Origin of the sequence: Pseudarthrobacter sp. NamB4, from assembly GCF_005796185.1 — a bacterium.
Lineage (GTDB): Bacteria > Actinomycetota > Actinomycetes > Actinomycetales > Micrococcaceae > Arthrobacter.
In genome coordinates, this window is record NZ_VAHM01000003.1 from 1 (window position 1) to 57,671 (window position 57,671).

Below are 57,671 nucleotides of genomic sequence, written 5' to 3' on the forward strand. Positions count from 1 at the left end.
CCAAACTTACCCGCTGACTCTCAGCTTGTCAAACCGGCGTCCGCGACTCTCATCACCGTGAGGCTTGAGTGGTCGGTTTTTCCGTCTGACTCCGTGGAGCAGCGCGGAAATAAACTCTACCACCACTCTTCCGGGATCGCCACCCGGCCACCGAGGCCCCTTCCCCACGGGCCGCCAAGGCAGCGAAAAAGCCCGGAATCACGGGGATTCCGGGCCCTCACGCCTAAAGCTTCAACCTACTCGGCAGCAGGCGCCCCCGGTTTGAAGTAGGCGGCACCCAGCGGAGGAAGGGTGACACTCAGGGTTGCCGGCTGGCCGTCCTGGCCCTTGTCTGTTGCCTTCAGCTCGCCCGAGTTCAGGACACCGGATCCGCCGTATGTGGTGGCGTCGGTATTCAGGACCTCGGTCCAAACGCCGGCTTCAGGCACGCCCAGGGTGTAGCCAACGTGAGGCGCGCCGGAGAAGTTGATGGCGCAGACCAGGGGGTTGTTCTCGGTATCCCACCGGATAAAGGAGAGCACGTTCCGGTCTGCGTCTCCGCCGTTGATCCACTGGAAGCCGCCCGGCTCGTTGTCCCGGCTGTAGAGCGCAGGGGTAGATGCGTAAAGCTCGTTGAGGTCCTTTGTCAGCAGCTGCACCCCCTGGTGCGCCGGGATGTCAGCAAGCCACCAGTCCAGTCCGTGCTGTTCTGACCATTCCGCTTCCTGCCCGAACTCCGTACCCATGAAGATCAGCTGCTTGCCTGGGTGCGCCCACTGATAGGCCAGGAAGGCGCGGAGGTTCGCGAGCTGCTGCCAACGGTCGCCCGGCATCTTGCGGAGCATGGAGCCCTTGCCGTGGACAACCTCATCATGGCTGATGGGCAGGAGGAAGTTTTCCGTGAAGGCGTAAACCAGGGAGAACGTGACCGTGCCGTGGTGCCACTTGCGGTTGATCGGTTCCTCGGACACGTACTTGAGCGAGTCGTGCATCCAGCCCATGTTCCATTTCAGGCCGAATCCCAGTCCCCCATGGCTGGTGGGGGCAGTCACGCCGGGGAACGCCGTCGACTCTTCTGCGATCATGACGGCACCGGGGTGTGTTTTGTACACCGTGGCGTTGACCTCTTGCAGGAAGGAGATTGCTTCCAGGTTTTCCCGGCCGCCGAAGCGGTTGGGCTGCCATTGTCCGTCCTGCCTGGAGTAATCCAGGTAAAGCATGGAGGCCACGGCGTCCACGCGCAGCCCGTCAATGTGGAACTCGTCCAGCCAGTACAGGGCGTTTGAAACCAGGAAGTTCCGGACTTCCGTGCGCCCAAAGTCGAAGATCAGGGTGCCCCAGTCCGGGTGTTCGCCCAAGTTGGGATCGGCGTGCTCATACAGGGGTTCGCCGTCAAACTGGGCCAGCGCCCAGGCGTCCTTGGGGAAGTGGGCGGGTACCCAGTCCAGCAGAACGCCGATGCCGGCCTGGTGAAGGGCATCCACCAGGTAACGGAATTCGTCCGGATGGCCAAATCGGGAGGTGGGCGCAAAGTAGGAGGTGACCTGGTAGCCCCAGGAACCGCCGAACGGGTGTTCCGCCACGGGCATGAACTCCACGTGCGTGAACCCGAGCCACTTGACGTACTCCACCAGTTCCTTGGCCAGTTCACGGTAGCCCAGGCCCAGGCGCCAGGAACCGAGGTGGACCTCGTAGACGCTCATGGCCGAGTTATGCGGGTCCCGCTGCGCACGGGCCTGCATCCATTCATCGTCCTTGAAGGCGTACGAGGGCTCCACCACCTTGGAAGCGGTGAGTGGAGGTACTTCCGTGCCGAAGGCCAGCGGGTCTGCCTTCTCCACCCAGTGGCCGGCCTTAGTCCTCAGCTCGAACTTGTAGCAGGCGCCGGCGGCAACACCGGGAACGAAGATTTCCCATACCCCGGACGAGCCGAGTGAGCGGAGGGAGTTTTCGCGCCCGTCCCAGGCATTGAAGTCGCCTTTGACCCGGACAGCCTGTGCATTGGGGGCCCAGACGGCGAAGGAAACGCCGTCCACGTCACCCAGCGAGGACTTGTAGTGCTGGACGTGGGCGCCGAGCACTTCCCAGAGCTTTTCGTGCCGTCCTTCACCGATAAGATGCAGGTCCACCTCGCCCAGGGTGGGCAGGTATCGGTAGGGATCATCGACCGTGACCGGCTCGGCGCCCGGATAGGTGACGGACAGGCGGTAGTCCGGAACGTGGCCCTGCTGCGGGGGCTCAACAACAGCCACCCAGATGCCGTGTGCCTCGTGCTCCATGAGAATTTCACCATCGGCGGTGATGACGGAGACGGATTCGGCGAGATGCTTGACCGTACGGATGGTGACATGGCCGTAGTCGTCGAGGTGCGCGCCCAGGACAGAGTGGGGCGCGTGGTGTTCGCCGTTCGCTATTCTGCCCAGGGTGCCGTCGTCCACATGCAGGGGAACCCCCGGGCGGTCAGTTCGTGCTGAGCCTGTCATTTCATTACCTTCCGATGCTGCCCCGGCGGGATCGCCGGTGCCGTTACCGCTAAGGAGCCGCCTGGAGGCGTTCACGGGGATCGCCAGCCAGTCGGGCCTGTTACGCATTTCATAAACAACTTCGTACAGTGCCTTATCCAGCCACAATGCCACAAAGAGGGGCGACTCCCTGTCCACAGCGCCGGGAGTGACACCGGCGTATCCCGCGAGGAAAGCCTCCGCGCAGTCATCGACCCAGGTGGCCGTGACCTGCGCACCTTCCTGTTCGCGCTGGGCTGCCCCGGCGGCGTAGTCAAAGGACCTCAGCATGCCGACGACGTCACGCAGGGGAACGTCCGGGACGTTCCGTTCCGCGATAGGACGCATTGGTTCGCCTTCGAAGTCGAGGATGGCCCACCGGGCCGGGTTTCCGCCCTGGTCCGGCACCTGGAGTATCTGGCCCAGGTGGAGGTCACCGTGGATGCGCTGCAGGGGGCCTGCGGGAGCGTGGTCAAGCCGGTCCAGGAGGGCGTTGAGGCCATCGTCATAGGGCCCGACGGCGGTGCCCGCTTCGGACCACGCCTGCCGGACGCGCTGGGCTACTGCAGGAGCAATCACGTGGCCTGGTTGGGGCTCGGCCGACTGCCCCAGTGCTTCTGCCAGCCGCCGGTGCACAGTGGCCGTTGCCGCACCCAGGGCACGGGCTTCTGCCGTGAAGTCGGTGCCCGACCGGGCGGCATCTACCGCCAGCCGCCACGCATCCCGGCCTCCCGCCAGGAATTCGTGCGCCACTGCGAGCTCACCCTGGACATAGCGGGAGCCGTTTCCGGTTGGCGCAGCACCAGCGCCGGAGCCGCCCTGTGCCAACCACTCCCCCCGGACCCAGCCAAGGGTGGCTGGTACTTCCGAGGTGCCTGCAGCCGTCAGGGCGGCACCCACTTCAACTTCCGGATTCGTCCCTTCGGAGAGCACCCGGAAGAATTTCACGATGGCCGCGGACTCGCCGTCGTCCACGATCACTGAACTGTTGGACTGCTCTCCGGACAGCACCTTCACAACCCCGCGGTTCGTCGGAATCCGCTGGTTTCCCCGGACACGGAATCCGGTGGCAGTGCCGTTGGGCGCTTTTTCTTCCTGCCGGATCAGCTCCAGCCAGCTGCCCACGAAGTCGGGGTCGTGGACGGCGTCGTATACCCAGGGCCTGGACGGGTCCACGCCGGCGGCCTGGCCTACCAAAGCCCGCTCCATGTCTGCCGCCGGGGCCTGGCGGAAGCTCAAGGGGACCTGGACCACGGCAGTCCGCTGGCCGCCGTCGGACGTTTGGGTGGTGACACTGAGCAGGAACACCGCCAGTCCGGCGTGGCCGGAGGAGTCCTCCAGCCCCAGGCTGCCGACCTGGGTCATGTCGAAATCGGGCGTCTTGACCGGGAACCAGCGCTGCTGTGGGAGCCATTGCTGGAGGAGGTCAGTAAGGGCGGGGGTGAGGATTGGCTGGTTCATGTCAGTTCTCAATCGACAGGATCGGCATCGCCTGGGTGTAGGGCGACGAGGGGTTGGAGGCCGCGGAGCGGATCCGCAGCCAGAAAAAGTCGTGGCTGCCAAGGGTCAGCGTAAGGGTGCCGTCCTCGCTGATGCCGGGAAACGGCTGTCCGCCGAAGACGTCCCGCAGCCCGCGGCCGGCAAACTGCGGAACCTGCAACTGGGCCGCGACGGGATGCTGCGAGAGGTTGAAGGCGCAGAGGATGCTCTCGCCGTCCACCCCGGCCGTATTGCCGTCCGGCAGCTCGCGGAGGTAGGCAAGGACGGCCTCGTGGTCCGCGTGCACGTGCTGGAACCCGCCCAGGCCGAAGGCCGGGTGGTTTTTGCGGACGCTCAGGATTTGCCGGGTCCATCTGAGCAACGAACCTGAGTGGGCGGACTCTGCCTCCACGTTGGCCATGCCGTAGTTGTAGACCAGGGACTGGATGGGAGGCAGGTAAAGCTTGCCCGGATCGGCGTTGGAGAACCCGGCGTTCCGGTCCGGATTCCACTGCATGGGAGTGCGGACGGCGTCGCGGTCTTCAAGCCAGATGTTGTCTCCCATGCCGATTTCGTCCCCGTAGTACAGGAACGGGCTGCCGGGCAGCGAGAGCAGCAGCGCGTTGATCAGTTCGATCTCGGCGCGCGAGTTGTCCAGCAGGGGCGCGAGCCGCCGCCTGATGCCGATGTTGGCGCGCATGCGGGGGTCCGGCGCGTACCAGCCGAGCATCGCGGCCCGTTCGTCCGCGGTAACCATTTCAAGGGTCAGTTCATCATGGTTCCGCAGGAACGTCCCCCACTGTGCACCCTCAGGAATCTCCGGAGTGTCGTGCATGGTCTCGATGATCGGGGCGGCCTTCTGGTCCCGGAGGGCGTAGTACAGGCGCGGCATGATGGGGAAGTGAAACGCCATGTGGCACTCGGGCTCCTCTTCCGTGCCGAAGTATTCCACCACTTCGTTCGGCGGCTGGTTGGCCTCAGCGATGATGACCCGCCCCGGGTAGCTTTCGTCCACCATGGTGCGGAGCTTCCGGAGGAACCCGTGGGTGGCAGGAAGATTTTCGCAGTTGGTCCCTTCCTCCTCGTAGAGGTATGGGATGGCATCCGCGCGGAAGCCGTCGATTCCCTGGTCCAGCCAGAAGCGCACCACGTCGAAAACGGCCTCGATGACCTTGGGGTTCTCGAAGTTAAGGTCCGGCTGGTGGCTGAAGAACCGGTGCCAGAAAAACTGGCGGCGGATGGGGTCGAAGGTCCAGTTGGATTCCTCGGTGTCCACGAAAATGATCCGGGCGTCCTGGTATTTCTCGTCGGTGTCGCTCCAGACGTAGAAGTCCCCGAACGGGCCATCCGGATCCTTGCGGGATTCCTGGAACCAGGGATGCTGGTCCGAGGTGTGGTTCAGCGGCAGGTCGATGATCACCCGGACACCCCGGGCGTGGGCTTCGGCAACCAGGCGCTTGAAGTCGCTGATGGTTCCAAACTCATCAAGTACAGAGTTGTAGTCCGAGATGTCGTACCCGCCGTCGCGCAGCGGCGACTGGAAGAACGGCGGCAGCCAGAGACAGTCCACGCCCAGCCACTGCAGGTAGTCAAGCCTGCCAATGAGGCCGGAGAAGTCTCCGGAGCCGTCACCGTTCGCGTCCGCGAAAGCTCTTACAAGTACTTCATAGAACACGGCCTTCCGGTACCAGAGCGGATCATGCTGCAGGCCCGGGGCGTTCAGTTCGAACGTGCTCTTTGGGGTGAAATGCTGGCCGGAACTTTGCGGATTGAAATTCACTGATGCGTTCTCCTCACCCTCAGGACGTGGGCGGGCTCCACATGCGGGTCGAGGCGAACGTAGTTGTACTCGCCCCACTCCCAGCTTTCTCCTGAGATGAGGTCATCCACGTGGAAGCCTCCGTTGTGGGTCAGGTCCTCCGGGTCAAGTTCCAGTGCCGCCATATCAAGCGAAACCGTGCATTCCCTGGTTCCGTGCGGATCAACGTTGACCACCACAATGATGGTGTCCTTGGACCCGTCGGCAAGGTTCTTGTGCTTGGAATACACCACCGTGGCGTCGTCCGTGCTGTGGTGGACCGTCAGGTTCTGCAGGTCCTGCAGGGCCGGGTGGGCGCGCCGGATCTCGTTGAGCCTGGTGATGTAGGGAGCCAGGGTCCGTCCCGACTGGGCAGCGGCATCCCAGTCACGCTGCTTGTACTCGAACTTTTCGTTGTCGATGTATTCCTCGGCGCCGGGGCGGGCCACGTGCTCATACAGTTCGTAGCCGGCGTAGACGCCCCACAAAGGACTGGCCGAGGCCGCCAGTACCGCCCTGATCTTGAAGGCCGCCGGACCGCCGAACTGCAGGTATTCGGTGAGGATGTCCGGGGTGTTGACGAAGAAGTTCGGGCGGAAGAACGCTGACGACTCGTGGCTGACTTCCGTGAAGTAGTCCTCGATCTCCTTCTTGGTGTTGCGCCAGGTGAAGTAGGTGTAGGACTGCTGGAAGCCCGCCCGCCCGAGTGCATGCATCATGGCCGGCCGGGTGAATGCCTCAGCCAGGAACACCACGCCGGGAACCTCTTTATTCACCTGCGCAATAAGCCATTCCCAGAACCACACCGGCTTGGTATGCGGGTTGTCCACGCGGAAAATCTTTACTCCGTGGCTGACCCAGAGCAGCACAATGCGCAGAATTTCATTTGACAGCCCTTCGGGATCATTATCGAAATTCAGCGGATAAATGTCCTGGTACTTCTTCGGCGGGTTCTCCGCGTAAGCGATGCTGCCGTCCACTCGGGTGGTGAACCATTCAGGGTGGGAGGTCACCCAGGGATGGTCCGGTGCTGCCTGGAGCGCCAGGTCAAGTGCGACCTCCAGGCCCAGTTCGCTCGCCCGCGCAACGAAGGCGTCAAAGTCCTCGAAGGTGCCGAGATCCGGATGAATGGCGTCATGGCCGCCTTCAGCAGCGCCGATGGCCCATGGCGATCCGGGGTCGTTGGGGCCCGCGATCAGCGTGTTGTTCGGACCCTTGCGGTGCTGCACGCCAATCGGGTGGATGGGCGGCATGTAGAGAACGTCGAAACCCATGGCGGCTACGGCATCGAGCCGTTTCGCTGCCGTGCGGAAGTTTCCGGACGTCCAGGCGCCCGTGGCGTGGTCCTTCACGGCCCCTTCCGAACGGGGAAAAAACTCGTACCAGGAGCCCCGCCCGGCGCGGTCCCGCTCAACCAGCAGGGGATACCGCTCTGAAACAGTGACCAGTTCACGGATAGGCTGGCGGGCCACGACGTCCGCCACCGCATGGCTGAAACCGGCGCCCAGCCGCTCCTCGGTGCCCAGTGACAAGTCCCCCAGCCGGCCTGCCGCACTGCGCAGGATCTCCCGGTCCGCTTCGCTGCGGGAGGGGTCATCCGAGGCTTCGCCGAGCAGGGCGGCACCTTCCGCCAGCATGAGTTCCACGTCGATTTCGGCAGCAACCTTCACCTCGGCGTTGTGGTGCCAGGTTCCGTACCGGTCGTGCCAGGCTTCGATTGCAAAGGACCAGTTGCCGATGTCCGACGGCGTGAGCACGCCTTCCCAGCGGTCCGTTCCCATGCCGCGTTCCCCGCGGGGCGGCGCGAGCCGGATCCGCTGGCGCTCGTTCCCTTCCGGATCGAAAAGCACGGCGCTGACGCCGAGCTGGTCATGCCCCTCGCGGAAAGCGGTGGCTCCCACCACGATTCCCTCACCGGGCAGGGCCTTGGCCGGGAACTTCCCGCCCTCCACCACGGGCTGCACGGCGGTGATCGGAAAACGTCCGAACCGCAGGCCTTCGGTGATGGGGACCTTCGTCATTTGCATTGATGCGGCACTGGTTCCTGAGTTAGTCGTCACAAGCTCGACGTTAGCGAGAAATGACCGGGAATGCTAAGCGTGCGCACTAATTTCACCGCGTCTGCCGTCATTTCCTTGTGCCAACTGTCATTTATCCAAAAGAAACCGAAAGCTGGTTCCCGCTGCGCAGGTTGTCGGTTAGTGTGACGCAGGTGAAGGCAATCCGCAGATTTACCGTCCGTACTGTCCTCCCCGAACCGATCCGGCCGCTCGCCCGATTGGCCAGCAACCTGCGCTGGTCCTGGCACCGCCCCACGCGGGAGCTTTTTGCCGGACTGAACCCCCGCCTGTGGGAGGAAAGCGGCCAGGATCCCGTGGGTTTCCTGGGAATGGTGAGCCGCGAAGAGCTCCAGCAGCTCGCTGCGAACCAGTCCGTGGTGGAGCGGGTGAGGGCCGCTGAGGAGGACCTCGACCGCTACCTCGAGGAGCCGCGCTGGTACCAGGGCCTGGGCCCTGACGCGCCGGCCTCCATTGCCTACTTCTCCCCCGAGTTCGGAATCACGGAGGTGCTGCCCCAGTACTCGGGCGGCCTGGGGATCCTGGCCGGGGACCACCTCAAAGCCGCCTCGGACCTGGGCGTGCCGCTGATCGGGGTCGGCCTGCTTTACCAGGCGGGCTACTTCAAGCAGTCGTTGTCCCGGGACGCCTGGCAGCAGGAGACATACCCGGTCCTGGACCCGGACGGCCTGCCGCTCACCCTGCTTCGCGAGCCCTCCGCGGACGGCATCGGCCATCCCCTGCAGATCGCCCTTCCCCTGCCCAATGGCAGGCGCCTCCTGGCACACATCTGGCGTGCCGACGTCGGACGCGTTCCCCTGCTGCTCCTGGACTCCAACGTTCCGGGCAACGACGACGCCGCCCGCAGCATTACCGACCGCCTGTACGGCGGCGGCGGGGACCACCGGCTGCAGCAGGAGCTGCTGCTGGGCATGGGCGGAGTCAAAGCCCTGCGCGCCTTCCAGCAGCTCACCGGCACCACGGCTCCCGAGGTGTTCCACACCAACGAAGGCCACGCCGGTTTCCTTGGCATTGAACGCATCCAGGAATTGATGTCCGGGGAACAGGCGCTGACGTTTGATGAAGCCCTCGCTGCAGGCCGGGCCTCCACCGTCTTCACCACGCACACTCCGGTTCCTGCCGGCATTGACAGGTTCGAAATCTCGCAGATCCACCACTTCTTCCAGGCCGGGCTGGCCCCGGACGTCCCCACGGACCGGATCCTGGAGCTTGGCCGCGAAAATTACGCCGACGGAAACCCGTCCGTGTTCAACATGGCCATCATGGGACTGCGCCTGGCCCAGCGCGCCAATGGGGTTGCGAAGCTCCACGGGGAGGTGTCCCGCGGCATGTTCTCCGCGCTGTGGCCCGGCTTTGACCACTCCGAGGTGCCCATCACCTCGGTGACCAACGGCGTGCACGTACCCACCTGGGTGGACAGCCGCATTTCCAAGCTGGCCCGGGACCAGTTTGGCAGCGAGGCCGAGGCAAACGGCCGCTGGGATTTGGCTTATAACGTCAGCGACGCCGACGTCTGGTCTCTGCGCCGTGAGATGCGCGCGGCGCTGGTGGAGGATGTCCGCCGCAGGCTCCGCGCCGCGTGGAAGAAGCGTGGCGCCGCGGACGCCGAGCTGGCCTGGACAGAAAAGGTGTTGGACCCGGATGTGCTGACCATCGGTTTCGCCCGCCGCGTTCCCACCTACAAGCGCCTCACCCTGATGCTTCGGGAGCCGGAGCGGCTGAAGGCACTCCTCCTGCACAAGGAGCACCCCATCCAGCTGGTCATCGCGGGCAAGTCACACCCCGCGGACGACGCCGGCAAAAAGATGATCCAGGACCTGGTCCGCTTCACCGACGATCCCGAGGTACGGCACCGCATTGCGTTCCTGCCGAACTATGACATCGCCATGGCCCGGACACTGTTCCCCGGCTGCGACGTGTGGCTGAACAACCCGCTCCGGCCACTTGAGGCGTGCGGCACCTCCGGCATGAAGGCCGCGCTGAACGGCTCGCTGAACCTTTCAGTCCTGGACGGCTGGTGGGATGAGATGTACGACGGCGAAAACGGCTGGGCGATCCCCACCGCCAACAACGGCGCCTCGCCCGAGGAACGGGACGATATCGAGGCCGCCGCGCTGTACGAACTGCTCGAAACGCAGGTGGCTCCGCGCTTCTACGGCAGCACTGTATCGGCAGGCGCGGGTGCTGCAGGTCCTTCGACGGCGTCGGGGGCCGAGAAAGTGCCCACGCACTGGGTCTCCATGATCAAGCACACCCTCGCGCACCTCGGCCCAGCCGTTTCGGCGGAACGCATGCTGCGCGACTACGTCAACATTCTCTACCGCCCCGCGGCGGAAGCCGGCCGCAGCGCCTCCGCGAATTCCTACTCCCAGGCCCGCAGCCTTGCCGCATGGACGGCAAGGGTCCGTTCGGCCTGGCCGCAGATCCACGTGGAGCACGTTGACTCGGTGGGTGTCTCCGAGGATCCGCAGATCGGCGATACGCTCCAGGTCAACGCCTACGTGGCGCTGCACAGCCTCACCCCGCAGGATGTATCCGTTGAAGTTGCCTACGGCAGGGCGGAGGAGAGCGACACCCTGACGGACATCACCGTAATGGAACTCAAAGTGCAGGAGGACCTGGGCAGCGGCCGCCACCTGTTCAGCGGTTCCCTTGTCATTGACCGATCGGGACCCTTTGGCTACACGGTCCGGGTGCTGCCGCGCCACGACGCCCTGGCCTCCAAGGCTGAACTGGGACTCATCGTCAACGCCTGACGCGGCGGCTTGAAACAGGCCCCACCCCACGCAGGAGGAAACCCAATGACTGATCGCACCGTGGCCGATGTAATCGTGGATCGCCTCACTACGTGGGGTGTCAACCGGGTCTTCGGGTACAGCGGGGACGGGATCAACGGCTTCATGGGCGCACTGCGCCGGGCTGAAGGGCGGGTTGAATTTGTCCAGGCCAGGCATGAGGAAACTGCTGCTTTCATGGCAGTGGGACATGCCAAGTTCACCGGCGGGGTGGGAGTGGTCACCTCCACCCAGGGGCCCGGCGCCGTCCACCTCCTGAACGGGCTCTACGACGCCAAGCTGGACGGGGTGCCGGTAGTGGCGATCGTCGGGCAGCAAAGCCGGACGGTACTGGGTTCGGCCTACATGCAGGAGATCGACCTCAACTCGCTGTTCAAGGACGTCGCCGCGCAGTTCGTCCAGCAGATCAGCGCACCCGAGCAGGTCCCGATGGTCCTTGACCGGGCTTTCCGGACTGCCAAGGCCACTTCCTCGCCCTGCGTTGTCATTGTTCCGCACGATATCCAGTCGGCGCCCGCCCCTGAACTACCGCAGGAGCACGGCATTGTGGTCACCGCGCCGTCGTGGAGCACAGCAGCCGCAACGCCCAGGGAAGAGGACCTGGACGCTGCCGCTGCCCTGCTGAACTCTGCGGAACGCGTGGCGCTGTTGGTGGGGCAAGGAGCGCGGCATGCAGCCAAAGAGGTGGTGGCGGTAGCGGAAAAGCTGGGCGCGGGAATTGCCACCAGCCTGCTGGGCAAGCCGTATGTGGACGAGACGCTGCCCTTCGCCGTCGGCACCATGGGGCATCTGGGCACTACTGCCAGTGCGCACCTGCTGGGCCACTGCGATGCCCTGCTGATTGTCGGTTCCAATGATCCGTGGACCGAGTTCTATCCGCCCCCCGGCGCTGCCCGCGCCGTCCAGATCGACATCGATGAACGCAAGATCGGCAACCGTTACCCGGTGGAGGTGGGACTGGCCGGAGACGCCGCATCTGCGCTTGAGGCCTTGGGCAACAGGCTGGAGCCGCGCCTGCGTGGCCCCTGGCAAACAGATGTGGAGCAGGAGGTCAGCCGCTGGCGCATCCTCGCCGCGGACCGTGCAGCGGTGCCGGCCCAACCCGTCAACCCGGAGCGCGTGGTCCGGGAGCTGAACGGCCGGCTGCCGGAGGACGCGCTTTTGAGCATCGACGTCGGGAGCTGCGTCTACTGGTACGCACGGCAACTCGTGCTTCCGCCCGGTGTCCCCGCCCACCTCTCCGGAACGTTGGCGAGCATGGGGTGCTCCCTCCCCTACGGCATTGCCGCAAAACTCGCCCACCCGGACCGTCCCCTCGTGGCACTTGCCGGCGACGGCGCCATGCAGATGGCCGGCACTGCCGAACTGGTGACCGTTGCCCACCGCTGGCGACAATGGGCAGACCCCCGGTTCGTAGTGTGCGTGTTCAACAACCGGGAACTGACCGAGGTGACGTGGGAGCAGCGGGAGTCCGAGGGCGAACCACGGTTTGCGGCCAGCCAGGAGCTCCCCGATTTTCCCTTCGCGGGTTACGCAGACCTGCTGGGCCTTACTGGCATCCGGGTGGAGGACCCGGAGCTCATCGGGGACGCCTGGGAGCAGGCCTTGGCGGCCGACCGGCCGGTGGTGATTGAAGTGCTAACCGACCCCGGGATTCCCCTTCTGCCGCCGTTCCCGGCAGGCCGGGAAAAGGCGGAGAGCATGCGCAAGGGCCTGGCAGCGGAGAGCGACGGCGGCCGGGCGTCGGCGTTGCTGGACACTTACCTCGGGCACGAGGAACGTCCCCGGGGGTAGGTACTGCTACAGCAGGACGGCGGTGACGGCCAGGTCCTTGCCGGCATAGCGTTCCGCGTCCTGGAGGATTTCGCAGATGACCCCGAAGGACCGGTCGCTGCGGAAAGGGGCAGCGACCTGCCACAGAACGGTGACCGGCTTGGTGCCGTTGTCGGTGATGGTGTCCGCGAAGTCATGCAGCGAATCGTTCAGGGCATCGAAGTCCAGGCCGTAGTCTTCCGGAAAACTGAGGACTTCCCCAAAGGTTTCCAGGACGGCGCGCTTGCTGTCGGCCGGGGGAACCAGCAGGGTGCGGCGGCCGGCGTCAGCCACCTGTTCCTGCAGTTCCTCCAGGGTCCAGGTATCGCCGGAGTAAATCTTCATGCCTTGCTTGGCTGCCTTCCGCTTAGAAATATTCAATGCTCAGATGAGGTATCTAGGTGCGGTAAATACTGATCGAATAGGCCTCGACAAGGTCCTTCTCTCCCGACGCCACCTGTCCGCCCTGCCTCTGCTCATGCAGCGGTGAGGTGGTCAGCCGGAGTTCGAACAGCCGGTGGGCGGTGCCCTCGGAGGTTACCCGGGGCAGCGTGATCTGCACATCCGAGGCGCTGCCGTTCACCACCACCAGGCCGGCCAACGCGCCGTTGTCCGATCCCAACAGGAGCTGTACCACCCGCTGTTGCGGATCGTTCCAGCGTTCCATGGTCATGGGGTAGCCGTCCTGGTCGAACCAATAAAGGTAGGACTGCTCGTCCCGGACCGGAAAGTCATGGGGCTGCGCGGCGAGGAACTCCTTGCGCAGGCGGATGTAGCGTTTGGTGCTTCGCAGCATCTCGTGGGACTCGGGAGTCCGGACCCAGTCAATCCAGGCGATTGCATTGTCCTGGCAGTAGGCGTTGTTGTTGCCGTGCTGCGTCCGTGCCAGTTCATCCCCGGCCGTAATCATGGGAACGCCCAGGGATATGAGCAGCGAGGCCATCATGTTGCGGCGCGACTGGGCGCGTTTGGCCAGGATGTGCCCGTTCTCCGTGGGACCCTCGACTCCGTGGTTGTAGCTGCGGTTGTCCCCGTGCCCGTCCCTGTTCTGCTCGCCGTTGTCCTCGTTGTGTTTGCGGTCAAAGGAGACGAGGTCGTTGAGCGTGAAGCCGTCATGCGCCGCTATGTAGTTCACGGATGCCAGCCGCGACCGGCCGGACGCCTGGAAAAGGGCGGCGGACCCGGACAGGGCGTCCGCGAGTTTGGCCGTGGATCCGCCGTGGCCGCCGGCGTCAATGGCCGCACGGTCAGCAAGCCAGAAAGAGCGGAGGGCATCGCGGAAGTGGTCGTTCCAGTCCACCCAACCCGCCGGGAAGCGTCCGGTCTGCCAGCCCCCGTAACCCACGTCCCACGGCTCCGCAATCAGCTTCACGTTGGAAAGCACAGGGTCGGCAGCGATGGCCACCAGGAACGGGTGCCGCGGGTCGAACTCGTTCGCCGCATTGCGGCAGAGCGTCACCGCGAGGTCAAAGCGGAAGCCGTCAATGTGGAACTCGTCCACCCAGTACCGGAGGGAGTCCAGGACCATCTGGACCACGCGGGGTTCACTGAAGTTGAGGCTGTTGCCGCAGCCCGTGGTGTCCACATACTTTCCGTGCCCGTCCATGCGGTAGTAGGTCTGTTCGCCCAGTCCGCGGAAGCTGAGGGTCCGTCCGTCAGGACCGCCTTCGGCCGTGTGGTTGTAGACGACGTCAAGGATGACTTCCAGCCCTGCAGCGTGGAACAGCCTGACCATCCGCTTGAACTCGTCCTGGACCGCCTGGGTGCCCGCCTCCTGGGCTGCCCTGGTGGCATAGCCAGGGTGCGGGGCAAAGAATGCCGCCGTGTTGTATCCCCAGTAGTTGGTCAGCCCGAGGTCCAGCAGGTGGGGTTCATCCACGTGGAAGTGCACCGGCAGCAGCTGGACCGACGTGACTCCCAGGCTGGTGAGGTGTTCAATGATGGCGGGGTGCGCCATCCCGGCGTAGGTACCCCGGAGTTCCTCCGGAACATCCGGATGGAGCATGCTCTGGCCCCGGACGTGTGCTTCATAGATGATGGTGTTGCGCCACGGAACCTGAAGCCGCTCATCCGTTCCCCAGTCAAACTCGCTGGCGGTCCGGACACTGGTCAGGAACCCGTCGCGCTCCTCTACACCCCGGCCGTAGGGGTCAAGGAGAAGAGGCTGCCTGCCGTCGTCCTCCACATTGCTGGTGGGCGCGGCAAACGGCAGGGACTGCTCGGTGGAGGCGGCCCGGAAACCGTACCTGGACCCATAGGGAAGATCCTCGATGATGCCGTGATGGACGCCCTGGGTGACATTCGGCAGCTTTTGGATCCGCCAGTCCCTGCCCGGGGCTTTGTACACGATCTCCAGGCTGGGCACACCGGGGGCGAAACAGGCCACGTTGGCGCGGCCGCCTGGCCGGTGGCGACTGCCCCCTGAATATGCGCGCGGAACACTGACACCGAGTGGAACGGCCGTTGAGGCGTCCATGGTGGAAGCGGTGTCGAAGAGCGGCGTGACCATCACCTAAATAGTAGCCGCAGCGCTCCCCTGGCCCGGATGGGCACGGAACATGACGGCGGGAATCCACAGCCCCAATTACGGGGAGGGAGCGCGCTTATTTTGCTGCGCGCTGCCTGGAGATCTCGTACAGCGAGATGCCCACTGCCATGGAGGCGTTAAGGGACTCCATGGCAGAGTCGATGGGGATGGACACGATCTGGTCGCAGTTCTCGCGGACCAGCCGGCTAAGGCCCTTTCCTTCCGAACCCACCACAATGCACACGGGTTCGGTCGCGAGCGACAGGTCCGGCAGGGATACGTCGCCGTCGCCGTCCAGGCCCAGGACGAAAATCCCCATGTTCTTGAACTGCTTCAGGGCATTGTTGAGGTTTGAGGCCCGTGCCACCGGGACGCGGACGGCAGCACCGGCGCTCGTCTTCCAGGCGGACGCGGTGACCCCCACCGAGCGGCGTTCCGGAACAATGACGCCGTGGCCGCTGAATGCGGAAACGGAGCGGATGATGGCACCGAGGTTGCGGGGGTCCGTGATGCCGTCAAGGGCCACAAACAGCGGCGCGTTGCCGATGTGGCCCTTCTTCCACTTCTCCACTGTTTCTTCTGCCAGTTCGTAGGCGTCCTGGTAGTCGTACGGCGGGATCTGGAGCACCAAGCCCTGGTGAACCGCATCCTCGGTCATCCTGTCCAGCTCGGGCTTGCCGGTTTCCAGGAGCGGGATGCCGCGTTCGGCCGCGATCTTCAGGGATTCCTTGACCCGGTCGTCCATCTCGATCCGGATGGCCACGTGCAGAGCCTTGGCGGGGATGCCGGCGCGGAGGGCCTCCACCACTGAGTTGCGGCCCGTGACCACTTCCTCGGTGGCGCGTCCCTTTGGGCCGGACTTGGCCGCCCCGGCGCTGCGGGCACCCGGGTTGCGCTTGGCCGCAGAGCGTTCGGCAAGCTGCTTGGCCTTGTGCGCCTTGTGGTAGGGGCGGTCCTCGGCCTTGGGCGTTGGCCCTTTGCCTTCCAGGGCCTTGCGGCCGTGGCCACCGGTTCCGATGGTTGGGCCCTTCTTCGCTTTAACCGATCGGCGACCATTATTGGCCATTGTGTTCCACCCTTGATTGTTATGACTGAGTCTGCATACCAGTCTACTGAACCAGGAAAAATCGCCCGACCCGGAATGGATGGTCTGCGCGGAACGGTGCGGCTCAGTCCCGTTTCAGGCTCCAGGAGGCTCCGTCCGGACCGTCCTCGACCAGCACGCCGGCAGCTGTGAGGGTGTCGCGGATCGCGTCGGACGCCGCCCAGTTCTTCTCAAGGCGGGCGGCCGCGCGGGCGGCGAGCTGGGCTTCAACCAGGGCCGTAAGGGCGGCGTGCTCCTTCCCAGCTGCCTCGGCCGGCTGCTGGACAGAATTGAGCCCGAGGACTTCGCTCATGACCGCCACCTCAACCATCGCCTGTCGGGCTGCAGCGTCGTCCCCTTCGGCAAGCGCGGTATTGCCCGCCCGCACGGTTTCATGCAGTGCCGCAAGGGCACGCGGGACGTTAAGGTCCTCATCCATCGCGTCGGCGAATGCCTGCGGGGCCTCTTTCGAGGGCCCGGGTGCACCAGCCACAGGGCCCTGCTCCCTGCCGAAGCGTGCCGCGGCTTTGGCCAGGAACCCGTCAATGCGTTCGACGGCGGCGGCGGCCTCCTGGAGGGAGGTTGGACGGTAGTCCAGCACGGAGCGGTAATGGGCCTGGCCGAGGTAGTAGCGGACCACGCGGGGTGACGCGAGCTCCAGCATCTCGGCAGGGCTGATGGTGTTGCCGATGGACTTGGACATCTTCTCGCCCTCGTACGTCACCATGCCGTTGTGCATCCAGAAGTTGGCGAACGGGTGGCCGGCAGCCTGCGACTGGGCCATCTCATTTTCGTGATGGGGGAACCGCAGGTCCAGGCCTCCGCCATGGATATCAAACTCCGTGCCCAGGTATTTCGTGACCATCGCGGAGCATTCCAGGTGCCAGCCCGGGCGGCCGGCGCCCCACGGCGAAGCCCAGCTTGCCGTCGTCGGCTCTCCCTCCTTGGATCCCTTCCACAAGGCGAAGTCGCGGGGGTCCTTCTTCCCGCGGGGATCGGCATCCGGGGCAGCCTGCATGTCGTCGATATTTTGGCGTGTCAGTGCACCGTACTTGCTCCAGGAGCGCACCTCAAAGTACACGTCACCGGAACCGTCCAGGGCCGGATAGGCGTGGCCGCGGTCCATCAGCTGCTGGATGAGGGCCTGCATTTCAGGGATGTGGCCCGTGGCGCGGGGCTCGTAGGTGGGGCGCGAGACACCCAGCGTGTCGTAGGCCTGGAGGAATTCCCGTTCGTAGCGGTAGGCCAGGGCCCACCACTCCTCTTCCCGCACTTCCCCCGGTTCAGGCTGGAACCCCGGGGCGAAGGATGCTTCGGACTTGGCCAGGATTTTGTCGTCAATGTCGGTGACATTCCGGACCACCGTCACCCTGAGTCCGCGGTAGGCCAGCCAGCGGGTGAGCTGGTCGAAAGCGATGGCCGAGCGGATGTGTCCCACGTGGGGCATGCCCTGCACCGTGGCCCCGCAGTAGTAGAGGCTGGCCTTACCCTCGACGAGGGGCACGAAGTTCCGGACTTCGGCGGAGGCAGTGTCATAGAAGCGCAGGGTCACCGCTCCAGATTAGCTGATCGGCCGGATCAGCTGATGGGAAGGTGCGGCCTCGGATACACCAGGGCCGTGGCCACCGCCGAGATGCCCTCACCGCGGCCCGTGAATCCCAGGTGGTCGCTGGTGGTGGCCGTGACGCTCACCGGCGCGTCGGCGGCGTCGCTGAGGACCTGCTGGGATTCCTCGCGGCGGGGGCCGAACTTGGGCCGGTTGGCGACGAACTGCACCGCGACGTTGCCAATCTCAAATCCTGCTGCCCGGACAATGCGGGCAGCTTCCGCCAAAAGGGTGACTCCGGAAGCACCTTCAAACTCTGGCCGGTCCGTACCGAAGTGCGTCCCCAAATCGCCGATGCCTGCGGCGGAGAACAGCGCGTCGGCCGCCGCGTGGGCGACCGGGTCGCCGTCGGAATGCCCGGCCAGGCCGCGTTCGCCGGGCCAGAGCAGACCTCCGAGCCACAGCTGACGCGGCTGGTCCTCAGCAGCGTACGCGTGCACGTCCAGGCCAATGCCGGTGCGCGGGATTATCATGTCTGCCGGTTCCATGCCTAGCCCTCCACCCAGCGTGCGCCCAGCGGGCCTTCGAGCAGCCCTTCGGCGAGGATCAGGTCCAGCGGTGTGGTGATCTTCAGGGACTGCATGGAACCGCGGACCACGTGGACCGGGGTGCCAAGCATTTCCACGAGCATTGCGTCGTCGGTGACGGCTTCGGACTCTTTGCTGTCCAGGCCCCGGGCAGCCTCGTGCGCCTTCAGCAGCGTAGTGAGGCGGAAACCCTGGGGGGTCTGCACGGCGCGGAGTTCCTCACGGGGTGCTGTTCCGGTGACTACCTCGGGCGCCAGCTCACTGTCGCTTCCGGTGGTGCGGGCCACAGTCTTGACGGTGTCCACTACCGCCACTGCGGGAATGACCGCTGCAGCCCCGGCTGCCAGCGCGTCAGCCACCCGATCGAAGACGGACTCGGGCGCCAGGGCGCGGGCTGCATCGTGCACCATGACGGCCTCTATGCCGTCCATCAAGGCTGCCAGGCCCGCGCGTACCGAGTCAGCCCGGGTGGCGCCGCCCTCGACAATCGAGAGGAGGGGGCCGCCGTCGGCCAGTTCCTGCCGGAAGTCCTCGCAGAGTTGGCGGAGGCCGTCATGACCAGGGGGCAGCGCGACGCATACCTGACTGCCGGCTCCGGAGGCGACAATGCCGCGCAGGGCATGCATCAAAATGGGTTCGCCGCCCAGCGGTACCGCTGCTTTGGGCATGCCGTAGCCCAGACGCTGTCCTGAACCTGCTGCCACCAGGATCACGGCGGTGACCAGGCGCGTGGGTGTTTCGCTCATGCGGACTAGCCTACGTCCCCTGCCGCACGGAGCGCCTGGACACCTCCGGATGAATGTTCCGGGCAGCAAAGCGGGCAAAAAGTAACCCCGGCGGCACTTAGGTGCCACCGGGGTTCAATTCTTAGGAAGCCAGGACCTCGTCGAGAACGCTTGCAGCCTTCTCCTCGTCGGTCTTTTCAGCCAGCGCCAGTTCTGAAATCAGAATCTGCCGGGCCTTGGCCAGCATTCGCTTTTCGCCTGCGGAAAGGCCCCGGTCGTGATCGCGGCGCCACAGGTCGCGGACGACCTCTGCAACCTTGATGACGTCACCGGAAGCAAGCTTCTCCAGATTTGCCTTGTACCTGCGCGACCAGTTGGTGGGTTCTTCCGTGAACTCGGCACGAAGCACATCAAACACGTGCTCCAAGCCATCCTTGCCCACGACATCCCTAACCCCAACGAGGTCAACGTTTTCTGCTGGAACTTCAATGGTCAGATCACCCTGAGCCACCTTAAGCTTGAGATACATCTTCTCTTCGCCCTTGATGGTGCGCATCTTGATTTCTTCAATCTTCGCAGCACCGTGGTGAGGGTAAACTACTGTCTCGCCGACCTCAAATACCATGTGGACATTTCCCCTTTCCCGCTGACCAGTTTATCACGTTGCAGGCATATGACCGGCCCGTGAAAGGGCCGCGAACCGCAGAAATACGCGGAAAATGGGCCTAATCCGCCCCCTCCACCCCTTGACGAACGCGGATAATAGTGCATGCACGCCCGTTCCGAGAAGGGTGATGTGACAGCACCGAATCCTTGTTTGGCCTGCTTTGCGGATAGGCTATGCGTGATTAATCTTTCAAGACTCTCGAGGAGTACGTGACGTGCGTTTCACTGCGACCAACCGGGCCCAGCGCGGCAAACTGGCACTGACGGCTGCCGCCCTTGGCGTCGGGCTGCTGGCGTCGGGCTGCGGCTACACGAATGCCCAGCAGACAACTGCGCAGTACCAGCAGTCGGACGGAATCAACACCGAGATCGGCCCGCTCGAAGTGCGCAACCTGCTGATCGTCTCCGCCGGTGAGGACCAGCCCGGCCGCGTCATCGCTGCGGTGTACAACTCGTCCTCCGAGGATGTCACGCTGACCCTCAACGGCGCTGAAGGTTCGCAGACGGAAGTGCCGGTCAAGGCCAGCTCATACACGCTGCTGAACGACACCAGCGATCAAGCGATCCTGAGCACCACCGGCGGCATCCCGGGCTCCCTGGTGGACATCAAGATCACTGAAGATGCGACCAACATGAGCAACACCGTCAAGGTTCCCGTGCTGGACACCACCCTGCCTGAGTACCAGGAGTACCTGCCGGCCGGCAGCACGCAGTCGCCGTCTCCCACGCCGTCGCCGACTGCTTCCGAACTGGGCGGCTCGAACCACTAGTCCGGGCACAAGCAAGGCATACAAAAGGGAGGGGCCAGCTGGCCCCTCCCTTTTGTATGCCTTCTGCATGGCTCCCGCCGGGGCCGGAAAGCCTACGGCTCGAACTTGTAACCCAGCCCCCGGACCGTCACCAGGAACCGCGGGGCAGAGGGATCCGGCTCAATCTTGCCGCGGAGCCGCTTCACGTGGACATCGAGCGTCTTGGTGTCACCCACATAATCCGAACCCCAGACCCTGTCTATGAGCTGGCCCCTGGTCAACACCCTTCCGGAGTTCCGCAGGAGCATTTCAAGAAGCTCGAACTCCTTCAGCGGCAGCAGCACCTGCTCGCCTCCCACGCTGACAACGTGCCGCTCGATGTCCATCCGGACCGGTCCCGCCTGGACGGTGGAGGAGACGAGCTCCTCCGGTTCGCCCTGGCGCCTGAGCACTGCCCTGACCCGGGCCACCAGCTCGCGCGAGGAATAGGGCTTGGTGACGTAGTCGTCTGCCCCAAGTTCCAGGCCAACCACCTTGTCGATCTCGGCGTCCTTGGCCGTCAGCATGATCACCGGGACACTCGACCGCTGGCGGAGCTGGCGGCACACCTCGGTGCCGGACTGCCCCGGAAGCTGCAGGTCCAGCAGCACCAGGTCCGCTCCGTTCCGGTCGAATTCAGTGATGGCGTCCAGGCCGTTGTCCACGACTTCGACCTCAAAACCTTCCTTGCCCAGTAGGTAGGACAAGGGATCGCTGAATGATTCCTCATCCTCAACAATCAGGATCCTGCTCAAGCGTTCGCTCCTCGTTCTGTTGCGCCGGCGGCGCGGGGTACTTGGGTGACGGCGGGCTTATGAGCCCCCTGCCGGGAGATTCCGGCGGCTGGGGCGGCAATGGGCTGCTGCTCCTCCTCGCCGTCCTGGCCCTCCATCTCGGGAAGACGGAGGGTGAAGGTCGAGCCCTGGCCGGGTTGGGACCAGAGGGTGACCTCGCCGCCGTGGTTGGAAGCAACATGTTTGACGATGCTTAGGCCAAGGCCTGTGCCGCCGGTATGGCGGGAACGCGCCGCGTCCACTCTGTAAAAACGCTCAAAGACGCGCTCCTGCTCCTCAGGGCTGAGTCCCTCACCCTGGTCCGTCACGGAAATGGAGACCAGGCCGTCTCTGCTGCGGACGCCGATTCCCACCCGGGTGTTCTCCGGAGAATACCGAATGGCGTTGTCTATCAGGTTGCGCAGCGCCGTCACCAGCAGGTCCTGGTCGCCGAACACCTTCGCCTCGGTCCGGCCGCCCACCACGATCCGGATGTTCTTGCTCTCGGCCGGCAGCTGGGAGCGGTCCACGGCCTCGGCGATGACTGCGTTGACGTCGACGGGCCCGCCCTGCTGGACGACGCTGGCGCCCTGCAGGCGGGAGAGTTCAATGATGTCCTGTACCAGCGCCGCGAGGCGGCCGGATTCCTTGTGCATGCGCTTGGCGAAACGGCGGACCGCCTGTTCGTCGTCGGCGGAGGACTCGATGGCCTCCGCGAGGAGGGAAATGGCCCCGACCGGCGTCTTCAGCTCGTGGGACACGTTTGCCACGAAATCGTTCCGGATTTCTTCGGTCCTGGTGATCTCGGTCCGGTCATCCGCGAGCAGCAGGATGTATTCCTCGCCCAGCATTGCGGCGCGCACCTGCACGATGATGGTCCCCTGGCCCAGCGGGCCCCGCGGCAGCTCCAGCTGCTTTTCCAGGACCACCCCGTCGCGCCGGACGCCGGCGGTCATGTCCAGCAGCTCTTTGTGGACCACGGTATGGCCGCGCACCAGGCCATAGGCATAGGCGGCAGGGCTTGCCCGGACCACGCCGTCCACCGCGTCCACCACCACGAAGGCACGTCCGACGACGGCCAGCACCTCCGCGGCGCCGGCCGGCAGCGCCAGTTCCTCGGCGTCCACGTCCAGCAGTTGGCGCTGTTTCTCGCTAACCCGGAACGCAAGCACGCCGAACGTGCCGAGCGCGAGGCCGATGAGGCCGGCCACCAGGCCGATGAGCATAGGATCCACAGCACCACCTTATGCTCTTGTATAAGGCCAATCGGCGCGTCCGGGCCTCCTGGCGGCACGGTTCAACTAACGTTCACCTGCAAGGGCCTCACCGTTTACCCGGTACTGGCAGAGTGGCCAGTTGGAGTGCCGAACGGCAACGCGATTCCTGCTGCCCGGACAGGCGAGGCGGGAGTTACAAGGAAAGGACGCCTACGTGCGCAAGGTTTTTCAGGAAGAGCTGACCCAAGTCGGTGAGCAGCTGGTGGAGATCTCCCGGCTGGTCAGCGAAGCGATGGACAAGGCCACAACGTCCTTCGAAGTGGCGGACGTGGACCTCGCGCAGGACGTCATCGCTGCCGACGCCCGCATCGACTTCCTGCAGAACAGCCTTGATGAGAGGGCCATCGACATCCTGGCGCTCCAGGGCCCGGTGGCCAGCGACCTGCGGATGATCGTGGGATCGCTGCGGATGAGCGCTTCCCTTGAGCGGATGGGCGACCTTGCCCGGCACATCGCCCAGCTCGCCCGCCTGCGGTTCCCTGCCACGGTGATTCCGGAGGCCATGACCGGAACGTTCAAGCGCATGGCGGAGCTGGACAAGGAGATCGCCCACAAGCTGACGGTCCTGCTCGAAACCCGCGACCTTGAACTGGCCAGGGACATCCTGAAGGCCAACACGGCCATCAACGACCTGCACCTCAGCGTCTTCAAGGCAATTGCGGCACCTGAATGGTCCGAGTCGCCGGCCACCACGGTGGACGTTGCACTGGCCAGCCGCTACTTCGAACGCTTTGCGGACCACGGCGTTTCAGTCGCGCAGAAGGTCACGTACCTGGTGACCGGCGCCTGGCAGCCCACCGGAACCGAGCACAGCTAGTTCCCTGGAAGTACGGCGGCGGGCTGGTCACCTGAGGTGACCAGCCCGCCGTCGTTGTTTCCGGAGTTCGTCCTACTTTTTGCCCTGGTTGGCGACGGCCAGGATGGCCTGTTCGGCGGCGTCCGGATCGAGGTAGGTGCCGCCGGGCTTGATGGGCTGGAAATTCTCGTCCAGCTCGTACACGAGCGGGATACCGGTGGGGATGTTGAGGCCGGCGATGGCTTCGTCGCTGATGCCGTCCAGGTGCTTGACCAGTGCGCGCAGTGAGTTGCCGTGGGCCGTGACCAGGACGGTCTTGCCGGCTTTGAGGTCTTCCTTAATGTCCGACTCCCAGTACGGCAGCAGCCGGACCAGCACGTCCTTGAGGCACTCGGTGCGCGGCAGGGCGTCACCGAGGTCTGCGTAGCGGGGGTCGTGCGCCTGGGAGAACTCGGAGTCGTCATCCAGCGGCGGCGGCGGGGTGTCGTAGGAACGGCGCCACTCCATGAACTGCTCTTCACCGTATTCGGCGAGGGTCTGGGCCTTGTCCTTGCCCTGCAATGCGCCGTAGTGGCGTTCGTTCAGGCGCCAGTCGCGCTTTACCGGGATCCAGCCGCGGTCGGCCTTGTCCAGTGCGATGTTCGCCGTGTTGATGGCCCGCTTCAGCAGGGACGTGTAGAGGATGTCCGGGAGAACATTGTTCTCAACCAGGAGCTCTCCGCCCCGTGCTGCTTCCTGGCGGCCCTGGTCGTTGAGGTCAACGTCCACCCAGCCGGTGAACAGGTTCTTGGCGTTCCATTCGCTGTGGCCATGGCGCAGCAGAATCAGCTTGTAAGTCATGAATTTCATCCTAGCCGAGCGCCCGCGCCGCCCGCCCAGCGTTACAAGCGGCGTCAGCCGGGGTCGAAACGAAGCGATAAGGTTGGGCGGTGGTGCAAAAGGCTGAACGGGTGGCGTCCCCGCAGATTAGCGGCAGGAACCTCCCCGGGAAGCAGGGCAGGCCGGTTGGCAACATCACCCGCGGCACCACCAACCCCAACCGGATGCGGCGGGTGGACCGCTGGCTGGCAGGACCGCAGGCTTGGCGGCTCCGGGATGCTGCCGACCCTGTAGTGGTGGACCTTGGCTACGGCGCCTCGCCCGCCACCGCCGTCGAGCTCTATGAACGGCTCTGCGAAGTCCGCCCCGAAGTGAAGGTCTACGGGGTGGAGATTGAGCCGGAACGGGTCCGTGCCGCTCTTCCCCTGCAGCGCGCCGGGCTGAACTTTCTCGTGGGCGGCTTCGAACTTCCCGTGCCCGGGCTGCCCGTCCTGGTGCGCGCTTTCAACGTTCTCCGGCAGTACGAGGAAGCGGACGTGGCCGGGATCTGGCGGCTGGTGCAGGACCGGCTGCCTCCCGGCGGCCTGTTCATCGACGGCACCTGCGACGAAATCGGGCGGCGTGTCACGTGGGTGGCACTGGACGCCGACCGGCCGCTCTCGTTCACCATCTCCGTGCGGTTCGGCAGTTTCCAATTGCCCTCGGACGTTGCCGAAAGACTGCCCAAGGCACTGATCCATCGCAACGTCCCTGGTGAACGGGTGCACGCACTCATGCAGGCTATGGACCGGGCGTGGCTGGAGTGCGCACCGCTGGCGTCCTTCGGCAACAGGCAGCGTTGGCAGGGTATGTGCCGCAACCTCCGGGACGCCGGCTGGCCGGTCCAGGACGGGCCTTCACGATGGCGGCTTGGCGAGCTCACCGTGGACTGGGACTCGGTGGCACCACAGCCGCACTAACTCACCAGGGGCCGTAAGGTCCCGTGTTGCGGCTGCCCCCGCGGCCGGCATCCTTGACCGCGGGACGCACGTCGGCCAGGTACACGGAAGCGGCCACGACGGCCGCAAGCCCGAACAGGCCGAGGGTACTGAAGAAGCCGCCTCCGCCGCCGAGAAACGAAAAGACACCGACCAGGGCGGCGCCACCGGTCAGCGCCAGCCAAAAGCCCTTGGTCCTTTTGCCGGTTGCCTCGAACGCGTTGGCCCGGTGCCGCGCGCAGTCCACCAGGGCCCAGAGTTCAAGGCCCAGCGCAACCAGGGCAAGGGTAAAGAACACTGCCTGCTCTACAGGCCGGATTATCATTTCGCTGTCCACAAGCCCAGCCTATCCGCCCAGCGTGTCCAGCGCCTGCTCCAAATCGGACCAAAGGTCCTCAACGTTTTCCACGCCGACGCTCAGGCGGACCAGATTCTCCGGGACACTGGCTGGTTCAGCCGCGTGCCGCCGTCGGCGTTCAATGAGGGACTCAACCCCGCCCAGTGACGTTGCGGGCAGCCAAAGGTCAAGTGCGCGGACCAGCTGGTCAGCCGCGTCAGCGCCGCTCGATCCCGCTACGGGGGCCACTTGGACGCAGATGATCGAGCCGAAGCCCTTCATTTGGGCCTTTGCCCGCTCATGGCCCGGATCCGCAGGCAGGCCGGGGAACCGGATGGACTCGATACTGGGATGGCTGCCCAGCCGGTCCGCCAGGACCAGAGCAGATGCCTGGGAGCGCTCTATCCGCAGTGCCAGGGTCCGCAGTCCGCGCAGCGCAAGCCACGCTTCGAACGGTCCGGCTATCCCGCCGTGGATGGTCCGGTTATGCAGCAGGGCCGAGCGGATATCCGGGTTGGACGTCACCAGGGCGCCCAGGACGACGTCGGAATGGCCGGCCAGGTACTTCGTCACCGAGTGCAGGACGACGTCGGACCCCAGGGCCAGGGGCTGCTGCACCAGAGGTGTGGAGAAGGTGTTGTCGGTGACGACGATGGCGCCGACGGCGTGCGCCGCGGTGGTCAGTGCCTGGACGTCGGCGATGCCGAGCATCGGATTGGTAGGGCTCTCAAGCCACAGCATGGAGGCAGCACGGGCGTCAGGGCCGTTCGGCGCCATGGCGGCCTTGACGGCATCCGTGTCGGTGATGTCCACGGTTCGCAGTTCGACGAATTCCTTCTGCGCCAGCTCGGAGGCCATCACCAGCGTGCCCGAATAGCTGTGCGTGGGCATCACCAGCACTCCCCCGGCGGGGACCAGGGACAGGGCGGAGCTGACTGCTGCGAGGCCGGAGGCGTAGAGGAGGCCTGGAAGTTCGGCGCCTTCCAGCTGTCCGATTGCCTCTTCGAAGGGATCCCAGGTGGGGTTGGAGTACCGCCCGTAGCCACGGTCACCGGTATCGAGAGAGCCCGTCCCGAAGTAGGTGGAGGAGAGGACGACGGGCGGGTTGACCGGCTGGTCCCTCTCCCGCGGCGGACGCCCCGCCGCGACCACCACCGTTTCTGCTGACAGGGCTGCCGCCTGCTGTTCGGAAAGACTCATGCAGGAAAGCCTACTGTTCGACCGGATGACCCTCGAAAACCGTTACCGATGCTGTCCACATGGGGCAGACCCGCTCTGCGATTGACGGTGGAGGTCGGTAGGCTTATGCAGTGAGCAAACAAAGGGCCGGTCTTTTCATCGCGTTTGAGGGTGGCGACGGTGCGGGCAAGTCCACCCAGGCTGCGCGGCTCGCCGAAGCCCTTGAAGCACGGGGCCTGACTGTCCTGCGGACGCGCGAGCCGGGCGGAACGCCCATCGGCGAAAAACTGCGCTCCCTGGTCCTCGACCACGGCCACGGCCACATCGACGCCCACACTGAAGCGCTTATTTTTGCCGCATCCCGTGCCGCACATGCAACCCAGGTGATCCGGCCCGCGCTGGACCGCGGCGAGGTCGTCCTGACAGACCGGTACATTGATTCATCAGTTGCCTACCAGGGTGCCGGCCGGGCCCTCGGTCAGGACGCCGTGCGGTCCTTGAACGAGTGGGCTACCTCCGGCCTGCAGCCCCACCTGACGGTCCTGCTGGACGTGGATCCTGCCATGGGACGCCGCCGCCGGACGGCCGGTCACGCGGCGGAGGACCGGCTGGAGTCTGAAGCTGACGAGTTCCACATCCGGATCCGGGATGCATTCCGCGAACTGGCACGCAGGCGTCCCGAGTCGTACCTGGTGCTTCCCGCACATCTTTCCGTCAGCGAACTGTCCGCCCGGATTCTTGAGCGGGTTGAGAGCCTGCTGGCTTCGCAGCAGGACGCGGCGGACGCTTCCGTGAGCCAGGTTCCGGCGATCGGCGGCGGCTTATGACGGTGTGGGATGACCTGCAAGGGCAACCCGCCGTCGTCGAACAGCTGCGGCAGGCCTCGAGCGGGGAAGGGCTGACCCATGCCTGGCTTTTCACCGGTCCGCCCGGTTCGGGGCGTTCCAACGCGGCCAAGGCGTTTGCTGCGGCATTGAACTGCGACCAGGACGATGTCAGCCTCCGTGGCTGCGGGCATTGCGACGCGTGCAGGACCATCCTGGGTGAGACGCACTCGGACGTCACATTCGTCCGGACCGAAAAGGTCACCATCACCATCGACGAAGCCCGGGAGCTGGTGGCCACCGCCGGAAACCGGCCCTCGGCCGCACGGTGGCGCATCATCGTGGTGGAGGACGCTGACCGCATGGCCGAGCGCACCACCAACGTGCTCCTCAAAGCCATCGAAGAGCCGACGCCCCGGACAGTATGGATGCTTTGCGCGCCATCCCCGGCCGACGTCCTGGTAACCATCCGGTCGCGCTGCCGCAGCGTCGCGTTGCGGCTGCCGCCTGCCGCCGACGTTGCCGCCCTGCTGGTTATGCGCGACGGCGTGGAGCCGGCCCTTGCAGAGCGCGCAGCCCGCGCAGCGCAAAGCCACGTGGGAATCGCCCGGCGGCTTGCCCGCGACCCGGCAGCCAGGGAACGCCGGCTGGAGACGGTACGGTTCCCGCTCGGCCTGCGGGGCGTCACGGCGGCCGTGATGATGGCTGACAAGCTCGTGAAGATCGCCACCGCCGAGGCCAACAGTTCCAACGAGGAACGGGACGCTGCGGAAAAGGCAGCACTGCTGGCCACCCTCGGCGCGCCGGAGTCCGGGACGCTTCCCCCGTCCATGCGCAGCCAGGTCAAGCAGCTTGAGGAAGACCAGAAGCGCCGTGCAAAGCGGTCCATCACCGATTCCCTGGACCGGACACTGACGGACCTTCTGTCCTTCTACCGGGATGTGCTGATTATCCAGCTCGGGAATGCCGTGGACCTCGTAAACGTTGAGCTGAGGAGTGAATTGGAGGAGTTCGCCGGCCGCTCCACTCCCGAGTCCACTCTTGCCCGGATGGATGCCATCAACAAAGCCCGTGAACGCATCACCACCACCAACGTTGCACCGCTGTTGACCATTGAGTCCATGGCAGCCAGCCTGATCTAGCCCTTCAAGGAGACCCGATGACTGCCCGCCCCCTGCCCGCACGCCCGAGAACTGCGGCAATCGGTCTCCGAGCCTTCGGGGCCATGGTTCTGGCCATGGTTCTGGGCTCCTGCAGCCTCCTGAACGGTGGCAACGACCGCAACCAGGAGGCGGCCACAGCCAAGGCTGACCCATCGATCGTCGCGGCTGCACCCGACGGACTTGAGGAGTTCTACTCGCAGGAAGTGGTCTGGGAGCCCTGTGAGAACGAGTTCCAGTGCGCCAAGATAACAGTGCCCATGGACTATGACAACCCCGGGGGTGAGACCATCCAGATTGCCGCGCTGAGGGCTTCAAGCACGGGCAAGAAGAACGGCAGCCTGCTGGTGAACCCGGGCGGTCCGGGCGCCTCCGGCTACGACTTCGTCAAGGATGCGGCCGGAACACATCTTTCCCAGGCCGTGCGTGAGGCCTATGACGTGGTGGGCTTCGACCCCCGGGGCGTCAAACGCTCCGCACCGGTCACCTGCCTGACAGACGCGGAACGTGATGCAGCCCGGGCCAAGACCTACAACCTCGAAACGGACGCGGGCCTGGCCACCGCCCTGGCGGACAACAAGGCCATCGCTGCGCAGTGCGCGGAGCAGACAGGGTCCGTGCTGGCACACATCGATACCGAGAGCTCCGCGAAGGACCTGGATATCCTTCGCGCCGTCGTAAACGACGCAAAGCTGAACTATCTAGGCTACTCCTACGGCACGTTCCTGGGCTCCACCTACGCTTCGCTGTTCCCGGAGAATGTGGGGCGGATGGTGCTGGACGGGGCCCTCGACCCCTCCATCAGCAACGAAGAGCTGACCAGCGGCCAGGCCCGGGCCTTCGAAAAAGCCCTCCGCGCCTACGTCGCCAGCTGCCAGGGCCAGGACGGGTGCCCGCTCAGCGGTGACGTGGATTCCGGGATGCAGCAGATCCGCGACCTGATTGCCGCCGTCCAGCAGACCCCGCGCACGGCGAAGGACGGGCGGGTGGTCAACGCCACCATGTTCGTGAGCGGACTCATCACTCCGCTATACAACGACCAGAGCTGGCCCGCACTGACGCAGGCCCTTGAAGCGGCGATGACAGGGGACGTGAGCCTCGTGCTGCGGCTGGCGGACCTGGGCGCCGACCGCTCGTCGAACGGGACGTACACGTCCAATTCGACGTTCGCCTTCAACGCCATCAACTGCCTCGATTACCCCATGGAGTCCGAGACTGCAGCAATGCGCGCCGAACAGCAGCGCCTGATGCAGGATTCCCCCACGTTCGGCTATTTCTTTGCCTACGGCGGGACCAACTGCCTCGACTGGCCCTACGAAAGCGTGCGCACACCTGCCCCCGTCGAGTACGACGGCGAGTCCCCCATTGTGGTGATTGGCACCACCGGCGATCCGGCGACGCCTGTGGAGTGGGCGTCCTCCCTTCGCAAGCAGTTGAGCAATGCGGTCCTCATGACGTGGGAAGGCGAAGGCCACACCGCCTACGGCAGGTCCAACAGCTGCATTGAGGATGCCGTTGACGCCTACCTGGTGAGCGGCCAGGTTCCGGCCGACGATACGGTGTGCTGAACGCCTCAGCCCTTGGCCCGCACGCCATTTTGACCCGGGCGCGGGGACTCTATTACAGTTGACTCTTGCATGAAGCGCCCGGTTCTGCCGGAGATTCATGCGGTGCTTCCTTAGCTCAGTCGGTAGAGCGTTTCACTCGTAATGAAAAGGTCATCAGTTCGATTCTGATAGGAAGCTCGGGATAAACCCCTAGAACTCAAGGGTTCTAGGGGTTTTTCGCTGGTTAACCCCGCGCATGTCACGCCCGGCTTGCCCTCCGCCGCCGCGTCCTGCGGGAGCGCGGCTCGTATAATCGTGAGCATGCCGATTACGCGCCTCAAGCGAGGACTCCCCGCCCACAAGTCCGTCGCCGAGCAGTGCGGGAGCGAGCTGTGAGCGGCGGTCTCGTTGCCCTGCTGGACGACGTCGCAGCCCTGGCCCGCATTGCAGCCGCCTCGGTGGACGATGTCGCCGCCGGTGCCGCGAAGGCAGGGGCAAAGGCCGCCGGCGTTGTAATCGACGACGCCGCGGTGACCCCGCAGTACGTGTCCGGAGCGGACCCGTCCCGTGAACTGCCGATGATCAAGCGGATTTTCTGGGGCTCGCTCCGGAACAAGCTGCTGATCATCCTCCCGGCTCTGCTGCTCATCACCGCCTTCGTCCCGGGGGCCATCCCGTTCATCCTGATGCTAGGGGGCACCTACCTCTGCTACGAGGGTGCCGAGAAGGTCTGGCACAAGCTCCGCGGCCACCACACCGCGGACGAGGATGCACCGGCGGTCGAACGCGGCCCGAACGCTGAGGCCAAGGTCATTAAGGGCGCCATCACCACTGACTTCATCCTCTCGTGCGAGATCATGGTGATCTCGATGAACGAGGTGGCTGCTGAGTCGCTGTGGGCCCGGGCGCTCATCCTGGTCGTCGTGGCTCTCGTGATCACGGTGCTGGTCTACGGAGCGGTCGCGCTCATCGTCAAGATGGACGACGTAGGGATGCACCTGGCCGCCAAGGACTCCCCCAGGTCCCAGCGCGTCGGCGAGACGCTCGTCAAGGGAATGCCGGCGGTGCTCGGAGCAATAACCCTCGTCGGCACAGTAGCCATGCTGTGGGTCGGCGGCCACATCATGCTGCAGGGAGCCTACGACCTCGGCTGGCACGGACCATATGACCTCGTCCATGCCCTTGAGGCTCCTGTCGCCGGTATCCCGGTGTTGGGCGGCATCCTGGCCTGGCTCGTGAACACGCTGTGCTCCGCTGTCATCGGGCTCGTGTGGGGCCTGCTCATCCTGTCTGTTGTAGGCCCGTTGCTCAAGGTGCTGCCGTTCGGCAAGAGGAAGAGCGGGCACGAAGAGGGTGACGTCCGCGCCGCCGTCGCCGGGCATGAACCGGCAAAACGGGACACTGATTCCACCTCATAGCTCCCGTCCGCCGGGCTGGTGCTGTCGCCGGGACGGACCCCGGGCATATGGATGCTGGGCCAAAACGTTACCCCCGGCGCACGTCATGGTTTTGTCATGCACCGGTGCTAGGGTCCGAGGCATGGACGAATGTTCGCCGTCACCGGAACGGCGGCCCGCCGCCCGTTCACCGGATCCTGTCGGAACACCCGCCTAAGATGGCGAACATGGATCAGCAAGCCCTGGCACACATCGCGAACGGGCTTTACGCCGCGTCCCTTGAAGAATTCATAGCGGCAAGGACCGCTGCAGCAAAGGAAGCTGCGGGGCAGGACAGAGAGCTGGCCGCTGCCGTCAAGGGGCTGCCCAAGCCATCGGTGGCCGCGTGGGCAGTGAACATGCTCGCCCTGCATCAGCCGGACGTCCTCGGCGGGCTCGCGGACCTCGGATCCCGAATGCGCGACGCGCAAGCCGCACTCGATGCCGCGGCCCTCCGGGAGCTGGGACGTGAGCGGCGCACCCAGCTTTCAGCCGCCGTCGACACGGCCCGGTCCGTCGTTGAGGAACGCGGCAGGACCATGAGCGAGGCCATGGCCGCAGACGTGGAGGAAACCCTCAAGGCGCTCACAGCGGATGAAGGGGCGGCTGCTGCAGTCCGGAGCGGACGCCTCCTGAAAACCCTCTCAGCGGACGGCGTCAGCGCAGCGGACCTGGAGGGGGCAGTGGCCGTTCCCGGCGCACTGCCAACACACACGGCTCCGCCCCGCCTGGTCCCTCCGCCCGCGAAGGCGCGGGCATCAGCGCCGGACAAGAAGCAGGGTACGACGACGGAGCGCACCTCCCCGCCCGCGGCAACGAAGCCCCGGCTTGAGGCTGTCCGGCAAACTCCGCGGCCAGCGTCACCGCCGGCGCTCGAAAGGGCAAGAGCCGCCTTGGCTGAAGCTCAAGAGGCAGAGGCTGAGGCGGCACGCACGGCCCAGGAGCTGCAGGATAAGGCGGACGAGACGCGCACGGAAGTGGCGGAACTCCTCCAGGAAACGGTTGACCTGCGGGCCCGACTCAAGGCCGCAGAACAGCAGCTGGACCGGTCGCGGAAATCGCTGGCTGCCGTGGAGGCGGAAGCAAAACAGTCCGTGCGCGCGGCGGAGAAGGCCAGGCGGACTGCAGTGCTGGCGGAGGAACGGGTCCTCCGCCTGCGCGACCGTGAGACGTAGGCCCTGCGAAGTACTTCCGCTGGTGAGGGAGCGGTAACCATCACTTTGCGCAACACCGGAGTCAGGACGTCCTCCGACAGCCGCAGCCTAGTCCTCTTCGGCCTCCGTGAGCTTCCTCGTGCGGTTAAGAGACCGGCGGATACCGATTATCCTGACGGCAACTCCTGTCAGGACCAGGCCGATTCCCAATGCCATGAGGATCCAGACAGGGACTGAAGCGGCATCGATGCTGCGGTAGCACTCCGCCGCCAGCCCTGTGGTCCGCTGCTGCAAGTCTGAGATTTCAGCAGCCCGACTTTGCGGGAGCAGCGGGCTGCCGCAAAGCGGCCCCACTGTCTTCAAACCGATAACGATGCTGAGGATCTGCACGGCGAATCCAACAGCGACCGTTAGGATCCACCCGCGCCGCTGAGCAAGTTCCTGGTTGATGGCCTTGGTCGGATCACCGGGAAAAATTCGAACCGCCATATTCCGAGCATAGTGGGATTCGGCCCGGCACGCGGAGGAAGGGTGATTCTGCTGCTTGTCTCTGACAACGGCCGGTTTTTCCAACTGGGTCTACGTCTCACAGCAACACGCTGGCGTGATTCCAAGAAATGTCCGACCCCGGTTGCAGACTGGATTCATGGAAAACCAACTGGTTCAGGAATTTCACGTCACGTACTTCGACGCCGACTGCGGCCGTGCCCGGGCCGAGATCTTCGACACCCTGGTGGAAGCAGAACGCTTCGCCAGCCGGCACTGTGCCCATGAAGATAACTGGGCTGTGATTGACGCGGTGGCGGTAGAACAGATCCGCACTGCTGCCTGACGTCTTCGCAAACTGCCGGGGTGGCTAAGGCCCTTAAAGCAGGCCGCCCTGCCTGTAGGCGCAGGCAGGGCGGGCAGCAGGCTGACGCTCAGAATGGAGCGGCCTTCACCGGCTAGGCGAAGTCGGAGACTGCGGGGTCCGCCCCGATGCGCCCTTCGCCGCTGGCGGTCCGGTCCAGTGCGTTGATGGCGTCGACGTCCTCATCTTCCAGGGTGACGTCCAGGGCCGCGAAGTTCTCGCGGATCCGGGACTCGGTGACGGACTTGGGGATGACCACGTTGCCGATGGCGAGGTGCCAGGCGATGACCACCTGCGCGGGGGTCGCCTGGTGTTTGGCGGCAATACGTGCCACGGTTTCATCCTCCAGAAGCTCCCCGCCCTGACCCAGCGGCGACCAGGCCTGAGTCAGGATGCCCTTCGACGCACCAAAGTCGCGCAGCTCGCGCTGGCTGAAGTAAGGGTGCAGCTCGATTTGGTGGATCGCGGGAACCACACCGGTTTCATCAATGAGGCGCTGCAGGCCTTCCACAGTGAAGTTGGAAACACCAATAGATTTCACCCGGCCGCGCTTCTGCAGCTCGATGAGGGCCTTCCAGGTATCGACGTACTTGTCCTGCTTCGGCTGCATCCAGTGGATCAGGTAGAGGTCCAGCGTTTCCAGCCCAAGCCGGTCCATCGATTCCTCGAAGGCGGACAGCGTGGAGTCGTAGCCCTGGTCAGAGTTCCAGAGCTTGGTGGTAATGAAAATCTGTTCCGGTGAGAGGCCGGAACTGGCAATGGCGCGGCCCACGCCTGCTTCGTTGCCGTAGATCTTCGCGGTGTCAATGTGACGGAAGCCCGCTTCAAAGGCCTGGCGGACTACCTTCTCCGCTACATCGTCCTCGACCTGCCACACGCCGTAGCCAAGCTGGGGGATCGTGTTTCCGTCGTTGAAAGTCAGGGTAGGTGAAAGAGTCATTCCATCATCCTGCCAAACCCAACACCAGTTACAGCCTGTTTTGGGCCTGACTAAGCCACGCGCTTAACTGGGAATTTCCGGAAGGGCAGCTAGGAAGCTTCCTCATGGAGGCGCCGCTCGGCCTCGGCCACCTGCTGGAAAACCGCCTCCGCACGGCGCCTGACCGATGCCGCCCCCACCGGCACAGGACCTACGGCAAGCCGCAACATGGCAGCAGCTTCAGCCGTAGTGGCGAGCGAGTTTCCGGCTTTGGACAGTGCGCGGTGCACGGCGGACAGTGCAACCGGGATGTCCAGGCCCTCGCTGGGCGAGCGACGCTGCGCTTCCACGCAAACGGCCCTCACCCGTTCGAGAAGGACGGCAAGGTCGTTGGCGATCTCCACCAGTTCGTCATACAGCTGGTCGTCTTCTACGCCTTCCAGCACTTGGTGGAACCGGTCCAGTCCCCGGTGGAAGCGGTCATGGGCGCGGCGCCACAGCCCCTTTCCCATTTCCGCGTCATCCTTGCGCCCCTGCCTGGCGGCGCTGAAAAAGCCCAAGCGCACCCTACAAGTACTGCCCAGGACCATGGTCGTGATCATCACGCCGGCCCTGCTGTGCTGGAGCACCGGGGCGGGGGCCGGCGGCGGCACGCTGCGGCTCACCGTTCTCCCCCATGACCACACCTGGCGCAATCATGGTGCCGGGCGGCAGCTGGCGGAGCTGCAGCTGTGCAGCGGCATGCTCACGGGCTGCGTGCTGGGCCGCGATGGCTGTCTGGATGCCGTGGAAAAGGCCCTCGAGCCAGCCCACCAGCTGCGCCTGCGCGATGCGGAGCTCCGCATCGGACGGTGTGGCCTCGTCGGAAAAGGGAAGGCTGATCCGGGCCAGTTCCTCGACCAGTTCGGGAGCGAGCCCGTCTTCGAGCTCCTTGATGGAACGCTCGTGGATTTCGGCAAGCCGTTCCCGGGCCGCGTCATCCAGTGGGGCGGACTTCACTTCCTCAAGGAGCTGCCGGATCATGGTGCCGATCCGCATCACCTTGGCTGGCTCGTCCACCAGGTCCTGGAGGTGGCTGCCCTTCTTGGCACCATTCTGCTGGGCCGGCTGCGCCGGAATGGACGCCTGGCGGTCGTCGACGGGGGTACCTTCCACGGGGAGGTCCTCAGATGCCTGGGTGTCTTTCGGATCGCTCATGGGTTCATACTCTCATGAGCGATCCGTCGAGGGTCCACCCAGGAACCCAGCGGACACGCTTGTACGCTGCGGGCTCAATCAGCAGCACCGGCCCTGCGGGTTGCTGTCCTGCCGGTCACTCCGGTCGCGCCAGAACTCCCGCTCACTGAGCGGCGGATCCTGGTGCCCGGCCAGGCGGTGGTGCTCCAGGTACTTGGCGTAGGCGTCCGCGCCCATGACGCCGCCCAGGTACCGCGCGAAGCCTTTGAACCCGCTGGACACCGCTGCAAGTCCGGCGCTCATCAGTGGTGCCCTGCCCGCTCGAACCGGAGCTCAGCCGGGACCTTCTCCCATTCCGCCAGGAGCTGGCGCTCGGCGGGAGTCGGAATCAGTCCGGCAGGGGCGAAGACCCGTGACGGCCGGGCCGGATCCTCGTTGTCCTGCACTTCGATGCCGGCCACCCTGTTACGGAACGCCTTGACCGTGGCGAGCACCGCCGTCGCGATCACAATAATGCTCAGGACCACGAAGATGACGGACAGCCAGCCCTGGATGGCGGTGTTGCGGACTACTGCCTCCATGGCGGTGACCGTCTTTGCGGAGCCGAACTCGGTCTTGCCCTCTGCCAGAGCCTTGCTGAAGGCCGCGTTGTTGGCGAAGTAACCCACCGCCGGGGTGGGCGAGAAGATCTTCTGGTAGCTCGCAGTGATGGTGACCACGGCGGCGAACGTCAGCGGCAGTGCCACAATCCACAGGTACTTGAACGTGCCGCGCTTGGCCACGATGGCCAGGCAGACGGAGAGGGCAATGGCCGCGAGCAGCTGGTTGGCGATGCCGAACAACGGGAACAGGGTGTTGATACCGCCCAGCGGATCGGTGACGCCCATCAGCAGCACGGCGCCCCAAGCCCCGACCATGATCGCGGTGCAGAGCCAGGCTCCCGGCCGCCAGGAGTGCTCCTTGAACTTGGGGATGAAGTTGCCGATGGAGTCCTGCAGCATGAACCGGGCAACGCGGGTGCCGGCGTCCACTGCCGTGAGGATGAAAAGGGCTTCGAACATGATGGCGAAGTGGTACCAGAACGCCATCATGGCGGTGCCGCCGATGAACTGCTGCATGATGTGGGCCAGGCCCAGGGCAAGCGTGGGTGCGCCGCCGGTGCGGGAGACGATGCTTTCCTCGCCAACGTTGGCTGCTGTCTGGGACAGCAGGTCCGGGCTGATGTTCACCCCGGTCAGGCCCAGGCTGTTCACCCAGGTGGCCGCGGTTTCCACCGTTCCACCGGTCAGCGCTGCGGGCGAGTTCATGGCGAAGTAGAGGCCGCGGTCGATGGAGATTGCAGCAACCAAAGCCATGATGGCCACAAAGGACTCCATCAGCATTCCGCCGTAGCCGATGAAACGGGTCTGGCGTTCCTTCTCCACCAGCTTCGGTGTGGTACCTGACGAGATCAGGGCATGGAAGCCGGACAGGGCGCCGCAGGCGATGGTGACGAACAGGAACGGGAACAGGGCACCCGGGAAGACGGGACCGTTCTCCCTGCTGGCGAACTCGCTGAAGGCCGGGACATTGATCTCGGGGCGGACCGCAATGATGGCCACCGCGAGCATCACGATCACACCGATCTTCATGAAGGTGGACAGGTAGTCTCGGGGTGCCAGCAGCAGCCACACGGGCAGGATGGCTGCGATGAAGCCGTAGATGATGATGCCCCAGGCGATGGTTACCCTGTCCAGGGTGAAGATGTCCGCACCCCAGGAGGTTTCGGCCACGATGCCGCCGCCGATGATGGCCGCCATCAGCAGCACGAAGCCGATTAGCGAAACTTCCAGGACTTTGCCGGGCCGCAGGTAGCGGAGGTAGACGCCCATAAACAGGGCGATAGGGATGGTCATCCCAACGGAGAAGACGCCCCACGGGCTCTCACCCAGGGCGTTGACGACGACGAGCGCGAGGATGGCGACGATGATCACCATGATCAGCAGGGTGGCGATGAGGGCAGCGGTGCCGCCGACGACGCCGAGCTCTTCGCGGGCCATCTGGCCCAGGGAACGCCCGCCCCGCCGCATCGAGAAGAACATCACCAGGTAGTCCTGCACGGCACCAGCGAGGACGACGCCAATAATGATCCAGATCGTGCCGGGCAGGTAACCCATCTGCGCGGCGAGCACCGGACCCACCAGGGGGCCGGCGCCAGCGATGGCGGCGAAGTGATGGCCGAACAGGACGTTCCGGTCCGTCCGGACGTAGTCCTTGCCGTCGGCCTTGTACTCCGCTGGGGTGGCGCGGCGGTCATCGGGTTTGGTGATGTACCGTTCGATCACCTTGGAGTAGAAGCGGTAGCCAATCAGGTAAGTGCAGACGGAGGCGAACACGAACCAGATGGCGTTCACGGTCTCACCGCGGATGATCGCGAGCATGAACCAGGCCACGCCGCCCAGCAGCGCGATTGCTGCCCAGAGCGCGATCTTTCCCGGCGTCCACTTCTTCTCTTCAGTCTCCCGGACTCCCTCGTCCACGGCTGCAGGAGGAAGGGCCGGATCCGTGGCCACGGCACCCTCCCTCCGGGATGAACCATTCCGATGATCAGGCGTTCCGGCCATGTCTCCTCCTTGAGATGAGTGCAAATCCCCTTGCTAAGCAAGCTTACCTATCCGGACTCCCATTCCAGAGGGGTTTTGGCTGGTGGAACCGGGACGTGCGGTGAACGGAGGGGTCGCGGCGACGAATGACGTGTGCGCCGCCGGGGCGGAACTGCCCGGAGACAGAGAAGGCCTCCGTCCGGGGTCCGGTCGGAGGCCTGTGCTCTTGGGAAAGGAAGGGTATGCCGCTGCTTTTTATGCGTGTGAGTAGGTAAGGCAGTCGGCGTTGTCTGCGCCTGGGCCGACATGCACCTCGGGCGCCTTGCACATCAGGTGGTCGTTGTGGACGCATTCGGAACGCTGGCAGGCCCCGACGTCGGCCAGCACCTTGGGCAGCCCGCCATGGATGCCGGTCTCGATGAACGTGGCGCAGTGTGCGTGGTTTTCGGCGCCGCCCACAGTGATGGCGGCAGCGTTGCAGTTCGTGTGGTCGTTAAAGGAGCAGCTGGTTACGCTGCAGTCGGCGACGTGCGATGTCATGTGCTTCCTCCGGGAGTTCCGCCGCCCGGGCGGACGGCTTTGAACCCACGGTAGGCCTGATGGGGGCAATCAAAAAGACCCAATTGTGTTGCCTATTTCCCCTGCGCCTGCTGGACCATCCTGGCCTCACAGAGATCCAGCCACCGGACCTCCGCTTCCGTCTGGAAAATCAGCGAATCAAGGACCAGCAGCCATGCTGTGTCTGCGGACCTCTGGCCGGCGGTGGCATCCCGGCGGGCCCTGGTGTACTCCTGCAGGGCCCGGAGTGACGCCCCGCGTTGGGCCTGGATGATCTCCTGTACGTCCACCCCTGGAAGCGTGACGGCGAGCGCCAGCTTAATGGCGAGTTCGTTCCGGGGCGGACTGCTCCGTTCCACCGGCACCGTGAACCAGTTCCCCACCTCGGCCCGGCCCGCTTCGGTGATGCTGTAGACCACGTGGCCGCCGCCGTCGTCACCCTCTTTCCTGACCAGCGCGTCACGTTCGAGCCGGTCGAGGGTTGTATATACCTGACCTATGTTCAGCGGCCAAGTGGCCCCGGTGCGGTTCTCGAACTCGACCCGCAGCTGGTAGCCGTAGCGCGGCTGGTCCTGAAGCAGGGCGAGGAGGCTGTGGCGAATGGACATGGCGCTCCTTGCACTGACGGCCCGGCACAGCCCCCATGGCGAATGCATACCGCGTATGCCCGACCCTAACCCAGAGCAACAGACAGGGGCAATACCAGGCATCCCCGCCCGTCGAACGTCACATAAGGAGCAGGATCTTGCCCACGTGCTCGCCGGTGTCGAAATACCGGTGGGCGGCCCGAACCTGGTCCAGCGGGAAGGTCTTGGCTACAAGCGGCCGGATCCTTCCGTCGCTGACCAGCGGCCATACGGCCTCGCGGACAGCGTTCATGATGGCACCCTTTTCCGCCACCGGCCTCGGGCGCAAGGCAGTGGCCACCACGGCGGCGCGCTTCTTCAGCAGCTGTCCCAGATCAAGCTCGCCCTTGGTGCCACCCTGCAGGCCGATCACCACCAGCCGGCCATAGTCAGCCAGGGCGTCCACATTCTGTACGAGGTACTTGGCGCCTACGACGTCGAGGATCACGTCCGCCCCTTTGCCTCCGTTTTGCCGGCGGAGGCTCTCAGGGAAGTCTTCCTCCATATAGTTGATGGCGATGTCCGCACCCAGGAAGGCTTTTGCCGTGCTCACCTTTTCATCGGACCCGGCCGTGGCGGCTACCTTGGCACCCAACGCCTTGGCCAGCTGGATGGCCATGGTGCCGATTCCGCCTGTTGCCCCATGGATCAGGACGGTCTCCCCCGCCTGCAGCTGTGCCGTCATCACCAGGTTGGAGTAGACAGTGGCCGCCACCTCCGGGAGGGCGGCGGCGGTCACCAGGTCAACACCCTCCGGCACCCGCAGGACCTGCTCAGCCGGAACCGCAACCTTCTGCGCGTATCCGCCCCCGGCCAGCAGCGCCACCACTTTGTCGCCCAGCGAGAAGGCCTTGGTGACGCCCGGCCCGAAGCCTGAAATCCGGCCTGATACTTCAAGGCCGGGGATCTCCGGTGCGCCCGGCGGGGGCGGGTAAAAGCCCATGCGCTGTTGCACATCCGCACGGTTCAGGCCGGCTGCGACGACGTCGATCAGGACCTCGCCGGGACCGGGTACCGGCGTCTCCACCTCGCGGACCTCCAACACTTCCGGGCCGCCTGGCTCCGAAATGTAGACGGCTTTCATGCAACACTCCCGTTTCTGACTGAATACTGCGTGCAACCAGTGTGCACCGGACACCTGCCGGCCTCTGTTTTGTTGCAGGCAAGTGCCTATGAAACACTACTGGGTGAGGAAGGTTGTCCGAGCGGCCGAAGGAGCTAGTCTTGAAAACTAGTGTGCGGTGACCCCGTACCAAGAGTTCGAATCTCTTACCTTCCGCGAACAGGACCCCTGTGAGCCAGCATGCTGGCTCACAGGGGTCCTTCGTTTACCGGGCCGGCCCACACGGGTCTGCAAATAGATTCCTTTAAAAAATTCCCGGCCCGCCCCTTCTCCACAAGCTACCGGCCGGTATTCTTTGTGATGGCCGGCACTCGGGATGCGCCGGCCACCGCCAACAGCATCACCGGCACAGGGCTACTGGGGCTCCGGACCGGTGGACGGCCCGTTCCGCTGGGGAGCGTCCCGCCGAATGCACGCGCTATCAACCCTGCGTTCATTCAGCGCTGTTGAGATGTGCCGGAACACCACTTGACCAGGAGCAGGTTCCGGGCCCCTGTCCGTCGGTACAACCCGGACGCCTTCCATCGGGTCCCCCACCGGGACACCCCTATGAAAGTAAGAGCGGATGCATCAGAAACCTTGGAAATTAGCGCTGGGCACAGTGCTGTCCGCGGGGCTCGCAGGAGCTCCCGCGGCAGCGCTTCCCGCAGCGGCCTATCCTGCCGCGGAGGTCTCACCCGCGGCAGGCACTTCGCCCGTCGTCATCAACGAGGCCTACCTCAGCGGCGGCAGCAGCGGCGCCGCGTACAAGCACAAGTTCGTGGAGTTGTACAACCCGTCGGACGCCCCGGTCTCGCTGGACGGCTGGTCGGTCCAGTACCGCTCCGCCACCGGGACCGCAGCGCCCAGCGGCGTCGCGGCATTGACGGGAACGGTCCCCGCCAAGGGGTACTTCCTCATCAAGGCCGGCACCAACAACACAGCTTCGACCGCCCCTGACCTTCCCGCCGCGGACTTCCAGGCCACCGGTTTCAGTCCTTCCGGCACCACCGGGACGATTTTTCTTGCAAAGCAGCCCACCGCCCTCACAATCCCCGCCGGTTCTGTCATCGAGCCTGCCGGGGTTGCTGATCTCCTCGGTTACGGCACCTCCAACACATACGAAGCACTGGCGGCACAGGCTCCAACCTCCAACACCGACGTCAGGAGCCTTAACCGCACAGCAGGCGCCGACACCAACAGCAACGCTGCGGACTTCAGCCTGAATGCGTCCATCACTCCTACGGGCACGGGCGGCACCACCACACCCGACCCTACGCCTGATCCTGCCCCCGCCCCCTCCACCAGGACCATCGCCGAGATCCAGGGCACGGGTACCGCGAGTCCCCTGGCCGGATCTACGGTAACCACCGCGGGCAAGGTCACCGCCGTCTTCGCCACGGGCGGCCTCAACGGCTACTACCTGCAGACCGCCGGCACCGGCGGTGACCTCACCGCCACGAACCATGCGGCGTCGGACGGCATCTTTGTCTACTCCCCCGCCACTGTGGCTGCGGTCCAGCCGGGGGACTTTGTCCAGGTGACCGGCGCAGTGGCCGAGTACTACGGACTGACCCAGCTCAACGTCACAGCGGCCGCCTCCCTCACGAAACTGGCCGACGCAGCACCCGAGGTAAAGCCCACCGCCTTCACGCTGCCTGCCAACGAGACCTTCCGGGAATCCCTCGAAGGCATGCTGCTGGCTCCCCAGGGCGCCATAACCGTCTCGGACAACTACAGCCTCAATCAGTACGGCGAGATCGGCCTGGCAGGCGGAACCGCTCCCCTGGTCCAGCCCACCGCCGTCGCGCCGTACGGCTCGACTGAGCACGCCGCCGTCGTAGCTGGAAATGCCGCCCGCGGCATCAAGCTCGACGACGGCGCCAGCACCAACTTCCTCAAGGACGCCGCCACGAAAGCCCAGGTACTGCCGTACCTGACTACCACTGACCCTGTAAGGGTGGGCTCCCCCGTCACCTTCACCACCAACGTGGTGCTGGGCTACGCCAACAACGCCTGGAAGCTCCAGCCGTTGACCCACCTGACCGAGGCCAACAAGGCATCAGTCCAGCCGGCATCCTTCGGAGCCACCCGCCCTGAGGCTCCGGCAGCCGTCGGGGGCAGCCTCAAGCTGGCCTCGTTCAACGTGCTGAACTACTTCCCCACCACGGGCGACCAGTTGACCGGCTGCACCTTCCATGAGGACCGCCAGGGCAACCCGATCACCGTCCGCGGTGGCTGCGATGCGCGCGGAGCGGCCAACCCCGAGAACTTCCAGCGGCAGCAGGACAAGATCGTCTCCGCGATCACCAAAGCCGGAGCTGATGTTGTCACCCTGATGGAGATTGAAAACTCCGCACAGTTCGGGAAGAACCGCGACGACGCCCTGGCCAAACTGGTTGACGCACTCAACACCGAGACCCCGGGCATCTGGGACTACGTCCGGTCACCGGCAAATGCGCCCCCGCTGAGCGATGAGGACATGATCCGCACCGCCTTCATTTACAAAAAGGCTGTTGCTGAGCCCGTGGGTGAGTCGGTCATCCACAACGACACCGAGGCCTTCTCCAATGCCCGCAAGCCGCTGGCCCAGGTCTTCAAGCCCGTGGGCGGCGGCGCCGGCACCAAGTTCATCGCCATCGCCAACCACTTCAAATCCAAGGGCTCTGCCGCCACACCGGAGGACACTGACCAGGGCCAGGGCGCCTCCAACCTCGCCCGCACCGCACAGGCCAAGTCGCTGCTGGATTTCGCCACCTCCCTGCAGGAGTCCAAAAGCACCGACAAGGTGTTTTTGATCGGCGACTTCAATGCGTACGGCAAGGAAGACCCGATCAACGTCTTCACGTCTGCCGGCTACGTCAACCAGGACGAGAAAGCGCGCAATGCTGACGGCACCGCCAAGCACTCGTACCTCTACGGCGGAATGGTCGGGTCGCTGGACCATATTCTCGCCTCCCCCGGTGCCAATGCGGCAGTCACCGGGGCGGACATCTGGAACATCAATTCTGTTGAGTCCGTGGCCCTTGAGTACAGCCGCTACAACAACAGCGTCACCAACTACTACGCACCGGACCAGTACCGCGCCAGCGACCACGACCCCGTCATTGTGGGCCTGAACCTGGAATCGGCACTTGCCACCGTTGACCTGAACTTCCTGGGCATCAACGACTTCCACGGCAGGATCGACGCCAACACCGTCCTGTTCGCCGGCACCATCGAGAAGCTCCGCGCGGCTGCCGCTCCCGGCGCCACCGCCTTCCTCTCCGCCGGCGACAACATCGGTGCCTCGCTGTTTGCCTCCGCCGTCGCAAAGGACCAGCCCACGATTGATGTGCTGAACGCTTTGGAGCTTCGGGCCTCGGCCGTGGGCAACCACGAATTCGACGGCGGCTGGGCCGACCTGCGCGACCGCGTCATCGCCGGTGGTGCCAACGCAAAGTTCCCCTACCTGGGTGCGAACGTATACGCCAAAGGCACCACCGAGCCGGTCCTGCCCGAGTTCACCGTGCTGGAGATGAACGGCATCAAGGTGGCCGTGATCGGCACCGTCACCCAGGAGGTTCCCTCCCTGGTAACTCCCGCGGGGGTTGCCGACCTTGAGTTCGGCGACCCCGTGGAGGCAATCAACCGGGCCGCCGCGAAGATCACGGCGGAGAACCTCGCCGACGTCATCATTGTGGAGAACCACGACGGCGCCGGGTCGGGAACTGTGGAAGGCTCCACTTTGGCGGAGGAAGTGGCAGCCGGCGGGGCTTTTTCCAAGCTGGTCACCGAAACGTCCGCCGACGTCGACGCCATTTTCACCGGCCACACCCACAAGGAGTACGCGTGGGACGCCCCTGTCCCGGGAGTTGAGGGCAAAACCCGGCCCATTGTGCAGACCGGGAACTACGGTGAAAACGTTGGGCAGATCCAGCTGACCGTGGACACCGCCACCAGGGAAGTAACTGCGTACAAGGCCGGCAACGTCAAGCGCACCACCGACCCCGCCGCGGACCTGATCGCTGCCTACCCCCGCGTTGCCGCCGTCGACGCAATCGTGAAGAAGGCACTCGCGGACGCCGCCGTCGTCGGCAACCAGCCGGTGGGAGCCGTCACCGCGGACATCACCACCGCCTTCAGCACGGACGCCGCGGGTGTTGCCAAGCGCGATGACCGCGGCAGCGAGTCCACCCTGGGCAACCTGGTGGCTGATTCCCTGCTGGACTCCCTGCAGCCGGCCGAGCTGGGTGGCGCCGAGATCGGCGTGGTCAACCCCGGCGGACTGCGGAACGAGCTGTACTACGCCCCGGACGGAACCATCACCTACGCCGAGGCCAACGCCGTGCTGCCGTTCGTGAACAACCTCTGGACCACGTCCTTGACCGGCGCCCAGTTCAAGGCCCTGCTGGAACAGCAGTGGCAGACCAACGCGGACGGCACGGTTCCCAGCCGCGCCTACCTCCAGCTGGGCCTGTCGAAGAATGTGAACTACACGTACGACGCCGCCCGGCCTGCCGGGGACCGCATAACATCGGTGCGCGTGAACGGTGAACTGCTTGATCCGGTCAGGTCCTACCGGGTGGGCACGTTCAGCTTCCTGGCTACCGGTGGCGACAACTTCCGGGTCTTCACCGAAGGCACCAACACCCGGGATTCGGGCCTGGTGGACCGGGACGCCTGGATCGGGTACCTGCAGAAGAGCAGCCCGGTGTCTCCGGACTTCGCCCGCCGTTCTGTGGCTGTCACCAACAGCACGCCCAGCGAGGTGAAGCCGGGCGAAGCCATCACGTTGGCCGTTTCCAAGCTGGACCTGACGTCGCTTGGCAGCCCCGTGAACAGGAGCCTTTCGGCTACGTTCACGGACTCTGCGCGTACCGTGACGCAGCTGGGAACAGTTCCGGTGACCTCCGGCACGGCCGCTGTGAACCTGGCGGTCCCGGCCGGAGCAGCGGAAGGCACGGGGACCCTGGTCCTCACCGCTGCCGAATCCGGCACCGTGGTCACCATGGCGGTGCTGGTTGGTGCGGACACACCGGCGCAGCCGGCCTGCGCTCCGCCGGTCAAGCCGTCCCGGCCGGCTGATGCGCCTGGCCAGGGCAACTACGGCCAGGCCATGGCCGCCTACAGGGCCTGCCTCCGCGGCTGATGGGCTGAGCGCCGGGGCCCGGCTGCCTGCAGCAGGCACCGACGGGCAGTTACAGCCCCAGGATCGCCTGGGCGATCTCGTCCGCGTCGCGCAGGGTGCGCTGGCCGCTGCGGTAGGCAGGCTGGCCCGGCTGCACGGCTTCGGCAGCAATGGCCGTCCCCCACTGGGAGGAGGAGAGCTGCAGCCCCAGCACGTAAAGGTTTTCCGTGGCGGAGCCGTTTGCTGCCACCGGCCGGTACGGATGGGGCAGAACGTCCAGGCCGGTGGACTGCACGGGAGCCCCCTCCGCCGTCATCATGAGCTTGGACCTGACCAAACCGTCCGCGAGCAGTCGCTCCAGGACCGGTGAATCGTTTGCGGAAACCCTGTTGCCCGGGGCGAGCGCCTCCACCATGGTCCTCGCAGTGACCGGCGGCCCGTCCACCCATGGGGACGATGCAGTGAAAACCGCGTTTCTACGGTCCACCGCGAATTTGGGATCCGGCCCCACAAAACTGACAATTCCTGCGCGTGCCAGCGCAGCCAGTTGTTCTGAGCGCAGCGCCGGCGGTCCGCTGGCCAGGCCCTCAACGAAGGACTCGAACCAGCCACGCAGGCCAGCGACCCAGGACTCATCGGTGATGCCGCCGTCGGCCACTGCCGTTTTGAGGACGGCCCGGCCGCGGTGCAGGGCTCCGATGGCCATCTTCACCGGATCTTCCTCGCCTAGCGCGGAACGTCGGGCATCGTCTAGCAGGTACTCCACCACCGCGGCGTCGAGTTCCGTGCGCGAGGCGAACGAGCGCCCGGCCAGCGGCGCTGCCAGTCCCGGCAGGTCCAGCCGGTGGCGGGGCCCGACATGGACGGCCAGCACGCTCTCCACGCTGTCCTCCCACTTGCCGGCACTGTGCGCATGCGGGTGCAGTGCATCCTCAAGCGCGGCGAGGAAGGCCGCCGTGTCCGGAACCGCACCGGGCTGTGAACGCACCAGGGTGCCGTAATAGGCCCAGAGGGTGTCGCGGTGCAGGAGGGGCCACAGGTCATGGTCGAAACCCGGCCGGATGCCGGCGGTGCGGAAGCGCTCCAGCGCAGCTTCCGTGAGGTAGCGCAGCCTGACCGACGACGGGTAGTAGCCTGCCAGCCCAGCCTTCGCCCGGTAGGGGGTGCCGCGCCGGGACGCCGCTATGATGAGCGGCTCCTGGCCTGACGGTTCATAGTCAAGGCGGCCGCCGGTGCTGACGAACTTTCCGCCGCGGCCCTCCGTGAGCTGCACCATGGTGTCGAAAAAGTTCAGGCCCATGCCGCGGACCAGTACAGGTTCACCGGCCGGGATGGCAGACCAGTCAACGTCTGCCGGAACGGCCGGCGGCAGGTACTGCAAACCCAGCTGTTCTGCCGAGGCCCGGAGTTCCCGCTGTTCCGGGTTCAGCCTCGACGGGATGTGGCCGAGGGCCAGCACCACTGCGTCGGCGCGCAGGGTTGTGCCGGTGGCGAGGCCGACGTCGAAACTGCCGTCTGCTGCGGGACGTACGGATTCGGCCGTGGTTTCGTGGAAGTCGATGCTGACGCCGTCGGGCGCCTTTTCCATCAGCTCCTCCAGCGTGCAGCGGAGGTACCGGCCGTAGAGGGCCCGGCTGGGGAAGTCGCTGGACTCCAAAACCGCCAGCTCTGCCCGCTCGTCTGCCGTCAACGAAGGCAGCGGAGTGCGCTGCTGCACCGCCCGCCACTGGTCGAAGGTGGCACCGGCAATCGGCGGGGCCAGGGACGGGTCCTGCGGAATCAGCGTGGGATAAAAGGACTGGGTGTTCATCAGGTACAGCCGGGACTGCTGCGGCTGCCACACGTGGCCCGGCCCGGCCGGATAGGGGTCGATGACGTCGACGTGGAGCTGCACGGACCCTGAACGTCCTGCGCCCAGGGCCGCGGCGTTGGCGAGCAGGCGTTCCAGCACGCTGGTGCCCCGGGGGCCGGCACCAATGATGGCGGTCCGGATGCTCTGCGTTTTTTCCACGGCATCCAGAGTACGGGCTGACGGCGTGACTTGCCCGCGGGGAGCGAAGTTGTTTGGATGTCCCAATGACCACCACTGCAGCTGATCCAGCACCCGCCTCCGGTTCCGGCGATACCTCCGGCGGCGTCCCCTCGGGCGTCGCCCCCGAGCCTACCGACGAGAATGCGTGGCTGGAGGACATCTACGGCGAAGAGCAGCTTGCGTGGGTCAAGGAGCAGAACTCCCGCACGGAAGACCTGCTGGAGGACGCCGACTACGCGGAACTCGAGGACAGCATCCTGGAGGTGCTGGACTCCACGGACCGGATCGCCATGGTGGGAAAGCGCGGCGACTGGTACTACAACTTCTGGAAGGACGGGCAGAACCCGAAAGGGCTGTGGCGCCGCACCACCTGGGAAAGCTACTGCACGGATTCCCCCGAATGGGACGTCCTGCTGGATGTCGACGCCCTGGCCGCCACTGAGGGCCAGGAGTGGGTGTTCCACGGTGCCACCTTCCTCCGCCCAAAGGCCGGGGAGCCCTACCGCCTTGCACTGCTGGCCCTCTCCCCCGATGGCGGCGACGCCAACCGTTACCGCGAATTCGACGTGGAGCGCCGCGCCTTCGTCGACCCGGCAGACGGCGGCTTCGACCTGCCGACGGCGAAGGGCAACGTTTCCTGGCTGGACGCCGAAACGCTGCTGGTCGCTTCCACTGCTGAGGGGCTGCCGAAGACCGCATCCTCCTACGCGCGGACCGCTGTGACACTCACTCGGGGCGCGTCATTGGCCCAAGCGCCGCTTCTCTTCGAGGTCCCCCAGGACCACATGATGGCAGTGGTGGCCCACGACCCCACGCCCGGCTTCGAGCGCACCTTCGCCGTTGACTACATCGATTTCTTCAATCGCAGGAACCTGGTGCTGCGTGACGGGGACTGGGTGCAAATCGATGTTCCTACAGATGTCAACGTCAGCGCGCACCGGGAATGGCTGCTGTTCCGGCCCCAGCAGGACTGGACCATTAACGCCGTGACGCACCCGGCGGGTTCGTTGCTCGCCTGCGGGTTCGAGGACTACCTCGCCGGAGTCCGGGATCTTGCGGTGCTGTTCACACCGGATTCCCGCACGTCGCTCCAGTCCTGGAGCTGGACCCGCAACTTCCTGCTGCTCAACCTCCTCAAGGACGTCTCATCCGAGATCCGGGTGCTTGATCCGTCCCGGCCGGGTGCTGGGGCGGATGGCTCCAGCGCCGCCAGCGCCTGGGCCTGCACCCTCCTTGATGCCTGCCCGCCCCTGCACGACGTCAATGCCTACGCGGTGGATGACGAAGACGAGGCGGGGGCCACTGCCGACAGCGGCGCCGGCGACGACTTCTGGCTGGTAGCCACCGGCTTCACCACCCCCACTACCCTGATGCGCGGCACACTGGAACGCGGCACGCTGGAACACGGGCACGACGACGGCGGTCGCCAGGAGGCTGGTGAGGCACTTGGCGTGGTGAGCCGGCATGCGGTGGTCAAGTCGTCGCCGTCGTTCTTTGCGGACGGTGAGTATGAAGTGCAGCAGCACTTCGCCGTGTCCGACGATGGCACCCGCGTCCCCTATTTCCAGGTTGGACCCCGGGACCTGGCGCTGGACGGGCAGAATCCCACGCAGCTTTCCGGCTACGGCGGGTTCGAGGTTTCCCGCACGCCGGCCTACAGCGGCACGGTGGGCAGGGCCTGGCTGGAGCGGCGGACCACCGGCGTGCCGGGTGCGGACGGGCAGGCCGCGCACTCCCGGGGCGGAGTCTACGTGGTGGCGAACATCCGCGGCGGCGGCGAATACGGGCCGGCGTGGCACCGCGCGGCATTGCAGGAAAACCGGCACAAGGCTTACCAGGATTTTGCAGCGGTGGCCAAGGACCTCATATCGCGCGGGGTGACCTCCCGGGAGAGGCTGGGCTGCGTGGGCGGGTCCAACGGCGGGCTGTTGGTGGGCAACATGCTGACCCGGTACCCCGAGCTTTTCGGCGCAGTCTCCTGCGGCGTGCCTCTGCTGGACATGCGCCGCTACACCAGGCTCTCGGCCGGCCACTCCTGGATTGCCGAATATGGCGACCCGGACGTGCCGGAGCAGTGGGAGTTCATCAAGACTTTCTCCCCCTACCATCTGCTCAAGGACGGCGTGGAGTACCCGGAAACGTTCATTTGGACGGCTACCTCGGATGACCGGGTGGGTCCGGTGCAGGCCCGCAAGATGGCGGCCCGCATGCTGGCGATGGGCATCCCGAATGTCTGGTTCCACGAAGCACTTGAGGGCGGGCACGCCGGGGCGTCTGACAATCGGCAGGCCGCGGCGCTGCAGGCCCGCAGCCAGCACTTCCTGTGGAGGGCGCTGGCCGGCAGAACCGGATGACGCCGGTGCTGATGGTGCGGCGTGCTGCCGCTTCCGATGTGGAGGGGCTGGCGGAAGTCCACCTTCGCTGCTGGCGGGAAACGTACCGAGGGATGCTGTCCGGGGCGTTTCTGTCAGCTGTGGACTCGGCCAACCGGTTGGCACTGTGGCGGTCGCTGTTGGACCGCCCCGAACCGGCTGAGGCGTGGGCGGCGTGCGACGGCGGCACGGTGGTTGGTTTCGCCGGCGTCCGCCACGTGCCGGCCGGGGATCAAACGCATCCTGTCCCGCCGCCGCCGTCCGGCAGCCTTGAACTGTGGGGCCTCTACCTGTTGGCATCGCACCAGGGGCTGGGGCTGGGACGGCAGCTTCTGGAAGCCGCGCTCGGGGGTGAGGCGGCGAGCCTCTGGGTCGCAGCCGAAAATGCGAAGGCCATCGCGTTCTACCGCCGCTTCGGGTTTGAACCCGATGGCGCCGAGGACATTTTGGTGGACTGGGAGAACCTTCGTGAGGTCCGGATGGTGCGGGCAGCCCGGCGGTGAGCCGTTTTGCACTGGATGCCCGGATCTGCGTATCCTTGGTGGGCTAGGAATAGCAATTGGAGACGTGCCAGAGCGGCCGAATGGACTTCACTGCTAATGAAGGGTCGGGGTTAAACTCGACCGGGGGTTCAAATCCCCCCGTCTCCGCGTTTGGCCCCGGTCCCCGGACCGGGGCCTACTGCGTACCCGGTCCGGGGACCGGACACCCTGCGCGTTGCCCGTTCCGCCGGTGGCAGGATAAGCGGATGGCAGCAAGCAACAAGGTGGCTGAGGGATCAGGAACCACGCAGGTCTGGAACCCCCGCCTCGCGCTCCTGGTGGCCGCGACGTTCTTCATGGAGTTCCTCGACGGCACCGTCCTCACGACGGCCATCCCCAACATCGCTGCCGACTTCGCTGTGCCTGCTGCCGACGTCAACATCACCATGACCGCGTATTTGTTAACCGTGGCTGTGGGAATTCCCCTCAGTGGCTGGCTGGCCGAGCGGTTCGGCGCACGGCGGGTCTTCTGCCTCGCCATCGCGGTGTTCACCATCGCATCCCTGGCCTGCTCCCTCAGCCAGGACCTTTCCATGCTGACGGCCAGCCGCATCCTGCAGGGTACCGGCGGGGCCATGATGGTACCGGTGGGAACCCTGGTGGTGCTGCGGGGAACCCCAAAATCCGAGCTCCTGCGTGCAACCGCGTTCCTTGTCTGGCCCGGCCTGCTGGCGCCGGTCCTGGCCCCGCTGGTGGGCGGTGCGTTCACCACGTACTTGTCCTGGCACTGGATCTTCCTGATCAACCTTCCGCTAGGCGCCGCGGCCTTCATCACCGCTTTCCGGCTGGTCCCTGCCACTGCCGGTGATCCCGGCCGAAGGCTGGACTGGCCAGGCCTGCTTCTCACCACGGCCGGAGTTGGAGCCTTGGTGGTGGGGCTGGAACTGGCCAGCACCCATCCCGATCTTCCCTGGGCCGGCATCAGTGCCTTTTCAGGAGCAGCGGCCCTGGCTGCCGCTGTCCTGTGGATGCGCCGCAGCGTGAACCCGCTCTTTGACCTGGGCGTCTTTCGCACCCGTACCTTCAGGGCGATGGCCACCGGCGGCTTCATCTACCGGCTGACCATCAGCTCAATACCCTTCCTCCTTCCGCTGATGTTCCAGCAAGGGTTCGGCTGGTCCCCGCTGCATGCAGGCATCATGCTGGCCGCGGTTTTCATCGGCAACATTGGCATCAAACCCGCCACCACACCCCTCATCAGGCGTTTCGGCTTCAAGGCAATGCTGGTCTTCGCTTCCCTGGCGTCGGCGGTGACCTTTGTCCTCTGTGCCCTGCTGACGCCCGAGACGCCGCAGGCGCTGACCTTCGCCCTGCTCGTGTGCAGCGGAGCCTTCCGCTCCATCGGCTTTTCGGCCTACGCGTCGGTGCAGTACGCCGACATTGTGCCGGCCCAACTCACGTCCGCCAATACCGTCTCAGCCACCCTGGTCCAGCTCGGCACCGGTACCGGCATCGCCGTCGCGGCCCTCCTGATCCGGTCCTTTGACGGGCTTGCGGCCTTCCCACAGGATCCCGCAGGGCCATTCCGCGGCGCCTTCCTGGCCATGGCCGTGCTGATGCTGGCCAGCACCGCCGACAGCCTCTTCCTGCCGCGCCATGCAGGAGCAGAAGTCAGCCGGCCGGAGGCAAACCGGACTGGGCCCCGGCCTGCCTGAGGTAACCCAGCCTGGGCCGCGACGGCTTGGGCTCAGCCGGCCCAGGCTCAGGCGGCCCAGGCTCAGGCGGCCCAGGCTCAGGCGGCTTGCGCGAGGGCCAGCGGAAGCACAGCGCCCGCGCCTGCCTGGCGAAGGGCGCGGCCGGCGACAGTGAGCGTCCACCTGCTGTCCACGATGTCGTCGACCAGCATCACGCTGCCGCCCTGGAGGGAAGCCAGCGCGGCCTCGAGCTCCGGCCCCACCACCAGGCGGTCCCACACCCCGGCCAGGCGGTAGGCGCTGTTGCCACCGCGGCTCCCCGTAGGGCCGCCGTGGGCCAACTGCAGCTCACCCAAGTAGGGGATGCGGCCAATTCCAGAGATGCCTTGCGCGAGGGAACCCACAAGTTCGGGCTTGGATCGCGAAGGGATGCTGACAATGCCGGCAGGCCGTCCCGCTCCGCTCCAGCCCGGAGTGCGGGTATCCCCGGCGCCCCATTCGCGCAGGACCTGCACGCACGCCTGCAGCATGCCCGGCTCCACGGGACGGTCCGGCGCGCCGGCCGCAAACAGCTCGCGCAGGGCGCCACCCCAGCCAAGGTCCGTCAACCGCGCCAGGACCCGCCCTTCGGCGAGTCCTTCTGCAGGTTTCAGCTTGCCTTTGACCGGAACGCCAAGGCGGTCCATCCCGCTGGGCCACTGCAGCCTTGCCTCCAGCACACCACCAGCCCTGCTGAGGGTCTGCCCGGCTGCAGCGGTAGCTGTTTCGTCTATCTCTGCCGGGAACCAGCGCCCCGCGCAGTTGTCGCACCTGCCACAGGGATGAGCGGTCTCGTCGTCAAGGACGGACGTGATGTATTCCATCCGGCAACCAGCGGTGTCCTGGTAAATCACCATGGAGTCCTGCTCGTCCACACGGGCTTCGGCAATCCGCTGGTACCGCTCGGCATCGTAAACCCAGGGCTGCCCGGTGGACCGCCATCCGCCGCCCACCCGCTCCACTGCGCCGTCCACGGACAGCACCTTCAGCAGCAGCTCCAGCGGAGTCCGGCGAAGATCGACCCGGGCTTCCAGTGCCACCGTGGAGAGGGCTGTGCCTGCTTCGGCCAGTGCCGTGAGAACGGCCGCTGCTTTCTCCTCCGAGGGCATGGATGCGGTGGCGAAGTACTGCCAGATATCCCGGTCTTCGGTGCCGGGCAGGAGCAGGACATCAGCGTTGGCTGCACCACGGCCGGCACGCCCCACCTGCTGGTAGTACGCCACCGGCGAGGACGGGGCGCCCAGGTGGACAACAAAACCCAAGTCAGGCTTGTCGAAGCCCATCCCCAGGGCGGAGGTGGCCACCAGCGCCTTGACTTGGTTGTCCTTCAGCAGCTGTTCGGCGCGTTCCCTGTCCGCGGGGTCCGTGCGGCCGGTGTAGGCCAGCACATCGTGGCCGGCTTCCGCCAGAAGCCTGGCGGTGTCTTCCGCCGCAGAAACGGTCAACGTGTAGATGATTCCGCTGCCGGGAAGGTCGGTGAGATGGGTCAGCAGCCAGCCCAGCCGCTGTTTGGCGTCCGGCAGGGACAGGACACCCAGCCGCAGCGAGTCCCTGCCCAAGGCACCGCGGATGGTCAGGACGCCCACGCCGAGCTGCTCTTCGATATCGTGCACCACCCGGGAGTTGGCGGTGGCAGTGGTAGCCAGCACCGGGACCGAGTCCGGCAGCTGCGTGATCAGGTCAGCGATCCTGCGGTAATCTGGCCGGAAGTCGTGGCCCCAGTCCGATATGCAGTGGGCCTCGTCGATCACCAGCAGGCCGGTGCGCCGGATAAGTTCGGGGAGCTGGTTCTCCCGGAAAGACGGATTGGTCAGCCGCTCCGGGGACACCAGAAGGACGTCCACCTGGTCGGCGGCCAGCTGTTCGCGGACATTGTCCCATTCCAGCTGGTTGGCGGAGTTGATCGCCACCGCACGGACCCCTGCCCGGGCGGCTGCGGCCACCTGGTCCCGCATCAGGGCAAGCAGGGGCGAGACGATGAGGGTGGGCCCGGCCCCTCTGCGCCGCAGCAACAGCGAGGCCACGAAATAAACGGCTGATTTTCCCCACCCTGTCCGCTGGACCACCAGAGCCCGCCGGCCGCCGTCGACCAGTGCCTCTATCGCCTCAAATTGGCCCTCATGGAAGCCCGCCTCCGGGTTGCCCACCAGTTCGCGGAGGACCTCCAGGGCCTGGCCATGGGTGGCGGAGGCAGGAGCAGGATCAGTAATTACCGTGGCGTACTGGTTATCGACCATTGATTCAGTATCCCAGCCCCCTCCGATAGCCGGCACCCTGCGATGTGCTATGTGGAAACCCTGAGGCTCCACATATTGCCCGCACATAAGACGGCCTGGCCTGCGCAACCCGGCCACCAGCTCCAGGCTTGCCCGTAAGATAAAGCCCGTGACTAGCGAACAGACAACGACTTTTGACCTTTCGGGATCCTTCAAGGCGTATGACGTCCGGGGCATCGTGGGCCAGACCATCACCGCCGAAATTGTCGAAGCCGTGGGGGCGGCGTTCGTGGACATCCTGCAGCTTGCAGGCCAGACCATCCTGGTGGGTGGCGACATGCGTCCTTCCTCCCCGGAGTTCAGCAAGGCCTTCGCCAACGGCGCAGCCACCCGGGGCGCCAACGTTGAGCTGCTGGACCTGATTTCCACCGACGAGCTCTACTTCGCCTGCGGCTTCTACAACCGCGCCGGTGCCACCTTCACCGCCAGCCACAATCCTGCCGGCTACAACGGGATCAAGATGTCCAAGGCCGGTGCCGTGCCCATTTCCTCGGAAACAGGCCTCAAGGACATCCAGGCCCTTGCTGAGCAGTACCTCAACGAAGGTTCAATTCCGGCAGCGGGAAGCCGCGGCCACATCAGCGTCCGCGACGTCCTGAAGGACTATTCGGAATACCTCCGCAAACTCGTTGATCTGTCTAATTCCCGTCCGCTCAAGGTGGTTGTGGATGCAGGCAACGGCATGGCCGGCCTCACCACCCCGGCAGTGCTGGGCGACACCCTGCTTCCCAAGCTGCCGCTGGACATCGTTCCGCTGTACTTCGAGCTGGACGGTTCTTTCCCCAACCACCCTGCCAACCCGCTGGAACCGGAGAACCTGCGCGACCTGCAGGCCGCGGTGATCGAGCACGGCGCGGACATCGGCCTGGCCTTTGACGGTGATGCCGACCGCTGCTTCGTGGTGGACGAGAAGGGCGATCCCGTATCGCCGTCGGCCATCACCGGCATGGTAGCGCGCCGTGAAATTGCCCGCGCGAAGGCCCAGGGGGAGGCCACCCCCACGATCATCCACAACCTTCTTTGCTCCCGTGCGGTGTCCGAGCTGGTGGAGCACGACGGCGGACGGCCGGTCCGCACGCGTGTGGGCCATTCCTTCATCAAGGCAGTCATGGCGGAGGAAGGCGCCGTGTTCGGCGGCGAGCACTCAGCCCATTTCTACTTCCGCGACTTTTGGAACGCCGACACCGGCATGCTTGCGGCGATGCATGTTCTGGCCGCGCTGGGCGAGCAGGACGGACCGCTTTCGGAGCTGGGCCGCGAGTACGAGCCCTACGTCAGCTCAGGTGAGATCAACTCCGAAGTCGATGACAAGCCCGCCGCAGTGGAGCGCGTTCGCGCAGACTTCGCCGGCGAGGACATCACCATCGACAGCCTGGACGGCAGCACGTTCACGGCCAACGACGGCAGCTACTGGTTCAACCTGCGCCCGTCCAACACCGAGCCCTTTCTCCGGCTCAATGCCGAAGCTACAGACCGCGCAACCATGGAACGGATCCGGGACCGGGTCCTGTCCCTTGTCCGGGCATAGGGCAGCATGACCGAAGAAACCGGTCCGGCCATCGAAGGACACGGTTCCCGGGATGACGGCTCCCAGGAGCCGGCCTCCTGGCGGGATTCTGTGCCGGAAAGCACCGCCACGGACCTGGAGAACCTCCTGGGCACGGGCATCAGCGCCGCCCAGGAGCAGCTCCAGCGCAACGGCGGCTTCCTGCCCTTCGCACTGACAGTACAGAACGACGGCGAGGTGCGGCTTGTTGCGGTGTCCCCGGCAGATGCCGTGGAAGGTTCTGACGGCGACTTCGATGCCGACGCGATGATCAGCGACCTTACAGCCCTGCTGAGGCAAAATCGGGAGGATTTCCGGGCTGCTGCAATAGTCTGCGACATCCTGCTGGTTGAGGAAGACTCGGACGCGATCCACGTTGCAGCCGAGCACAGCGATGGTTCTGTTTTCGCCGCGGTACTCCCCTACTCCCCTAATGCCGGAACCCAGACATGGGAGTTCGGCGAGTTGAGCGCTGACACGAACAAGCCTGCCATCTGGGTGGACTAGACCGGCCTGCCGCCCATGAAGATCAACGCACTTGCCGACGTCAGCCTGCGGGCCCTGATGGTACTCGCGGCCGCCGGTGGTTCGGGCCGGACCGGCGGCTCCCGGCTGAGCCGTGCTGATACTTGCATCTCGGAGGCAGGCACTTGCGAAGGCCGAACGAACGCCCCCGCCGCTACCCTCAGGAGTTCCCCGCTCTCGGAAAAATGCCGCCCCGTCATCGAAGCAACGCTGCCCCTGGTGGGGTCCCGGACCGTTGCATCATGCCCAAGTTCTGTGCCCGCCTGTTCGCTGCACACTCTGAAGTCCTTCATGTCCTTTTCAGCCGCTCCATTGAGCGCTCCGGCAACCGGCATTAGGCGCTGGCGGGCAGCATTGCGGCCTTCGCCATGCACCTCGTGAACAACCCCGGCACCCTCCCCGAGTGCTCTCGCGCATCGCCCACCGGCACGCCTACCTGGGCATCACCGAGCCCCAGTACCACGTAGTGTACGAGCACGTGTCCGCCGCCATCGCCGAGGACCTGGCAGAGGTCATCACTCCGGAAATCGCCGAGGCCTGGACCGAGGTGTACTGGCTGATGCCGACGCCCTTATCCAGCTTGAATAGGGCCTCTACGCCGCGCAGGACAACCACCGGATGTGGATGCCATGGCGGGTCGCGGGCAAGACGCCGGCCGGCGCAGGCTCCATCACCTTCACGCCCGAGCCGGCCGACGATACCCCCAGCACCCCGGCCAGTACATCACCCCTTCATGAAGAACATCCGGAACGAGGCCATCAATGCCGGCATCCCGGCCACCCGGATCCACTACAAAGTTTTCGGCCCGGACATCTGGTTCGCCAGCTGACATGGGTGGGCCCACGCCGGCCGGGTTCCCTTGCCGAGCTTGGGAGGCAAGGGGGCGGGTGGGGAACGACGACGGCCCCGCACCTTTTCGAAACAGGTGCGGGGCCGTCGTATTTAGGACGCCGTTGTCCTCAGCGGCGGAGCTTTCAGCCCAGCCTGGCTTTCAGGCCTTCGAGCTCCGACCGGAGCGCGTCCGGCAGTGAGCCACCGAAGTTCGCAAACCATTCCTCAATGGAGGCAAGTTCCGCGGCCCACTCGGTGGGGTCGACCTTCACGGCCTCTTCCACCTGTGCAGGGGTCATGTCCAGGC

At 65.4% G+C, this 57,671-nt stretch carries 45 protein-coding genes and 3 tRNA genes (1 of these 48 running past the window's edge); 21 read left to right on the top strand and 27 right to left on the bottom strand.

The features are described from left to right. Nucleotides 1-236: 236 nt before the first annotated feature. The 3 genes from FDW81_RS03010 to FDW81_RS03020 are packed head-to-tail and all read right to left on the bottom strand — an operon-like array spanning nt 237 to nt 7,778. On the bottom strand, nt 237-3,941 hold the full coding sequence (locus FDW81_RS03010; protein WP_138132648.1) for a 1,4-alpha-glucan branching enzyme: 3,705 nt from the start codon (nt 3,939-3,941) through the stop codon (nt 237-239). A gap of 1 nt (nt 3,942) precedes the next feature. Beyond that, nucleotides 3,943-5,739: a maltose alpha-D-glucosyltransferase gene (gene treS / locus FDW81_RS03015; RefSeq protein WP_138132649.1), complete on the bottom strand. Its 1,797-nt coding sequence runs from the start codon at nt 5,737-5,739 to the stop codon at nt 3,943-3,945. Continuing rightward, a complete protein-coding gene (locus FDW81_RS03020; RefSeq protein ID WP_138132650.1) occupies nt 5,736-7,778 on the bottom strand; it encodes an alpha-1,4-glucan--maltose-1-phosphate maltosyltransferase in 2,043 nt (680 codons plus the stop codon). Before FDW81_RS03020 ends, treS begins: the two co-directional genes overlap by 4 nt. A 191-nt stretch (nt 7,779-7,969) precedes the next feature. Here FDW81_RS03020 and glgP point away from each other — a divergent pair, with 191 nt between their 5' ends. Beyond that, entirely contained in the window at nt 7,970-10,591 is a 2,622-nt protein-coding gene (gene glgP, locus FDW81_RS03025; protein ID WP_205754589.1) for an alpha-glucan family phosphorylase, read from the top strand. Nucleotides 10,592-10,636: 45 nt separating this feature from the next. Further along, nucleotides 10,637-12,424, top strand: coding sequence for a thiamine pyrophosphate-requiring protein (locus FDW81_RS03030; protein WP_138132652.1), 1,788 nt, complete (start codon nt 10,637-10,639; stop codon nt 12,422-12,424). A 6-nt stretch (nt 12,425-12,430) separates the two neighbouring features. On the opposite strand, the gene FDW81_RS03035 is transcribed toward FDW81_RS03030, so the two are convergent. From FDW81_RS03035 to FDW81_RS03065, 7 genes are all read right to left on the bottom strand, one after another. Beyond that, nucleotides 12,431-12,787, bottom strand: a complete 357-nt coding sequence (locus FDW81_RS03035; RefSeq protein ID WP_138132653.1) for a barstar family protein — start codon at nt 12,785-12,787, stop codon at nt 12,431-12,433. A 52-nt stretch (nt 12,788-12,839) separates the two neighbouring features. Continuing rightward, nucleotides 12,840-14,951: a glycogen debranching protein GlgX gene (gene glgX, locus FDW81_RS03040; protein WP_138132654.1), complete on the bottom strand. Its 2,112-nt coding sequence runs from the start codon at nt 14,949-14,951 to the stop codon at nt 12,840-12,842. Between the two features lie 94 nt (nt 14,952-15,045). Then, nucleotides 15,046-16,035 (bottom strand): 23S rRNA (guanosine(2251)-2'-O)-methyltransferase RlmB, encoded by a 990-nt coding sequence (gene rlmB / locus FDW81_RS03045; protein ID WP_138132655.1) that lies wholly within the window; start codon nt 16,033-16,035, stop codon nt 15,046-15,048. Between the two features lie 103 nt (nt 16,036-16,138). Further along, complete coding sequence (gene cysS, locus FDW81_RS03050; RefSeq protein WP_138132656.1) at nt 16,139-17,605, bottom strand: cysteine--tRNA ligase; 1,467 nt, start codon at nt 17,603-17,605, stop codon at nt 16,139-16,141. Nucleotides 17,606-17,631: 26 nt separating this feature from the next. Further along, nucleotides 17,632-18,132: a 2-C-methyl-D-erythritol 2,4-cyclodiphosphate synthase gene (gene ispF, locus FDW81_RS03055; RefSeq protein ID WP_171027092.1), complete on the bottom strand. Its 501-nt coding sequence runs from the start codon at nt 18,130-18,132 to the stop codon at nt 17,632-17,634. Between the two features lie 17 nt (nt 18,133-18,149). Continuing rightward, nucleotides 18,150-18,932, bottom strand: a complete 783-nt coding sequence (gene ispD, locus FDW81_RS03060; RefSeq protein ID WP_138132658.1) for a 2-C-methyl-D-erythritol 4-phosphate cytidylyltransferase — start codon at nt 18,930-18,932, stop codon at nt 18,150-18,152. A gap of 121 nt (nt 18,933-19,053) precedes the next feature. Then, the gene (locus FDW81_RS03065) at nt 19,054-19,536 is read right to left on the bottom strand and encodes a CarD family transcriptional regulator (protein WP_009357288.1); all 483 of its coding nucleotides are present in this window, start codon (nt 19,534-19,536) and stop codon (nt 19,054-19,056) included. A gap of 256 nt (nt 19,537-19,792) precedes the next feature. On the opposite strand from FDW81_RS03065, the gene FDW81_RS03070 reads away from it, so the two are divergent. Beyond that, complete coding sequence (locus FDW81_RS03070; protein ID WP_138132659.1) at nt 19,793-20,347, top strand: hypothetical protein; 555 nt, start codon at nt 19,793-19,795, stop codon at nt 20,345-20,347. Nucleotides 20,348-20,439: 92 nt separating this feature from the next. Here FDW81_RS03070 and FDW81_RS03075 read toward each other — a convergent pair whose 3' ends face one another. Continuing rightward, nucleotides 20,440-21,120: a response regulator transcription factor gene (locus FDW81_RS03075; protein ID WP_138132660.1), complete on the bottom strand. Its 681-nt coding sequence runs from the start codon at nt 21,118-21,120 to the stop codon at nt 20,440-20,442. After that, nucleotides 21,117-22,364, bottom strand: coding sequence for a cell wall metabolism sensor histidine kinase WalK (locus tag FDW81_RS03080; protein ID WP_138132942.1), 1,248 nt, complete (start codon nt 22,362-22,364; stop codon nt 21,117-21,119). Before FDW81_RS03080 ends, FDW81_RS03075 begins: the two co-directional genes overlap by 4 nt. A gap of 205 nt (nt 22,365-22,569) precedes the next feature. On the opposite strand from FDW81_RS03080, the gene phoU reads away from it, so the two are divergent. Then, a complete protein-coding gene (phoU, locus tag FDW81_RS03085) occupies nt 22,570-23,232 on the top strand; it encodes a phosphate signaling complex protein PhoU (protein WP_138132662.1) in 663 nt (220 codons plus the stop codon). 72 nt (nt 23,233-23,304) lie between these two features. On the opposite strand, the gene FDW81_RS03090 is transcribed toward phoU, so the two are convergent. Beyond that, nucleotides 23,305-24,051, bottom strand: a complete 747-nt coding sequence (locus FDW81_RS03090) for a phosphoglyceromutase (protein WP_138132664.1) — start codon at nt 24,049-24,051, stop codon at nt 23,305-23,307. A gap of 89 nt (nt 24,052-24,140) precedes the next feature. On the opposite strand from FDW81_RS03090, the gene FDW81_RS03095 reads away from it, so the two are divergent. Next, a complete protein-coding gene (locus FDW81_RS03095; RefSeq protein WP_171027093.1) occupies nt 24,141-24,989 on the top strand; it encodes a class I SAM-dependent methyltransferase in 849 nt (282 codons plus the stop codon). A 1-nt stretch (nt 24,990) separates the two neighbouring features. On the opposite strand, the gene FDW81_RS03100 is transcribed toward FDW81_RS03095, so the two are convergent. Then, the gene (locus FDW81_RS03100) at nt 24,991-25,344 is read right to left on the bottom strand and encodes a DUF2516 family protein (RefSeq protein ID WP_138132666.1); all 354 of its coding nucleotides are present in this window, start codon (nt 25,342-25,344) and stop codon (nt 24,991-24,993) included. A gap of 9 nt (nt 25,345-25,353) precedes the next feature. Further along, entirely contained in the window at nt 25,354-26,544 is a 1,191-nt protein-coding gene (locus FDW81_RS03105; protein ID WP_138132668.1) for a PLP-dependent aspartate aminotransferase family protein, read from the bottom strand. Nucleotides 26,545-26,654: 110 nt separating this feature from the next. On the opposite strand from FDW81_RS03105, the gene tmk reads away from it, so the two are divergent. From tmk to FDW81_RS03135, 6 genes are all read left to right on the top strand, one after another. After that, nucleotides 26,655-27,350, top strand: a complete 696-nt coding sequence (gene tmk, locus FDW81_RS03110; RefSeq protein ID WP_138132670.1) for a dTMP kinase — start codon at nt 26,655-26,657, stop codon at nt 27,348-27,350. Further along, nucleotides 27,347-28,489: a DNA polymerase III subunit delta' gene (locus tag FDW81_RS03115; protein ID WP_138132672.1), complete on the top strand. Its 1,143-nt coding sequence runs from the start codon at nt 27,347-27,349 to the stop codon at nt 28,487-28,489. Before tmk ends, FDW81_RS03115 begins: the two co-directional genes overlap by 4 nt. 17 nt (nt 28,490-28,506) lie before the next feature. Next, entirely contained in the window at nt 28,507-30,075 is a 1,569-nt protein-coding gene (locus FDW81_RS03120) for an alpha/beta hydrolase (protein WP_138132674.1), read from the top strand. 104 nt (nt 30,076-30,179) lie between these two features. After that, nucleotides 30,180-30,252: transfer RNA gene (locus tag FDW81_RS03125), tRNA-Thr, on the top strand. 194 nt (nt 30,253-30,446) lie between these two features. Further along, nucleotides 30,447-31,472, top strand: coding sequence for a DUF808 domain-containing protein (locus FDW81_RS03130; RefSeq protein WP_138132676.1), 1,026 nt, complete (start codon nt 30,447-30,449; stop codon nt 31,470-31,472). A 206-nt stretch (nt 31,473-31,678) separates the two neighbouring features. After that, nucleotides 31,679-32,665, top strand: a complete 987-nt coding sequence (locus FDW81_RS03135) for a hypothetical protein (protein ID WP_138132677.1) — start codon at nt 31,679-31,681, stop codon at nt 32,663-32,665. An 87-nt stretch (nt 32,666-32,752) separates the two neighbouring features. On the opposite strand, the gene FDW81_RS03140 is transcribed toward FDW81_RS03135, so the two are convergent. Continuing rightward, a complete protein-coding gene (locus tag FDW81_RS03140) occupies nt 32,753-33,133 on the bottom strand; it encodes a hypothetical protein (RefSeq protein ID WP_138132679.1) in 381 nt (126 codons plus the stop codon). A 157-nt stretch (nt 33,134-33,290) separates the two neighbouring features. Here FDW81_RS03140 and FDW81_RS03145 point away from each other — a divergent pair, with 157 nt between their 5' ends. Further along, nucleotides 33,291-33,476, top strand: coding sequence for a hypothetical protein (locus FDW81_RS03145; protein WP_138132681.1), 186 nt, complete (start codon nt 33,291-33,293; stop codon nt 33,474-33,476). A 112-nt stretch (nt 33,477-33,588) separates the two neighbouring features. On the opposite strand, the gene FDW81_RS03150 is transcribed toward FDW81_RS03145, so the two are convergent. The 8 genes from FDW81_RS03150 to FDW81_RS03185 form a co-directional block, all read right to left on the bottom strand. Then, nucleotides 33,589-34,434 (bottom strand): aldo/keto reductase, encoded by an 846-nt coding sequence (locus FDW81_RS03150; protein ID WP_138132683.1) that lies wholly within the window; start codon nt 34,432-34,434, stop codon nt 33,589-33,591. An 89-nt stretch (nt 34,435-34,523) separates the two neighbouring features. Further along, nucleotides 34,524-34,973 (bottom strand): hypothetical protein, encoded by a 450-nt coding sequence (locus FDW81_RS03155; protein WP_138132685.1) that lies wholly within the window; start codon nt 34,971-34,973, stop codon nt 34,524-34,526. Between the two features lie 7 nt (nt 34,974-34,980). Beyond that, nucleotides 34,981-35,610, bottom strand: a complete 630-nt coding sequence (locus FDW81_RS03160; protein ID WP_138132687.1) for a bacterial proteasome activator family protein — start codon at nt 35,608-35,610, stop codon at nt 34,981-34,983. A 78-nt stretch (nt 35,611-35,688) separates the two neighbouring features. Further along, a complete protein-coding gene (locus tag FDW81_RS03165; protein WP_138132689.1) occupies nt 35,689-35,892 on the bottom strand; it encodes a YbdD/YjiX family protein in 204 nt (67 codons plus the stop codon). Continuing rightward, nucleotides 35,892-38,192, bottom strand: a complete 2,301-nt coding sequence (locus tag FDW81_RS03170; protein ID WP_138132691.1) for a carbon starvation CstA family protein — start codon at nt 38,190-38,192, stop codon at nt 35,892-35,894. Before FDW81_RS03170 ends, FDW81_RS03165 begins: the two co-directional genes overlap by 1 nt. Nucleotides 38,193-38,426: 234 nt before the next feature. Then, nucleotides 38,427-38,711: a DUF1540 domain-containing protein gene (locus tag FDW81_RS03175; RefSeq protein WP_138132693.1), complete on the bottom strand. Its 285-nt coding sequence runs from the start codon at nt 38,709-38,711 to the stop codon at nt 38,427-38,429. Nucleotides 38,712-38,803: 92 nt separating this feature from the next. Next, nucleotides 38,804-39,337, bottom strand: coding sequence for a PadR family transcriptional regulator (locus FDW81_RS03180; RefSeq protein ID WP_138132695.1), 534 nt, complete (start codon nt 39,335-39,337; stop codon nt 38,804-38,806). Nucleotides 39,338-39,455: 118 nt separating this feature from the next. After that, the gene (locus tag FDW81_RS03185) at nt 39,456-40,439 is read right to left on the bottom strand and encodes an NAD(P)H-quinone oxidoreductase (RefSeq protein WP_138132697.1); all 984 of its coding nucleotides are present in this window, start codon (nt 40,437-40,439) and stop codon (nt 39,456-39,458) included. Nucleotides 40,440-40,546: 107 nt separating this feature from the next. Between FDW81_RS03185 and FDW81_RS03190 the strand changes: the two genes are divergently transcribed. Further along, nucleotides 40,547-40,634: transfer RNA gene (locus tag FDW81_RS03190), tRNA-Ser, on the top strand. A 409-nt stretch (nt 40,635-41,043) separates the two neighbouring features. Then, nucleotides 41,044-45,588, top strand: a complete 4,545-nt coding sequence (locus FDW81_RS03195) for an ExeM/NucH family extracellular endonuclease (RefSeq protein ID WP_138132699.1) — start codon at nt 41,044-41,046, stop codon at nt 45,586-45,588. Between the two features lie 49 nt (nt 45,589-45,637). Here FDW81_RS03195 and FDW81_RS03200 read toward each other — a convergent pair whose 3' ends face one another. Continuing rightward, nucleotides 45,638-47,578 (bottom strand): FAD/NAD(P)-binding domain-containing protein, encoded by a 1,941-nt coding sequence (locus tag FDW81_RS03200; RefSeq protein WP_138132701.1) that lies wholly within the window; start codon nt 47,576-47,578, stop codon nt 45,638-45,640. A gap of 65 nt (nt 47,579-47,643) precedes the next feature. On the opposite strand from FDW81_RS03200, the gene FDW81_RS03205 reads away from it, so the two are divergent. The 4 genes from FDW81_RS03205 to FDW81_RS03220 all read left to right on the top strand — a co-directional run bounded on the left by FDW81_RS03205 (nt 47,644) and on the right by FDW81_RS03220 (nt 52,168). Beyond that, complete coding sequence (locus FDW81_RS03205) at nt 47,644-49,953, top strand: prolyl oligopeptidase family protein (protein WP_138132703.1); 2,310 nt, start codon at nt 47,644-47,646, stop codon at nt 49,951-49,953. Then, nucleotides 49,950-50,474: a GNAT family N-acetyltransferase gene (locus FDW81_RS03210; RefSeq protein ID WP_138132705.1), complete on the top strand. Its 525-nt coding sequence runs from the start codon at nt 49,950-49,952 to the stop codon at nt 50,472-50,474. The genes FDW81_RS03205 and FDW81_RS03210 overlap by 4 nt, the downstream gene beginning before the upstream one ends. Nucleotides 50,475-50,532: 58 nt before the next feature. Beyond that, nucleotides 50,533-50,621, top strand: a tRNA-Ser gene (locus FDW81_RS03215). Nucleotides 50,622-50,719: 98 nt separating this feature from the next. Beyond that, a complete protein-coding gene (locus tag FDW81_RS03220; protein WP_138132707.1) occupies nt 50,720-52,168 on the top strand; it encodes an MFS transporter in 1,449 nt (482 codons plus the stop codon). A 77-nt stretch (nt 52,169-52,245) separates the two neighbouring features. Here FDW81_RS03220 and FDW81_RS03225 read toward each other — a convergent pair whose 3' ends face one another. Beyond that, a complete protein-coding gene (locus FDW81_RS03225) occupies nt 52,246-54,423 on the bottom strand; it encodes a RecQ family ATP-dependent DNA helicase (RefSeq protein ID WP_138132709.1) in 2,178 nt (725 codons plus the stop codon). Between the two features lie 148 nt (nt 54,424-54,571). Here FDW81_RS03225 and FDW81_RS03230 point away from each other — a divergent pair, with 148 nt between their 5' ends. The 3 genes from FDW81_RS03230 (at nt 54,572) to FDW81_RS18675 (ending at nt 57,362) form a co-directional block, all read left to right on the top strand. Further along, on the top strand, nt 54,572-55,990 hold the full coding sequence (locus tag FDW81_RS03230) for a phosphomannomutase/phosphoglucomutase (RefSeq protein WP_138132711.1): 1,419 nt from the start codon (nt 54,572-54,574) through the stop codon (nt 55,988-55,990). Between the two features lie 6 nt (nt 55,991-55,996). Then, on the top strand, nt 55,997-56,515 hold the full coding sequence (locus FDW81_RS03235) for a hypothetical protein (protein WP_240719885.1): 519 nt from the start codon (nt 55,997-55,999) through the stop codon (nt 56,513-56,515). A gap of 421 nt (nt 56,516-56,936) precedes the next feature. Further along, complete coding sequence (locus tag FDW81_RS18675; protein WP_370278699.1) at nt 56,937-57,362, top strand: hypothetical protein; 426 nt, start codon at nt 56,937-56,939, stop codon at nt 57,360-57,362. 145 nt (nt 57,363-57,507) lie between these two features. Here FDW81_RS18675 and FDW81_RS03245 read toward each other — a convergent pair whose 3' ends face one another. Continuing rightward, nucleotides 57,508-57,671: the final stretch of a phosphoenolpyruvate carboxykinase (GTP) gene (locus FDW81_RS03245; protein ID WP_138132945.1), read on the bottom strand. The gene runs 1,663 nt beyond the window's last position; only the last 164 of its 1,827 coding nucleotides appear in the window; its start codon lies beyond the right edge, outside the window; it ends in the stop codon at nt 57,508-57,510.

Bases quoted from the DNA above. Each gene is read 5' to 3' on its own strand.
- FDW81_RS03010 (WP_138132648.1), bottom strand. From the start codon at position 3,941: ATGAACCAGCCAATCCTCACCCCCGCCCTTACTGACCTCCTCCAGCAA.
- FDW81_RS03020 (WP_138132650.1), bottom strand. From the start codon at position 7,778: ATGACGAAGGTCCCCATCACCGAAGGCCTGCGGTTCGGACGTTTTCCG.
- FDW81_RS03030 (WP_138132652.1), top strand. From the start codon at position 10,637: ATGACTGATCGCACCGTGGCCGATGTAATCGTGGATCGCCTCACTACG.
- FDW81_RS03035 (WP_138132653.1), bottom strand. From the start codon at position 12,787: ATGAAGATTTACTCCGGCGATACCTGGACCCTGGAGGAACTGCAGGAA.
- glgX (WP_138132654.1), bottom strand. From the start codon at position 14,951: ATGGTCACGCCGCTCTTCGACACCGCTTCCACCATGGACGCCTCAACG.
- rlmB (WP_138132655.1), bottom strand. From the start codon at position 16,035: ATGGCCAATAATGGTCGCCGATCGGTTAAAGCGAAGAAGGGCCCAACC.
- ispF (WP_171027092.1), bottom strand. From the start codon at position 18,132: ATGATAATCCCGCGCACCGGCATTGGCCTGGACGTGCACGCGTACGCT.
- ispD (WP_138132658.1), bottom strand. From the start codon at position 18,932: ATGAGCGAAACACCCACGCGCCTGGTCACCGCCGTGATCCTGGTGGCA.
- FDW81_RS03065 (WP_009357288.1), bottom strand. From the start codon at position 19,536: ATGGTATTTGAGGTCGGCGAGACAGTAGTTTACCCTCACCACGGTGCT.
- FDW81_RS03080 (WP_138132942.1), bottom strand. From the start codon at position 22,364: ATGCTCATCGGCCTGGTGGCCGGCCTCATCGGCCTCGCGCTCGGCACG.
- FDW81_RS03090 (WP_138132664.1), bottom strand. From the start codon at position 24,051: ATGACTTACAAGCTGATTCTGCTGCGCCATGGCCACAGCGAATGGAAC.
- FDW81_RS03105 (WP_138132668.1), bottom strand. From the start codon at position 26,544: ATGAGTCTTTCCGAACAGCAGGCGGCAGCCCTGTCAGCAGAAACGGTG.
- FDW81_RS03115 (WP_138132672.1), top strand. From the start codon at position 27,347: ATGACGGTGTGGGATGACCTGCAAGGGCAACCCGCCGTCGTCGAACAG.
- FDW81_RS03120 (WP_138132674.1), top strand. From the start codon at position 28,507: ATGACTGCCCGCCCCCTGCCCGCACGCCCGAGAACTGCGGCAATCGGT.
- FDW81_RS03135 (WP_138132677.1), top strand. From the start codon at position 31,679: ATGGATCAGCAAGCCCTGGCACACATCGCGAACGGGCTTTACGCCGCG.
- FDW81_RS03140 (WP_138132679.1), bottom strand. From the start codon at position 33,133: ATGGCGGTTCGAATTTTTCCCGGTGATCCGACCAAGGCCATCAACCAG.
- FDW81_RS03145 (WP_138132681.1), top strand. From the start codon at position 33,291: ATGGAAAACCAACTGGTTCAGGAATTTCACGTCACGTACTTCGACGCC.
- FDW81_RS03150 (WP_138132683.1), bottom strand. From the start codon at position 34,434: ATGACTCTTTCACCTACCCTGACTTTCAACGACGGAAACACGATCCCC.
- FDW81_RS03160 (WP_138132687.1), bottom strand. From the start codon at position 35,610: ATGAGCGATCCGAAAGACACCCAGGCATCTGAGGACCTCCCCGTGGAA.
- FDW81_RS03165 (WP_138132689.1), bottom strand. From the start codon at position 35,892: ATGAGCGCCGGACTTGCAGCGGTGTCCAGCGGGTTCAAAGGCTTCGCG.
- FDW81_RS03170 (WP_138132691.1), bottom strand. From the start codon at position 38,192: ATGGCCGGAACGCCTGATCATCGGAATGGTTCATCCCGGAGGGAGGGT.
- FDW81_RS03175 (WP_138132693.1), bottom strand. From the start codon at position 38,711: ATGACATCGCACGTCGCCGACTGCAGCGTAACCAGCTGCTCCTTTAAC.
- FDW81_RS03180 (WP_138132695.1), bottom strand. From the start codon at position 39,337: ATGTCCATTCGCCACAGCCTCCTCGCCCTGCTTCAGGACCAGCCGCGC.
- FDW81_RS03185 (WP_138132697.1), bottom strand. From the start codon at position 40,439: ATGAAAGCCGTCTACATTTCGGAGCCAGGCGGCCCGGAAGTGTTGGAG.
- FDW81_RS03195 (WP_138132699.1), top strand. From the start codon at position 41,044: ATGCATCAGAAACCTTGGAAATTAGCGCTGGGCACAGTGCTGTCCGCG.
- FDW81_RS03205 (WP_138132703.1), top strand. From the start codon at position 47,644: ATGACCACCACTGCAGCTGATCCAGCACCCGCCTCCGGTTCCGGCGAT.
- FDW81_RS03210 (WP_138132705.1), top strand. From the start codon at position 49,950: ATGACGCCGGTGCTGATGGTGCGGCGTGCTGCCGCTTCCGATGTGGAG.
- FDW81_RS03220 (WP_138132707.1), top strand. From the start codon at position 50,720: ATGGCAGCAAGCAACAAGGTGGCTGAGGGATCAGGAACCACGCAGGTC.
- FDW81_RS03225 (WP_138132709.1), bottom strand. From the start codon at position 54,423: ATGGTCGATAACCAGTACGCCACGGTAATTACTGATCCTGCTCCTGCC.
- FDW81_RS03235 (WP_240719885.1), top strand. From the start codon at position 55,997: ATGACCGAAGAAACCGGTCCGGCCATCGAAGGACACGGTTCCCGGGAT.